Raw genomic sequence first — 57,671 nt, forward strand, 5'->3', positions numbered from 1 at the left:
GGTGGCAGGCTTTGCCGTTTATATTTTCGTCTTTTAAAAGCTGGCCCTGGGTTACCAGTTCCATTAAACCGGTGTAGGGATCGGAGTAGAGAATATCGGAACCGGGAGGGTCCATCAGGAATTTCTCGCGGGCGGAATCCAAAGCGGCATCCAGAGTTGGAGGGGCATCGGCTTGGGCATACATGTTCGCATTTCTGCCCAGTACGGTAAACTTGCTGCCATCATAAAATACCGAGGCATCGCGGTTTTCATTTTTTACATTCACCCGCATTTTATTGGGGCGTTTAACAAACACCTGTGCGCGGTAGTTTTGCTTTTGCTTTTTGTTGTTTTTATCCAACACCTCAAAGTTGCCGGTAGAGGTATAGGAAAACTGCTGCATGGCGGTGAGGTTATCGCTCATTTGCTTCAAGATTCTATCTGCTTGTTTGTCGACCTTTGGGTTTTGTTGCTGAACCTTGTTTAATCCAGCTTCTTTTTTTGCAGGCCTGCCCGCTAGCATGGCCCTGCTCATGCTTCCTAAGCCGAAAAGCACCAGTGAGAAAATAAGCCATCGGAGGGCAACAACCTGTTTGGGATTAGCCTGTTTCATAGTTATAAAGTAAGAAGTGAAAAACCGACAATGGGATAGCCTTGCCCTAAAGAGCGGTAGCTTGTATTTTTAACAGGTTATTCGGTTAAATGGCTGAACCTTTACTTGGTGAATTTTGCTATTGACCAAATAATATAATTGTTAGTTTATTTTGCATTTATTAAATAAGGAGTGATGACGATCCTATTGGTTTTTGAAACTGTTTAGGAGATGAGGATAAAGGAGGTGTCGTAATTTAATATTTGATTACGCGAATGGTTTTAAGCAAATGCCTAAACAAGAAACGATATCACCTGAAATTAAGGTAAGTACAATATATGTAAGAGGTAGAGGCGAATTTTGGGTAAAATGCTACCTATTAAGAAGGGTATAAAAAAATCAGCGCCGTCTCAGGGAGGCGGCGCTGATTGGTAGTAAACTGTACAACCACCTAAAACAAACAATATATTTTTGTTCAAGGGGTTTCCGGTAAAAGGCGCCGCGGCTACCACCGCTTTGTTTGCACCTTTTTATGTTGTATAAATGTAGTATTCAGGCTTTTACGGCGTAAATGATTTTTAAGCTGCCTTTTCAGAGCTTCTTCTACAAAGCAACCCGGTTAAGGCCGGTTACTCCCATTACAATTTCGCCCCGGAGCACGGCTTCCCGGTAAAGGTTCAGCTTCTGGAATTCGGTATTCAAGGGATTTATTTCAGAGGTAATTTTGCCGCGTTCGGTTTGCGGGTTTAGGTTCCATTCTATTTTGGGTTTTTCCTGCCAGGTGGCAAAAGAAATCAGTTTGTTTGGGTAGATAGGGGCAGTTTTACCGGTTCTTTCAAAACAGGCCGAAATAGAGGCCACGGCCGGTAACAGCAGCAAAACTAGAAAGAAGGAATTATTTTTCATAGTTTTATTTGTGAATTTTAAAGATTAGGAAGTTAAGCGCTGATTTTCATTGGCAAAGGCCTTTGAGGTGCGGCTGCCGAAAAATTGACAGCCGCACTTTTTAGGGCAAAAAGGTAGCGTTTAGATTTCCCGGCGGTTTACACTGGCGCCGCCGGCCTCATCCACATTTATGGTTTCCGGGTTGCCGGTGTAGGTAAGTTCGCTGCCGCCGGTTACATCGCCCCGGAGCGTACGGGTAACGTGCACGTGCGCTTCGGAACCGCCGGTTACATCCAGGTTGGCGTTGTCGGCCTGCATTTTCAGGCTGTTCAGTTCACAACCGCCAATAATGTCGGCTTCCAGGTTGCGGGTAGTACCTTCCAGAATAGCTTTAGAGGCGCCGGTCAGGTTTACTTCCAAGGTCTGGGTTTCGGCGCGGACAAAGGCTTTGGTAGCGCCGGTCTGGTTTACCACTAATTTGTTTTGCTTGAAACCAACGATCTCGGCAGTGGAAGCGCCCACCAGGGAAACTTCCGAAAGGTCGGGCATCTGAATGCTGATGTAGATCGGGTCCATGTGGTTGCCGCCCAGGCTGAAACCGGATTTTTTCGGATAGATCGATAACTCCGTACCTTCCACTTCGAAGCGCATTTCTTTCAGGTCTTTGGCATCGCCGCGGGCACTTACATTAAAGGTGGCGCCGTGCGTGATCTTCACATAGAATGGGCCTACTACCGATACCTTTTTGAAACCGGCAGCTTCGAGCTTGCGGGTGGACGATCCGAATTCATCGGCCGTTTTCAAGAAGTCGTTGTCGCTGTCGCTGTCCGGGTCGTAACCGGAACTGTTGCGTTCTTTCACTTCGGCAGAATCGGCGGCGGTACAGGTTACACAGCTGAATATATTATTCTTAACTTTCCAGGTGTGTTTGGCGATCTGGTCGTTGGTGTAATTCAGGTCGAAGTTCGAAGCCGGCAGCATCCGGGCCAGGTCGTAGGAAATACGGTACGTTTTGGCTTCCGGCAGCAGCAGTTTTAAGCTCAGGTCCTGATCGCGGTAAATAGCGTTTGGTTTAAAAGTGAAACCGTTATCTAAGATCAGGGAAGAATCTTTCTGCACGGCCCGGTAATTCATCATCTGGGCATTTTTTATGGCATCTTCTTCGGTGCGGCCTTCGGCGCTGAATTGCTGCACTAACCGGATATCGCTGCCGGCGTGGCTTTCCACTTCCAGGTCGATATGATCGTTAAATACCCTTTCAATTTTATTGGCATCCAGGGAAATGGTTTGGTAATTGGCCGCCGGGAAGGTTTTTTCGGCCGTATAAGTACCGTTTTCCTCGAAATTCTTGTGGTAACTGATAATAGTAGCCAGGAAAATGAAGCCACTGATCAGCATTACCGCAAACATAGTCCAGCCAACGGTGGCCCGCATAAAGAAGCGTTTGGTTAATAAACCCAGGCCTAAAATGATCAGGAAAATAGCCGGAATTAAACCTGCCACGAAGCCGGCAATTTTACCAAACAATGGAAAATCGGTAAAGAAGAAATTATTCGGTACGTTGTTTATATCGATAAAGCTGGCATCCTGAATAACCCCTGAACTTACCAGCAGCAGGGAAACTAAAGCTACAATGGCCGAAAGCGCCAGAATTATCAACATTACCCCGGCAAAAACGCGCACTACTACCAATAAGGCATTCAGCACCGGACCCAGCACCCGGGAAAGTACCACCAGAATCTGGGAAATCAGCCTTACCGGCAACAATATTAAACGAACCAGCGGGCTTTCTTCCTGATTGGCCCCGTCCGGTTGCAGGCTGTTTTTCAGCGAGTTTTCAATACCAGACAGGGTTAAAGGCTTTCCCTGCATTTGGGCTTTTTCGGTTACGGTTTTAGCTTCCGGCAGAATGATCCAAAGCAGGATATAAAGCAATAAGCTAGCGCCGCCGGCAAAAAGACCGATAAGGAAAATCAACCGCATCACGGCCGGATCGATGCCTAAGTAAAGCGCCAGGCCGCTGCAAACGCCGCCCAGCTTTTTATCGTCGGGGTTGCGGAAGAGCTTGCGGGAAGTGGTATTGGCGGAAGAGTAAGCGCCTTTTCCGGCTGGGGTATCGTAATTCAGGGGCAGGGAAATCCAGCAAAGAATATACATCAGGATGATGAAGCCGGCCGAGATACCAGCTGTTGCCGGCGCAATCAGCACCAGGAAAACCAATAGCAATCGGATCCAGAGGGGGTCGGTATTGAAATAAGCGGCAATTCCGGAGGCTACCCCGGCAATGGCTTTGCGGTTGCCGTCGCGGAAAAGTCTTTTCGGGCCGGTAGCGGAACCGGTAGTATCAGAGCCGGAAGCCGAGGAGTACGAACCGGACGTGGTGCTGCCGATCATTTTTGGCGCTTCCCCTCTGATCTCAGCTTCGTCTTCGTCTTTATCCTGCTGGGCAAAATCGTTTACGCTGCCCATTTTCTTAATGAGCGCCTGCACATCTTCCAGGGTAATAACCTGTTTGGAAGGGGTGAGGTTGGCGTAGAAAAGTTCGGCCATGCGCGATTCGATGTCGGCAATGATCTCCTGGTGACCGGCGTACCCGGAAAAATATATTTTAATGCTGTTGAGGTAGTTGTTCAGTACTTCGTAGCCGTCTTCCTCGATGTGGAAGATCATGCCTTGCAGGTTTATGCTGATATTCTTTTTCATGGGGATTAGGCTTTTTTCTTGTTGATAATGAATTCGGTGGAATCTACCAGCTCGCGCCAGGTTAACCGGAGCAGCTCCAGAAATTCCTTGCCGCTCTCGGTGAGTTTATAGTACTTGCGGGGCGGCCCGGCCGAAGACTCGACCCAGGAGTAATCCAGGAGGCCGGCATTTTTAAGCCGCGTGAGCAGCGGGTAAAGCGTTCCTTCCACCACGATCATTTTCGCAGCGGTCAGTTCTTCGAGCATATCCGAGGCGTAGGCTTCGCCGCGGGCAATTATTTCCAGGATGCAGAATTCGAGAATTCCTTTCCGCATCTGAACCTGGGTGTTTTCTACTTTCATAAGCCATGTTGCTTTTAGCGGTTAATGAATTGATGATGCAAATATATAAGCAGGTACTATGTAAAGCAAGGTACTGTTTAAAAATCATTACGCGGTAATGCAAAGTAGGTTCGGAAAAAAAGGAGAAAATGGCGGTGAATGGTGTTTATTCGGGGATTTTGGGCAGGAAAACGAAAGGGAAAATTTTTGCGTTTAAGGAGAAAAAAAATTGTGCACCGGTTTTTTTCTTAAATCGGTAGCGTTTTTTCAGGAGGAATCTCGGGTTGAAGAGGTTGAGTTGCGGCTAGGGAAATAGAAAGGAGAGGAGGGGATTTTTCCCTTGGAGCGAAGCCTAATAGGTTTATGAACAAATTTTGATTGCACCACCTAATGATTTCTTTTTTGTCATTCTGGAAGAATCTTGTGAATTAAGTGCATTGAACCTTTAATTTTCTTCGGATGACAATTTGAGTAGCTTATTCCAAATTTATCCTGATGCTAATCACTTTTTTTGCACTGGAAGAATTGATGGGTTGGTAGCCCTGCAATCACAAAATCCATCCAGGATGACGGAAAGGGGAGAACGCTTTTTATCGGTTTATGCTGCCATGATTTCTAAAGCCTTCATTTGATAACAATAGCCTTATAAAGAAACAGGGAGTTTTGCTTCCCTCCAGAATATTTAAGTAAATTAATATTTGTGAACAGAAACCTTGTTAACTTGCATGGGTTTGGGCTGAAAGAAATAATTATAATAACAACAAAAGGTGACGTGTTTTAAGAATTTATGAATTATTTACATTAAAGTCAGCACTTTCTTTTAAAATATTAAACAAATTCTACCAGTTACGTACTTATGTGAATGCAGAAAACGTTGGTAGCTTTATAGTTCTAACATAATCTTATATGTCTAAAAAACTTTCGAAATGGCTGGTTGCAGCGTTTGCACTGGTAAGTTCCTCTGCTGCTGCCCAGGTTAGTGCGCCCAAGTACAGCAACGAGTTTCTGAATATCGGCGTAGGTGGCCGGGCCTTGGGAATGGGTAACGTACAATCAGCTATCGTTTCGGATGCAACGGCCGGCTTCTGGAACCCGGCAGGCCTCACCAAACTAGAGAACAAGTATAACCTGGTGGGGATGCACTCCGAACTTTTTGCCGGCATTATCAAGAACGATTACCTGACGTTTGCCACGCCTTTAGATACGGCCAGCGCCCTGGCCATTTCGGTGATCCGGGTTGGGGTAGACGATATTGCCGACACCCGCCGCCTGATCAGCAACAACGTGATCAGCTACGACAGCATCCAGTTTTTCTCGGTAGCCGATTATGCCTTACTCGTTTCCTATGCCCGCAAAAGTAACCTGATCAGGGGCCTTCGGTTAGGAGGAAATGCCAAGATCATTTACCGCCACATCGGCGACTTTGCCAACAGCTGGGGCTTTGGTTTCGATGCCGGCGCGCAACTGGAACGCAACCGCTGGAAGTTCGGTTTAATGGCCAAAGATATCACTACTACGTTCAATGCCTGGTCTATCAATACCGAAGAGCTCCGCGACACGTATAATGCCACCGGCAACGAATTGCCTAAAAACAGCGTTGAGGTTACGCTGCCTCGATTAGTTTTAGGTGTAGGCCGCGATTTTAAGATCGGCAGTAAGTTCACAGCATTGGTTGCCACCGACCTGGACCTGACTTTTGACGGAAAGCGGAACGTGCTGGTAAAAACCGGCCTGGTTTCTTTAGATCCCCACATTGGAGCAGAAATTGGTTACGGCGGCATTGTGTTTTTGCGCGGCGGCCTGAACAACCTGCAGCAGTTCGAAAAACTGGAAGGCGGGGAAAGCTGGAAAGCGCAGCCGAATTTTGGCGTAGGAGTAGCCATGAAAGGACTTACCCTGGATCTGGCCCTGAGTAAAGTGGCCGACAACAGCAGTGTATCTTCCGTAATTGTATCCCTCGGGTATAGTTTTGATAAATAAGAACAGAAAATAATAATTGTAAATCAGTCTACAGATCGTATGCGGTTAATTCATACTTTTCGCAACGTATTTTTCCTTTTCCTGCTTTCCTTTTTAGGCGTTTTTGCTACCGTTTCCGGCCAGGCTCAAACGCTTACTTACGGCAACGAATGGATAAATTACGGGCAGCAATATTATAAGATAAAGGTAGTTAAGAACGGCATGCACCGGCTTACTTACAACGACCTGACTGCTGCCGGGATCACCAACGTGAACCCCGAAAAATTTCAGATCTTCCGCCGGGGCCGGGAAGTGGCTATTTATGTAAACGGCCAGGCCGACCAGACGCTGAACGCTGGCGATTACATCGATTTTTACGGGCAACGCAATGACGGCAAGCTGGATTCATCTTTTTTCCGGAATAAAGCCCACATCGTAAACCCATACTACAGCTTCTACACCGATACCGCCGCTTATTACCTTACCTGGGGAACAGCAAACGGCAAGCGTATGCAGGAGAGAACTTCGCAACCAGGCAGCTTAACGCCGGAACCGCGCCACTATGCCGAAGCCCTGCGCCTGCGGGCTGATGAGTATTTTACCGGTTATCAGAATGTAGATGTTCGAAGCCCGTTCGGCGAAGTATCGGAAGGTTTTGCTACTTCTCCTTTTGGTTCGAAGGTATATTTACCATATAAAGGGTCCAGGAAGGATACTATTAAAGCCGTTTTAAACTATGAAACCACCGGCCGCAAACCGATGGTGGAAATGGCTATCGTGAATGCTTATTTTTATGCCGATGGCATAAAGGTTTTTGTAAAACCACCAAATGGCCCGGAAAGGTTGCTGACCAATGCCGCCACCGGAGCAGCTGGGGTGGTTACCATCCCAGCTTTTCATTTCCGCCGGCATAAACTGCAACTGGAAAATACCGACATTCATCCCAACGGCACCATTTATCTGCGGACAGCGGTAACGGATTCTACCAATGCCTCTGCTGCCATGTTTGCCCGAATAGCTTATATAAAGCTGACCTATGCCAAAACGAACAACCTCAACAACAAGGCGGCTTTTATTCAAACCGATTCAGTTAAAACCGATCCTTCCTATTTCATTTTCGACAATGCACCGGCCAATGCCGTAGCTTATGATTTTACCGATCCTTACAACGTGGTGCGTACCCAGGGTATTGCTTCAGGTACTGGTAATCAGATCGGTTTTGTTTTTGACCCCTTACCTAAGCCCCGCCGGATTCTGATTGCCAACAGCCAGGCGCCTTATACGCCTCCGTCCTTTAAAAACGCGAATTTCGCTCCGGTAACGGTTTCCAACAACTATGATTACATAATTATTACCCACCCTTTATTGCGGAAGCCTGTTGCAGGAACGCAAATCGTAGACCCGGCGGCTGATTATGCTGCTTACCGGGCTTCGGCGCAGGGCGGTAGCTATAATCCGTTGGTTGTAAATATCGACCAATTGTATGACCAATATCATTACGGTGAAAAATCGTCGTTAGCAATCCGGAATTTCATGAACTGGATGGTTGCCAACAGCCAGCCTAAATATTTATTGCTCTTAGGAAAAGCGCTTGGCCTGGTAGAAGGATCGCCTTCGGGTGATTGGAGAAACCGGCCGGAATATTACCGTACCTCTGGCCTTGGCGCCGATCTGGTTCCAACCTTCGGAAGCCCGGGCTCGGATGTTTTGCTTACTGCCGACTGGCAGAATAACTCGCTTGCCCCTAAAGTAGCTACCGGCCGGATCCCGGCCCAAACACCGGAAGATGTAATTGCCTACCTGGATAAAGTAAAGAGCCACGAAGCTTTAGGCCTGGAAGAATGGCGGAAGAATATTCTGCATCTGGGCGGCGGAAAAGGCGCTTCTGAAATTAAGCAGTTCAGCAATTACCTGAATACCTATAAGAATGTGGCCGAAGGTCCGCTATTGGGCGCAAAAGTTAAATCGATCCTCCGGACCACCGGTTCGCCGCCTGTTGAGAATATTAACGTAAGGAACGAGCTTAACGCAGGCCTTTCGCTTATAACGTTTTTTGGCCACAGCGCTTCTGCTACTTCCGATATTGACATTGGTTTAGTTTCCGACCCGATAAACCGGTACAGTAACCAGGGTAAGTACCCGATGATCCTGATGAATGGGTGTTTTGCCGGGGATGCTTTCCAGGTAAAGAATTCAGTTACCAAGAACTTCTCCTTTGGGGAGAACTGGATCTTAACGCCGGATAAAGGCGCTATCCTGTTCCTTGCATCTTCAAATTTTTCTTTACCTTCTAACCTGAACCGGTTTTCCAGCAATTTTTACAGCACTGCTTTTGCCGATCCGAACTTTTATGGTAAAGGAATTGGCGATATTCAGAAAGAAGTAATTAAACGCGCTTACCCTGCCGGAGACCCTAACCGGCCGAGTGAATACTTTAATATGACGCTGGTAACGGAAATGGTGCTGCAGGGCGATCCAGCAATCAGGTTGTTTTCTCCGGAGAAACCGGACTACACCTTCCAGGCCAAAGGTGTGCAGCTAAGGTCTAATCCGCCGGGCTCGGTGGTTACGGCAAACAATGAAAAATTCGACGTGGTTATTGCGGTTAAGAACCTGGGTAAAGCAACCGAAGATTCGATCAATATTGCCGTAAAACGGACCTTGCCGAATGGCGATGTGATCCAGTACCCGGTCGTGAAGTACCCTCCGGTTTACAATGATTCGGTTTATTATTTTGCGATAAATTCGAAAGGGGTAGATGGCTTTGGCGATAATATTTTTGAAGTAACGCTGGATTCCGATAATAAGATAGATGAGTATAACGAAACCAACAATATCCAAACGTTAACTACTTATTTATCCATGAACGGAATAGCTGCTTTGCTGCCGGTGGAATACAGCATTGTTTCTACGCCAACCGTAGACCTGGTAGGCCAGCCTACCAACCTGATGACGGCTGCCCGGGATTATTATTTTGAGCTCGATACGGTACCAACTTTTAACAGCCCGTTCCGGAAGTTTGCGGTAGTGCAGAAAGCGGGTTCCACCCCGATCTGGAATACGACCTTATTGCCCAATACCAGCCCCGATGACAGCCTGGTATATTACTGGCGTTTCCGGTTCAATACTTTTTTACCGCAGGAAGATACCATTTGGGCAGAAAGTTCTTTCCGGTACATCCCGAACAGTCCGAGCGGCTGGTCGCAGAGCCACTACGGCCAGTTTACCAAAGCCCGGAAGCAGAACGTAGACCAGAACCCGACCACGCACACCTGGGAATACAAACCTGTTTACAAGGAACTGCAATTGCGGACCATTGGCGGAACCGGGGTGTTTTCGTACCCGCCTTATGGTCTGTATGTAGATAACAGCGCTGCCTTTAATAATTGCTACGGAGGCGTAGCGCCACGCTTTATGGTTGCCGTTTTCGATAACCGGAGTTTGGAGCAATATACCGGCTATCCGCGCAACCGGTGCGGCCAGGACCCGCCGAAAGCCTTTTATACTTTTACAGTAAGTAATGTCAATTTGCAGGATACCCTGGCCAAGTTTATTCAAAAGGTGCCCGATGGTTTTTATGTAGCGCTTTTGTCTTACGGCAACGTGCCCTTTTCTACCATGAATAACAGCTTGAAGCAGGCCATTAAGAACCAGCTTGGCTCCAGAATGATCGATACCATGAAGACCGGTTATCCGTTTGGAATAGTTGCTCAGAAAGGGGCTACAGCAGGAACTTTGCTACAGGAAATGAGCTATGACCGCAACCTGCCGAACCCGAAAGGACAATCGATCAGCTTTACACAGGTTATTCAGGGGAATTTACCGGAAGGAGAAATTACTTCTACTAAAATTGGGCCGGCCGTGCAGTGGAACACGCTTTTCCATACCATTACCAGAACGGGCAGCGACCAGTACACCCTGAACCTGTATGGCTACGATACCAACAATACCAGACAATTACTTATGCCGGATGTCAAAAGCAGGGCGCAAAGCCTTTCTACTATTGATGCGAAGCAATACCCGTATCTGCAGCTTGAACTGATCAAAACCGATACGCTGGGGCATACCCCGCCACAACTTAAGGAATGGTCGGTGCTGTACCAGGGCGTGCCGGAAGGAATTATGCGTCCGGAGCTGGTAGGTCTGGAGAAATATGACGTAACGAAACAGGCAGCCGGGGGGACGGTGAACCTGCGGTTTGCTTTCCATAATATTTCCACGAACGATTTTGCCGATTCGCTGACGGTAGTAAGGAGAGTAATTGCTTCCAAGCCAGGTTCGAAAGAACTTCAGGACACGATCAGGATCAAAAAACTGGTTGCCAACGATATGGCTTTCTTCGATTATAAGTTTGCCACCAGCGGCATGGAAGGGAACAATATTGTCCGGATCGAGGTGAACCCGCAAATTTTGCCGGAGCAATATTACTTCAACAACATTATGGAGCTGCCGTTTACCGTTGGCAAAAGCGACCTGCACCCGGTACTGGATGTGGCTTTTGATGGGGTAAGAATTATGGACGGGGATATTGTTTCGCCGCGGCCGCGCATCAGCATTAACCTGAAAGATGAAGACCGGCAGAATTTTATTTCCGACCCGAACAATCTGCAGGTATTTATCCGGAAGCCGGGCGAAAACCTGGACCAGCCGCTGGATAATTTCCCGGAATTGATCGAGATGGTGCAAAGGCCTGATGCCGCTGACCCGGCGCGCGATAAAAGGGACTATACCGTGCAGTATAACCTGAAAGGATTGGCGGACGGAAAGTATAAATTAACGGTGCAGGGCAAAGACAATTCCGGAAACGAAGCCGGGGTTACGCCTTACATCATTAACTTCGAAGTGGTGAATGAATCTTCGATCACGCATTTCTACCCGTACCCGAACCCGTTCACGAGCAATACCCGCTTTGTGTTCACGCTTACCGGCGATCCGGATAATATGCCGAAAAACCTGAAAGTGCAGATCCTGACCATTACCGGTAAGGTGGTGCGCGAAATTCAGAAGGAAGAACTGGGCTTGATACGGGTAGGAAATAATATGAGCGCACCTTGGGACGGTACCGATGAGTTCGGCGATAAACTGGCCAATGGCGTTTACCTGTACCGGGTGGTGATGGATAAACCTCCTATCGAGGATATGAAACACCGCCGCACTTCCGCCGATAAAGCCTTTACCAAGGATTATGGTAAGCTTTATATTTTGCGGTAAACGATATTCGCATGATCGTAAAAGTAAAAGGGAAGCTGAATTTTCGGCTTCCCTTTTTTTATGCCGTTGACTGAAGTCAACGGCAATGGATAGTTATTCTGTTCTGATAACCATTCTCCTTGGGCTGTGTCGCACAGGCCAAAGCACTGCAGCTATAGTTACCTTCATAGCTTCAGATATTCTGCAGTAGCCTATTTTGAGGCTGTCGCCTCACTGAAGTTGAAAACTTCAGATTATTATTAGGTCTAAGTTCCCGCTTCGCTCAAACCTGAACCAGCAACTTTGAGATTGAAATAGCCTGCTACTGAAATGAATATTTATTTCGATTCCGGAGGCTTTGAAATAGAATTTTACTCAGCTGCCTGTAAAGTTACAAATGCGTAATCATACGGGTTCTTTTCGTCGGCTTGGTGTTCCTGGCGGTCGGTTTCTACCCATAAAAGCGGATCGATCTCGGGGAAAATAGTATCGCCTTCGAATTCGTGGTGCACTTCGGTGAGGTAAATGGTATCGGCCAGGAATAGGGCTTGTTTGTAAATTTCGGCTCCGCCAATTACAAAAATGTCGGAATCGAGTTGCTGGGCCAGCATCAGGGCATCGCTGAAAGAATGAGCTACCAGGCAACCTTCAGCTTTAAAATCCTGCTGTCGCGTTACAATGATGTTTGTGCGGTTGGGCAGCGGTTTGCCGATGGATTCGTAGGTTTTGCGACCCATGATGATCGGGTGACTGGTGGTCAGGTTTTTAAAATGCTTCAGGTCGGCGGGCAGGTGCCAGATAAGCTGATTGTTTTTGCCGATCACGTTGTTTTCGGCCATGGCTACTATTAAGGCTATCATGCGGTTTGGGCGTTTTTAAAGGTGTAACCACGAAGCAATTCCGGCACGCTCATGCGCTTTTTCCCTTCCATTTGCAGGTCCGTAATGTTCAGGATGCTGTTTGCGGTTTGTACGTGAATGAAGTTTTTGCCATCGGTAATTACCTGGCCGGGTTCGGCTTTTCCGGTAGATTCCGATACCATTTCAGTTTTGAAGATCTTGAACGTTTTATCGTCGAAAATGGTCCAGGCGGTAGGGTAGGGTGAAAGGCCGCGCACGAAATTGTGAATGGTTTGGGCGGGCTGGAGCCAGTTTATCTGACAGGTTTCCTTGAAGATTTTCGGCGCTTCTTTCAGGTCCTCGGAATGTTGTTGCGGCTGTGAAGGCACGTTGCCGGCCTCGATGGCCTGTACCGTTCTTAAGGCAAGCTCAGCTCCGGCATGTTTCATTTTTTCGTAGAGCGTTCCGAAGTCATCTTCCGGCAGAATGGCTACTTTGTCCTGGAAAATGATGTCGCCGGTATCGATCTGGTGTTTGAGGAAAAAGCTGGTTACGCCGGTTTCAGTTTCCCCGTTCATGATGGCCCAGTTTATAGGTGCAGCGCCGCGGTATTGGGGCAACAGCGAAGCATGAATGTTAAAGGAACCCATCGGCGGCATATTCCAGACGGCTTCGGGCAACATGCGGAAGGCCACTATTATTTGCAGGTCGGCCCCGTAGCTTTTCAGTTCTTCCAGGAAGGCTTCAGATTTTAAATTGGTAGGCTGCAGCACTGGAATGTTCTGGGAAACGGCGTACTGCTTCACCGGCGATTCCTGCAGTTTCAGGCCGCGGCCGGCAGGCTTATCGGGCGCGGTAATTACAGCAACCACATTCTGGTCGTTTTCTACCAGGGTTTGTAAGGTGGGAACTGCAAAATCGGGCGTTCCCATGAATATGATGCGGAGAGGTTTGGTCATAGTTTAATAAGACAAAAGATTTAAGACAAAAGACTTAAGATTTTTTTCGGGCCGAGGCTTTGCTTTGGCAGTTATTCTCTTAAGCCTTTATTGTTCTTTCTATTCAAAATTAGGATAGAGCAGGTACTTTTTGCGCATTGTTTTATAGCGTTCCAGATCTGGTTGCCAGGTTTTTCTAATTTCTGCTTCGGTTAAGCCGGCTTCAATTTGTTTGCGCAAAGCTTCTGTTCCGGATAATTTGGTTAGAAAGCTGTTGAAGAATTTATCCTGCTGGCGCGAGTTGCGGTAAAAATCGATCAGGTAGCTTACCGTAAATTTTGGAGCTTCGATTTTACTCAGGTCTTTGCCGTAGCAGCGCGTGTTTAAATGCGGAGGATTGGTGGCGCCGGGAACTGACTTAGGAACAAATGCATAGGTGGTGTCTTTGTAAAAAGGGCTGCCGAGTTGCTGGAAAGGTTTATCGGTGCCGCGGCCTACGCTTACGTTCGTGCCTTCAAACAAACCCAGCGAAGGGTACAAGCGGACGGATTGTTGATTCGGTAAATTCGGAGAAGGTTTTACGGGCAGGGTGTAAGTAGTTTTGTGGGTGTAGTTTTTAACCGGTACCACTTCCAGGTTGCATTGTTTGCCGCCGGCCAGCCATTTCTCGCCGTTCAGCATGTGGGCCAGTTCGGCAACGGTTAGGCCGTGCACCACCGGAATGGGGTGCATGCCCACGAAGGAAGTGTTTTTCAGGTCCAGTACCGGGCCGTCTACGTAATCGCCGTTCGGGTTTGGGCGGTCTAAAACCAGTACTTGTTTGTTGTTTTCGGCGGCGGCTTCCATTACGTAATGCAGGGTGCTGATGTAGGTGTAGAAGCGCACGCCTACGTCCTGAATATCGAAAAGGATGATTTCTACATCGGCAATCTGCTCCGGTGTGGGTTTCTTGTTTTTGCCGTAAAGCGACACCAGCGGCAGGCCGGTTTTGCTGTCGGTTTCGTTTTTGATGTGGGCGCCGGCATCGGCTTCGCCGCGGAAACCGTGCTCCGGCGCAAATATTTTTACGATCCGGATCTTATGGGCCAGTAAGCTGTCTACCAGGTGGGTTTTCCCGATAAGTGAGGTTTGGTTTACGACCAGCGCTATTTTTTTGCCCCGAAGTAAATTCAGATAGCGTTCGGTTTGTTCAGCTCCGGTTTTTAGGGCGTTTTCCGTATCGTTTGGAGCTGTTTCAGTTACCGGCTGATTTGTGGTTTGGGCGGGTTTTCCGGTTTCAACCCGTGCCGTTTCCGGTTGGTTGACGGCCGGGCGCTGGCAGGAAGGCAGGCTGAAAAGTAAGAAAGAAAGCGAAACTAAAAGCGGTTGAAACATGGCTCTGAACGGAGAAATCGAAATTGATAGTTATCTTGCGGGAAATTAGCGCACGTGAACGTTTCCCGGTACATATCCAAAAAAATAACCGCTTCCGCTTCGGAGTCGTTTACTTCTTCGGTTACAAAAATAGCAATTATCAGCATAGCCATTGGCCTGGCCATCATGATTGTTTCTTTTGCCATTCTGGAAGGTTTCCGGAACGAGATCCAATCGAAGATCTTCAGCTTTGGCGCGCACCTGCAAATTACCAAATACGATACCAATAATTCGCTCGAAGGCCTGCCCATCGGTCCAAATATCGGCTTCAGTACCCGCCACAATGCATTCCCGGAAATCAAGAACATTCAGCCATTCGCTCGCAAAACAGCTATTGTAAAAACAGAAGACGAAGTTTTGGGCGTGGTACTGAAAGGCATAGACCGGCAATACGACCTTACGGCCATGCAGCATAACCTGGTGGCCGGCCGGCTGCTGCACTTTTCCGATTCCGGGGCTTCAGACGAAATAATGGTCAGTAAAAAGATTGCGGACCAGTTGCGCTTAGACGTAGGGGAGGAGGCCTTGTTCTTTTTCGTGCAGAACCCACCCCGCGTGCGGAAACTTAAGATCGCGGGCATTTATAAAACCGGCCTCGATGAGTTCGACAACATTTACGTGATTGCCGATATTCAGCACATCCGCGACCTGAACGACTGGAACGATACCCTGGTTGGCGGCTACGAGATCATTCTGAAGGATTTCCGGCAGATAGACCGGGTGGCCGACAAGGTGTTCCACAAAATGAGTTACGACCTGCAGCTGCAGAAAATTACCGACGAATACGCCCAGCTTTTCGACTGGCTGAAACTGCTGAAACGGAACGTGGTGATCTTCCTGGTGCTTATCGTTTTTGTGGCTACTTTCAATATGGTTTCCACGGTGTTTATCATGATCATGGAACGCACGCACATGATCGGGGTGCTGAAGGCGCTGGGGGCTACCAATTACCAGATCCGTAAAGTGTTTTTCTACAACGGCGCCAAACTTACCCTGAAGGGTCTGCTGTGGGGAAACCTGATAGGTTTGGGTTTTTGTGCCATGCAATACTTTTTGAAAATCATTCCGCTCGACCCCGAAAACTATTACATGGACACCGTACCGATCCACTGGAACTTCGGGGTAATTGCCTTGCTGAACCTGGCCGTTTTCCTGTTGACCTTGCTTTCTATTCTGCTGCCAACGGCGCTGGTATCGCGGATTAATCCGGTGAAGGCAATCCGGTTCGACTAAATTCAGAAATGTTCTTAAAGAAAACGCTACCTTTTTCATGAAAAAAGGTAGCGTTTTCTTTTAAAGGTAGTTTTACACGATCTGTTCTTTTTCAAATTCTTCTTTCACCTGTTCCTGCATGTTGTAAAACACTTCCCAGTAATCGGAGTGGTGCGCCCAAACTCTAACCAGGAGCTTAACTTCGGTGGCCGACATTTCGGCTATTACTACTTTGGGCGGCGGGTCTTTTAAAATGCGGGTATCGCGGGCGGCAATGCGGAAGAGCACTTCTTTGGCTTTGTTTACATTATTGGTCGCGGCAATGGTGAACTTCATATCTACCCGCCGGTTTTCTTCCACGTCATGGTTTATAATAGTGCTGGATGCCAGCGGGCCGTTCGGGATGAAAATGGTTTTGTTGTCGCCGGTTTTTATGACGGTATTGAAAATATTGATCAGATGCACTTTCCCGCTCTGGCCCTGCACTTCAATAAAATCGCCTACCCGGAAAGGCCGGAGCGTGAGCAGTAAAACCCCGCCGGCAAAATTGCTCAGGCTGCCCTGCAAAGCCAGACCAATGGCAATACCGGCTGAACCCAGAATGGCCAGGAAAGAAGTGGCCTCGATACCGATCTGGGAAATAACGACAATAATAAGCAGAATGCGGAGGGAGATGTTGGCAATGTTGTGCAGGAAAGGAATAAGCGATGGGTCTACGCCGCGCTTTTCCATGAGACGGAACAGAAAGTTAGTAATGCGTTTAATGAGCCAGAGCCCTACTACCAGAATAAGTAAGGCAACCAGAATTTTCATGCCGTAAAGCACAACGTAATTGGTAATGGTGCGGGAAATCCTGCTGAAATCGATCATTCTAAAATTTGTTTATTCAGGTTTGGCTATACTTACTTTCAGAGCAGAAAGATATACTGTTTTTAATAAACTCAGGTTAAGTGTCGGCTTTGTAAGATCAGGTTCGGGTTGGGGCAGATTGCGGCAAATATTTCTTTTTCCGAAGGTTTGCAAACACCCGCGTAATCACCGGAAAGCCCCTGCAGATCGGCCATTACCTGGAAATGCAGGTGTGGCGGCCAGTCGCCGTTTTCCGGGTACGGACCGAATTCAGCAATTTTTTCGCTTTTCGCAATAACCTTTCCTGTTTCTAAATTTTGAAGGGATGCCCGGTTCAGGTGGCCGTAAAGCGTATAGAACGAAATGCCATCCAGTTGGTGCTGCAGAATAATGGTAGGTCCGTAATCGCCGAAATTGGCATTGTCCTGGAAGCTGTGCACTACGGCGGGCAGCGGAGAAAATACGGTAGTACCAGCCGGCGCCCAGATATCAATTCCCAGATGCAGGCTTCGGGCTTCGGAGAGTTCGTTGAACAAGCCGCTACGCCGGTAAATTACCCGGTGCTCCAGGTAGCCGCCTACGCCCACTTCGGCAGCTTTTTCGCGGAGCATCCGGTTCACTACTTCGGTAAAAGTCTGGGTGTTTTGAAGGTTCTCCAACGTAAGCAGCGGGTTGGCGGCGGAAAAATCCAGCCGGGTTACGTTGGCTGCATTCAGGTCGAGGCTGGTAACCGGGCCCATTTCGGACATGTGTTTTTTCAGCAGCAGGGTAAGATCCGCTGCCGGAATATTATCAGGGGAAAGGTTCATGCAAATAGAACTGGCTATTAAAAAGCCTTTCAATTTAAAATAGAAAAGCGGAAACTCGTGAATCGGTACGAAAAAAGTAAAATGTAAAGCAATTCTTCCCGAAAACAAGCAGAAAAATGTAACTTCGCGCCTTGAAAACCGACGCATTCCGCCTGCCGGAAATACTGTAATTATTTTATGAGTAGTCCATACCTGAATTTAAAAGTAGTAGCTATTACCCAGGAAACGCCCGATGCCATTACGTTGCATTTCGAGCATCCGGAAAAACAGAATATTCCTTACAAATCCGGCCAGTTCTTAACCCTGATCTCCGACATTAACGGTAAAAGCGTGCGCCGGGCTTATTCCCTGTGCAGCGCTCCGCACGAAGGCCACCGCCTGTCGGTAACGGTAAAGAGGGTAGAAGGCGGACTGATGTCTAATTTCCTGCCCGATAACGTGAAAGTGGGCGATACCATGCAGGTAATGGCCCCGATCGGGAATTTCTGCCTCGAGCCTCAGCCCAATGCTACCCGTACCGTGGTTTTACTTGGCGGCGGCAGCGGCATTACGCCTCTAATGAGCATTGCCAAAACGGTACTTACAAACGAGAAAGACTCGAAAGTGCTGTTGCTTTACGGAAACCGGGACGAGGATTGCACCATTTTCAAGCAGGAATTCGACAGAATGGAAGCCGAAGCCGGCGGACGCCTGAAAGTGGAGCACATTTTCAATCATCCGAAGGCGGCCAATTACCCTACTTCGCACATTGGTCACCTCGATAAAGCCAAGATCGTTTCGTTGCTGCAAACTTCCGGTGTAACCAATTTCGCCGATACTGAATATTATATCTGTGGACCGGAACCGATGATGGACGGCGCCCGCGAAGCGTTGACCCAGCTCAGAGTTCCCGGCGATAAAGTGCACAAAGAAAGCTTTGTGGCCAGCACCGCCCAGCCGGTAGATACCGAAGGCGTACTGAACACCGGCGAAGATACCGATGGCACGATCAAAACCCAGACCGTGACCATTATTTACGAAGGCAAAGAATACCAGGTAACCGTTGAGCCAAACCAAACCATTCTGGAAGCCGGCCTTGATCAGGATATCGATCTGCCTTATTCCTGCCAAGCCGGTTTATGCACCGCCTGCCGCGGCAAATGCCTGAGCGGTAAAGTGCACATGGACGAACGCGAAGGCCTTTCGGACAAAGAAATGCAGGAAGGCTACGTGCTGAATTGCGTTGGCCATCCGCTTACCAGCGACGTGGTGATCGAGATCGGGTAATTGTTAATTGCTAATTGTTAATTGCTAATTGATTTTTTTTAGTACGGTGCCGGGTGGATTCATCCGGCACTTTTTTTTGCCTTCTGCAAAGTTGGGGTTCCTTTAAATTTATGAATTGAAGGTTGAAGTTTAAAAGTTATGTAAAGTAGAGTGTTGTATCTGAGCGCTGCCCATGACCTATGGTATTTGCCCATCTTTAAGTAGTGGAAATTTAAGTAGGGGGGGGAACTATTAGATATCACGTACACCTCGGCCTGTCCCCCGACAGGCCGGACTATCGCCGCTCCCTTCAGGTAGCCCACTAGGTATTTTACCTTTATTAGCCGCTTTATGGAAGCTTATGCACAATACTCATGGCTGCAGTGCTTCCGGACAGTCGGGATACAGGTCAGGATAGAAGGTTCAGGTTGAATAATTATGTAAAATAAAATCCGTTGAAGTTCCGGATTTAGTGGGAGAAAGGGTAGTGTTCCGATTCTATTAAACAAGGACGGGCATCATTGGATTTAGGATTATTCTTTTCTATCTTGGCCGCCCGCAATAACAATCAGGTTATTTAAAACCTTAACCTGAAAATTGAGTTTAACCGTAACCTACTACATTTCTTCACCCCGAAAACATTAGCCATGAATACTGCCGAACGAACTGTAACGGAAATAAGTAAAAATCCCCGCCGTTACCTGCCCGAAACCTTTAAAGTTACCGACTGGAATACCATTGAGCCTTATTTTATCGAGCTCCGAGATCGCAACATTACCTCTGCCGAAGAACTGGAAAACTGGTTGCTTGACCGGAGCGAACTGGAAAGCGTGCTGCAGGAAGATATGGGCTGGCGCTACATTAAAATGACGTGCGACACCCAGAACGAAGACGCGACCGCGGCGTTCCAGTTTTTTGTAGAAGAAATAGACCCGAAGATTGCCCCTTACGACCACGAGCTGAACCAGAAGCTGATGGCCTCGCCGTATGTGGCCAACCTGGACCAGGAAAGATACCGCATTTATTTGCGTTCGGTGAAAAAAGCCCTGGAAATTTTCCGCGAAGAAAACATTCCGCTCAACACCGAGATCAGCACGAAGCAGCAGCAGTTTGCCGCCATTTCCGGCGCCATGACCGTTACCCTGGATGGCGAGGAAATGACCCTGCAACGCGCCGCCGATCGCCTGAAAAACCCGGACCGGGCCATCCGCGAAACCGCCTGGCGTACGATCCAGGAACGACGGAGCCAGGATTGGGAAAAGCTCGACCAGCTCTATTCCGAACTGATTACCCTGCGCCATAAAGTAGCCACCAACGCCGGTTTTGCCAACTTCCGCGACTACATGTTTGCCGCCCTTGGCCGCTTCGATTATACCCCGCAAGACACCTTCGATTTCCAGGATTCCATTGCCCAAGTAGTTACCCCGATCATCAGCGGTTTCGACCGGGAACGCAAAGCGGAATTGGGTTTAGCCGAATTGCGCCCCTGGGACCTGGACGTAGACCCAAGCAACAAACCGCCGCTTACGCCTTTCAAAAATGGTAGCGAATTGCTTGAAAAAAGCATTGAATGCTTCTACCGCCTCGATCCGTTTTTGGGCGATTGCCTGGTAACCATGAAAAATATGGGCCACCTGGATCTGGAAAGCCGCAAAGGCAAAGCGCCGGGCGGTTATAATTACCCTTTGGATGAAGTTGGCGTACCGTTCATTTTTATGAATGCCACTTCTTCGCTTCGCGATGTGGTAACCATGCTGCACGAAGGCGGCCACGCGGTCCATTCTTTCCTGACCCGGAATTTAGCGTTAGGCGCTTTCAAACACCCGCCTTCCGAAGTAGCCGAACTGGCCTCCATGAGCATGGAATTGCTGACTCTTGATTACTGGGATATTTTCTTCCCGGATGCCGATGAACGGAAACGTGCTATAAAAACGCACCTGGAAGGCGTACTGGAAACGTTCCCTTGGGTTGCCACCATCGATAAATTTCAGCACTGGGTTTACGAAAATCCGGAGCATACTTTAGCGCAACGCCACGAAAAATGGGTAGAACTGTTCGATGAATTCAACCAGAAAGAAGTAAGCTGGGCCGGACTGGAACAGTTTAAAACCTACGCCTGGCAGAAGCAATTGCATTTATACGAAGTGCCTTTTTATTACATCGAATACGCCATGGCGCAGTTAGGCGCTGTTGCCGTCTGGAAGAAGTTCAAAGAAAACCCAACCGAAGGTTTGCAAGGTTATAAAAATGCCCTGGCATTAGGTTATACCAAATCCATTTCCGAGATCTACGAAGCCGCCGGCATCCGTTTCGATTTTTCTACCGAGTATATTAAGAGCCTGGCTGATTTTGTGAAGGGGGAGATGGGAAGGCTTTAATCAGGATTTTCAGGATTAAAGGATTTTCAGGACTTTAGTTTTATTTCTGAAAGTCTTGAAAGGATAAAATAAGAAGCAAATTTCTTCATAATTTTTAAATAGGTTAAAGTAGCTAAGAGATTGGTATTAGCTACTTTAACCTATTTTTATTTTGAGCGTTGAATTGTTTAGACATTTTCAGCGGTATGGTAAATGATGATCTAACTTACAAGATTATTGGCTGTGCCCTGCAGGTTCATAAGAAACTCGGGAACGGTTTTCAGGAAGTGATCTATCAGCGTTGCCTGGCAATTGAGATGGAAGGCGCCGGGTTGGATTTTGAACGGGAAAAAGAGCATCCCATTTATTATAATAGCATTCAGGTTGGTACCAGAAGGGCCGATTTTATTGTGGAAGCGAAAATTATGGTTGAGTTAAAAGCCCTGATAAAACTGGAAGATATTCATTTGGCACAAGCAAAAAATTACCTGGTTGCTTACAACCTGCCTCTTGGCCTTTTAATCAATTTCGGCAGCAATTCCCTGCAATTTCACCGGATTTATAAGTAAAAATTCAGGTTTGTTCCAGAAACGAAAAAGGCTGACCCACAAGCCGAGCCAACCCTTTTTTTTCGAATACCAGCTGAGGAATTTTATGCATTCAATTCTCAAAGCTAATCCTTTGCCTTCGAAATACTTTCTTCTAAATTAATATAAAGTAAAGTCCTGAAAATCCTTAAATCCTGAAAATCCTGATTCTACATTACCGGCTGCTCCACAAACATCGGCACCGGTTTTAGATCGCTGTAAGGCGGGCCTAATTTCTGGATCTGGGGCTGGTAATCTTTCAGGTATTGGTTGAAATGTTTAGCAGCTTTGTCGTAATAGGCGCGAAGAATAGGAACGCGGGAATCGTCTTCCTGAATCTGATTTACCAGACTGGCGGCTACCGTATCGCGTTCGGCCAGGTTGGTATTTTGAACGAGCTCATTGGTAGCATCCATAATTTTGATCTGCAGCGAATCATAGGCATCTACGGCGGCTACGTTGGCGAGGCCCTGACGGTCGTAGCGTTGCTGTTTCATGCTGTCGCGGGCGGAGATTACTTTCGTGAGTGCGGCTTTGTCGTAGTTTTTATCGCGGCCGATTCTGGCGAGCAGCGTTTGCAGGTTGTCAATTTTCTGGTCATCGGACGCGATCATTTCGTTCCAGGTGCGGTCCATTTCGCGGCTCAGACTATCGAGGTCGGCTTTTACCTGGGCATCGGTTTTTTTTGCAATTACCCTCTCTTTTTTGACTTCAGTGGTTTTGGTTTTGTCGGTTTTACAGGAGTAAATGCCGGCTAAGGCTGCAATAGAAAATATTACCAGTATTCTTTTCATAAATGGGTTTTCAGTTGGAATTGATGTAACGAAAAAGCGCTTCAATTTAGTTAAAATTGAAGCGCTTTTGTTTTATATACTCTAGTTTTTTCCTGACCCAGAAAATTGGTCTCGGTTAAATCAGCTTACACTATAGTCCTGAAAATCCATGAATCCCGAAAATCCTGATTCTGAATTAAACCGGCTTGAACTGCTCGAACATCTGCCGGCAATTATTGCAATAGTGCATGGAGCGGCAAAGGGTAGGACCAAATGGCGTTCTTAACTCGGTATTATCGCTGTCGCAATACGGGCATTTTACGTGCTCCAGAATATCGAGGTCCAGAATCAGGTTGTATTCCGGGGGAGGAGCGAGGCCGAATTTCTTCAGTGCTTCGCGGCCTTTGGCTGTCACTTTGTTGCTGTCCCAGGGCTTGTCGAAACTCATGCGCACCTCGAAATCCTGCACACCGTATTTGGCAAGAACTTCCTCTACGTTGCGCTTCATGTAATCCATGGCGGGGCAGCCGGCAAAAGTCGGGGTCATTTCAACCTTTACTTTTTCGCCGTTTTCGGCTACCGTTACATCCGTAATTACGCCCAAGTCGATCAGCGACAGCACCGGAATCTCCGGGTCTTTCACTTCTTCAAGCCAGGTAAGTACTTGTTCTTTGGTCAACATGAGTTCGATTGTTTGATTGTTCGATATTCGATTGTTCGACTTTTTTCAGTTTCAAATTGTCGAATAATCGAACAATCGAAAAGTCGAACAATCGAGCTTACCATTCTGCCGTTGGGTCGATGCTGAACACTTCGGCCATTTCGTCGAGAAGCGGCTGCAGGTGTTCGGTGTGTTCGCCGTAGCGACCGCCGAATTTTGGGGTGATCGTGTTTAGGTCAGGCAACTCCAGGTGGGTTTGGGAAAGCACTTTTTTGATGTTTTCCAGCCACTGGGTTTGCAGCTTTTCTTCCCCTTCAAAAATACCTTCGGCTATTAATTCATTGTCGAATTTCGATTTTTCGAAAATGCCTAAGGCGTATGGCAGGGCTTCATTTAAAGAGTTCTGCAGACGCTCGATCGCTTCGTCAGTGGAGGAACCGAGTTGCTTGATCATGGTGTTGGCGTGCAGTACATGGTATTTTACTTCGCCCTTCAGCTTGGTAGCCACTTTGGCAATCGGTTCGTAGCTTGACCGGGTCAGCATGTCGAAACGAAGAATTTCGGCGTTGTCGAACAGGAAGTGCCGGATCAGGCTGAAGTCGTATTCGCCGATTGGTAATTCAACTAATTGACAGTTGTGAAACTGGTTGGCGTTCCGGGTAAAAGCAACCGTGTCCGGTTCCGCTTCGCCAAGTTCGTGCAGAATTTTGTAGAACGCGAGGCTGTGGCCAAGTTTATCCTGGGCCATGGAAGAGAATGCAATGTCTTCTTCCAGCATCGGGCCGAAACCGGTCCATTCGGAGTTGCGGTGACCGAGAATTAACTGGTCGTCGGCGATCTTGTAAAGGAGGTCTTTTAAGGCTTCGGTGTTCATTACGCTACAGGGTTTTCTTCTTTATACTTGGTGATCTTGTCCAGCACGCGGTAAGCAGTAGCTTCGCGGTATTCTTTCTCTTTGGTGGTGCTCCAGATGTCCTTGTCTTCTTCTTCCGAACGGAACATATCGGCAGCTTTTATTACCCACACGTTCACGCAAGGCTTCTTATCGCCGAACTGGCTTTTAGCTTCCGCCAATGCGTCTTCGTAGGAAGTTGCCGAAACAGTGCCCATGTGCTGGTGCGCTTTGCCGCGTTTTTTCAAGTGGAAGATCTCGTAATTCTCAGCAGTTTTTCCTACGTTTTCGGTAACGTTTTCCGGCTGAATCCGGATCACATCGTAAACCGAAACGGCTTCGTCGGTATAAGGCGTAACCATTACGTTTTTGGTTTCGGTAACCCACATACCAGTGCAGGCATAGCGGCGGCTGTATTGCTCTTTGCCGAACAGGAATGCTACTTCTTCGTTCGCGGCATGCACCGGACCAACGTAGGTATAAGCAGCGTTCTCCTTTTTCTGATGAAAAACTTCGTAGGTGATCAGTTGGTCGAGCTCTGGCTTAGGCGTAGGCTCGGTCGGGTTTTCCGGCAATTCCAGACGCGTTACCCGAGGATCTAATGATTTTAAACTCATTTTCTTTTTAGTTATGAGTTAAGAGTTAAAAGTTATGAGTTGCTTTTTCCTCTTAATTTGATACCTTTTTTTTAGCTCTTCCGGATTTTCAAATCCGGAAGTTTTCCTGTACAGGGATGTATACATCCCCATCAGAAGAGTTCGGGATTTATAAATCCCGAACAGCGGATTTTTATGAATGATGAGTTTTAAGCCTGAATTCAATACCATTTCCACAGCATCAACTCATAACTATAAACTCATAACTTCGCTTACGCGAGCGGCTTAATATATTTTGCTTCCTTCTTAGGAGCCAGTAACGCGCGGCGTACCCAGGCGCCTTTTTCTTCGGCGGTCCGGCGAACGGCTAAACGCTCTTTGTTGCAAGGGCCGTTGCCGTTAATCACTTCCTTGAATTCAACCCAATCCGGCTCGGTGTATTCCCATACTCCATCGGCATTTTTGTGCAGTTTCGGATCCGGAACGGTCAGGCCTAATTCCCAGATCTTCGGTACGTACATGTCCAGGAACTGCTGACGGCATTCGTCGTTGGTAGCCATTTTTACTTTCCAACGCACCAGGGTTTCGGTGTGCGTACTCATTTTATCGGATGGTCCGAAGAAGGTCATGATCGGTGGCCACCAGCGGTTGAGGGCCGCCTGGATCATTTCACGCTGCTTCGGCGAACCGGTTGCCATGTGTACAACGGCGTCGTGGCCGTATTTCAGGTGGAAGGCTTCTTCGGCGCAGATCCGGTCTAAGGCGCGGCAGTACGGGCCGTAAGAACCTTTGGCGTTGGCCATCTGGTTTACGATCGCACCGGCATCGATGAGCCAGGAAATAATGTTGGAATCTGCCCAGGTAACAGCCGGGTAGTTGAAGACGTTGGAGTATTTACTTTTGCCGTTGATCAGGTCGGTCAGCATGGCTTCGCGGCTTTTACCCAGCGTTTCGGCTGCCGAATAAAGTAACTGGCCATGGCCCACTTCGTCCTGCACTTTCGCCATCTGCGCCATCTTCCGGCGGAAACCAGGGGCACGGGTGATCCAGGTACCTTCCGGCAAGGCGCCGATGATCTCGGAATGCGCGTGCTGCTCGATCATGCGGATCAATTGCTTGCGGTATAATTCCGGCATCCAGTCGTTTGGTTCGATCTTTTCGCCGCGCGCAATGCGGGCTTCAAATTCGGCAAGCTTTACCGGGTCTTCGGTAGCCAGGTCGTCGAATTTGGTGGCTTCAAAAATATTTCCTCCTCCGTACATGCTTTTTCTAGTTAAGAGTTATGAGTTAAAAGTTATGTTTAGTTTTGATGAATCTGCTTCAATTGATCCCCGGTTTCTGAAAAGGTAATTTCAAAATTCCCCTCCTCTGAGGGGTTAGGGGTGGGGTCTCTTTTTTTGCCCGAAACGATACCATTTAGCAGCATATTGCTAAGCGTTTCGCTGATCTGTTCCGGGGTAAGTTTGCCTTCGGGTTTGTACCAGGTATGCACAAAGTTCAGGCTGGAAAGCAGCATTAATGTCGCCATTTTTTCGTCGCGTACGGTAAACTCCCCGCTGGTATTTCCTTCTTTTATAATTTGCCGGAAATGGTTTTCGTAATCGTAGCGGAGTTTCTGGAAGTCCGTTAAAAAAGGCTCGCTTAAATGCTTCCATTCGTTCTGGAAAACGGCCGAAGCTGCGGGTTGTTTAGTTAGCACTGTTAAGTGACTTTTGATTGCCGCCCTGAGTTTTTCAGTTGAATTCGCTATCGTTTTTTCAGCGCGATCCAGCCCTTCGAAAAACTCATTGGCCATCCGGAAACAGATGCGCTGCAGAATTTCTTCCTTGCTTTTAATATGCGAATACAAACTGGCCGCTTCCAGGCCCATGGCCGTAGCCAGGTCCCGCATGGATGTGGCGGCATAACCCCGGCTTTTAAACAAAGCCGTGGCAGTTTGTTCGATCTGGTCTTTGCGGGAAAGATTGTTCATATAATAAAGACAAATATAAACAACCTAACGTTCGTTAGCAAGGATTGGTTGAAGAAATTATTGGTAGTTGTTATAGGAGTTGGAATAGGTGTATTAGAAAGTTAAACCGAAACCAAATTTGGCCGGTCGGGAAAATAAATCGGGATGTTGCTTTAAATGAAGATTTAACCGGGTTAATCGACTTCTTCAGGAAGTAAAACAAAGTTAAAGGGACAAGGGAGATAATTGCTTAATTTAAAAATAATCTGAAACTTAGGAAGTTTAAATCAGTATTCGTAATTTTGTATCATTCTAAAAAGCAATAAATTTTTATGAAAAAATTATACGTATTAGCGGGTGCTTTATTGGCATCTACCAGTGTTTTTGCTCAGGGAACGGATCTTTTCTTCTCTGCTTACAGCGAGGGTGCGCATCCAAACGGGTCAGTTCCTCCCAATGGCACCACGCCATCTCAGGGAAGTGAACGCGCCCTGCAGATCTTTAACCCGACCACAGCTATAATCGATATGGGCCAATATTCTGTGGCCCGTTATTCCAATGGTTCTTCAACTGTTTTCCAGGAAGAGCAAACCAAACGGAATTTTGCAAATGGTGTTCCTGCTCCCAACGCACCTAATACTTTAACCTCTGGCGATGTTTTCGTAATTGGCGCTTTTAAGGCTACTTTACCTGAAATCCTGAATAACGCAGATCAGATTTCCTCTGATTACAATTCAACCAACCCTACCGTTCTTACAACGGGCGGCCCGGTAACTTTCGATGGCAATGATGCCATGGTACTGCGCCGTTGGACTGGCGGTGTTGCCGGCCAGGGAACTCCAGTTATTGTAGATATTTTTGGTGTAATTGGTCATGACCCAGGACCAATCGGTTGGCTTAGCAATGTAACAGTAGGTGGCACTACCCAAACGGTTAAAAGTACCAATCAGTCGCTGAAGCGGAAAGGTATTATCGAAAACGGTACTAAAACCAACCCGAATTCTGCTACCTATGAGATCGGAGACGAGTGGGAAACCGTTTCTGCCTGGAACTCTGGTACTACTCCGGCCGATTACTTTGGTCAGAGCTACGCCAATCTGGTAAGCCACTCCGGTGATTTCACCGGTAATTACGGCAGCTACGCGCCGCTGGGCGTACTGGAAGACTTCGACAAAGGAATCAATGTATATCCTAACCCGGCTTCCAGAAGCAAAGAAGTAACTATTGAAATTAAGAAGTCCAAAGTTGCTTCTGTTACTATTATTAATGCATTAGGCCAGAACATTAACGTAACGCCAACCAATGCTGCCCAGCAGGAAATTAAGGTAAACGTTTCTTCTTTGAAGCCAGGTATGTACTTTGTAAAGTTCGTTAGCGCGGACGATTATAAAATGACGGTTTATAAAACTTTGATCGTTCAGTAACTACCTGTTCAGGTTAAAAGAAAAAGGAGAGAAGGTAATTCTCTCCTTTTTTTTGCCTTATTTTGTTCAATTATTACCTGGCTCTTTTAAGGGCAATCATTTTATTCGTTCGGTTGTGAAAGGCCCGGGAGTTTGGGGCAGCACAGGACGAAATTAAGATTATGGTTGTGAGAAGGAAAAGGTAGAGCTGCTTTTTCATAGCTTTAAAATTAAAAGGTGCATATAGGTAATACGTTGTTAAGACGAGTTTGAAAAGTATTTTGTCAGGAAAAATTGTATTTAAATGAATAACCTTACCTCTCTGAATAGTATTGGTGAATTTGGATTAATCGAAGAAATAAAGCGTGCAGTCTCCTTAAAGAATCCTTCTACTATTGTTGGAATCGGGGATGATGCGGCCGTAATAGAACCCGGAAAAAAGCGGATCGTGGTTTCTACCGATATGCTGGTGGAGGGCGTTCATTTCGACCTTACTTTTTGCCCGCTGAAGCATTTGGGATATAAAGCTGTGGCGGTAAACGTTTCGGATATTGCCGCCATGAACGCCACCCCAACGCAGATAACCGTTAGTCTGGCAGTTGGCGCGCGCTACTCGGTAGAAGCGGTAAAGGAGCTTTATGAAGGGATGCAGATCGCCTGCGAAAACTATAAAGTAGACCTGGTAGGAGGCGATACCACTTCCTCTAATTCGGGCCTGATCATCAGTATTACGGCAATAGGCGAGGCCGATCCGGAAACCATTACCCTGCGGAGCACCGCCGGCGAAAATGATCTGGTCTGCGTAACCGGCGACCTGGGAGGCGCTTTTTTAGGGTTGCAGGTACTGGAACGCGAAAAGCAGGCCTTTTTAGTGAATCCGGATATGCAGCCTGAGCTGGAGAATAAGGAGTATGTAGTACAACGCCAGTTGCGGCCGGAAGCCCGGATGGACGTGATCCATGAGCTTCGGGAGTTAGGCGTAAAACCTACCAGCATGATCGATATTTCGGATGGACTGGCTTCGGAACTGATGCATATTTGCCAGCAGTCCGGCAAAGGCGCCGTAATTTTCCAGGACAAATTGCCGGCAGATCCGCAAATGCTCGATACAGCCGAAGAATTTAAAATTGATCCGGTAACCTGTATCCTAAACGGGGGCGAAGATTATGAATTGCTGTTTACCGTAAAGTTAAGCGATTACGACAAGATCAAGAATCACCCGGATATTACCATAATCGGGAAAATTACAGCAAAAGAGGAAGGCCTGAAATTAGTTACACCTTCCGGAAATGCTTTTCCTTTAAAAGCCCAGGGGTGGCAGCATTTTCAAGAGTAGATCTGTATCATTTCTGAATAAAAAAGAGCAAGGCTAAAACAGCCTTGCTCTTTTTTATTTTAAACAGTATTGAATCTGGCGAAAAACCGGAATGGTTGAATAATTATGATAAAAAATATTTACAATTAATCTTCCGGATAGGGAATAAATACAAAGTTGGTAAATTCTTCATCGATCACGAAAAGGCAGCAGAACTCATCCGGGTTTTTGTACGCGGCCTGAAATTCGGCAACCTTATCTTCGGCAATAATTTCCTGTTGCACAAAGTTGGCCAGGTAAGAAACCTGTACGTGCCAGCTTAAAGCTGCTTCTTCGGCGCGTAAAAGCATGGAGCCAACCGGAACCTCCTGCCGGGTGAAAATAAAGATCGGGAAGCTGGAAATTTCCCGTTTCCGGATCTGGTATGAAGCTTCTTTTAAAGTGTCGGAAACAACGGCAAAATCCCTGGTAATGGTCCCTAAATATTTGCCGTTCAGTTCTGGGTCGTTTTGCATGTTATTTTGCTATAAGTTGAACAATATTCTCCACGTGGTGCGTTTGCGGGAACATATCTACCGGCTGAATGCGGGTAACTTCGTATTTTTCCGAAAGCATTTCCAGGTCGCGGGCCTGCGTAGCCGGATTGCAGCTTACGTAAACAATTTTCGGGGCGTGTACATCGAGCAGCATTTTAATTACGTCGGGGTGCATGCCGGCGCGCGGCGGGTCGGTAATGATCACATCCGGACGGCCATGCTCGGCAAAAAGCGCACCGTTCAGCACATCCTTCATATCGCCGGCGTAGAAAGTAGTATTGGTAATGTTGTTGATCTGCGAATTGATCTTAGCGTCTTCAATGGCGCTTGGCACGTATTCCACCCCAACCACTTTGGCGCTTTGGCGCGCTACAAAATTGGCGATGGTTCCCGCGCCCGTATACAGGTCGTACACGATCTCTTTGCCCGTTAAACCGGCAAAGTCGCGGGTAAGCTTGTAAAGTTCATACGCCTGGGCCGAGTTGGTCTGGTAGAAAGATTTCGGGCCAACCCGGAAACGTAAGCCTTCCATGCTTTCGTGAATGTAAGGTTCGCCGTGCACGCAGATCACGTCCAGATCGTGGAAGGTTTCGTTGCCTTTGGAATTGATCACGTAGTGGAGGGAGGTAATTTGCGGGAATTCTGCTAATAGAAAATCCAACAGCCCTTTAATATCTTCCGGCTGGTCCTGGAAAAACTGCATGATCACCATCAGTTCGCCGGTATTGGCCGTCCGGATGATCAGGTTTCGTAAGAAGCCCTGCATTTTTACCAGGTCAAAGAAAACAAGGTCTTTATCCCGGGCATAATTGGCCACAGCCAGGCGAATTTCGTTGGAAGGACTTGGCTGCAGGTAGCAGTGCTGTACATCAATAATTTTATCGAAACGCTGGGGAATATGGAAGCCCAGGGCATTGCGGTTAAATTCCTGTTCGGAACGGATCTGCTCGTAAGTAAGCCAGCGGTTATTCGAGAACGTAAATTCCAGTTTATTGCGGTAGTAACTTACCTGTTCGGAAGGCAGGATCGGGTCTATAACCGGCAACGGGATCTTGCCGATGCGTTCCAGGTTATCCTTCACCTGCTTTTGCTTGTAATGAAGCTGGGTTTCATACCCGATATGCTGCCATTTGCAGCCGCCGCATACGCCAAAATGTTCGCAGAACGGTTGTACCCGCACGTCCGAATATTCATGGAATTTAACGGCTTTGGCCTCCAGGTAACTTTTTCTTTTTTTGGTAACCTGTAAGTCAACGATATCGCCGGGGGCTACATCCTTTACAAAAACCACCATATTCTGGTGGCGCACCAAACATTTTCCTTCCGCAACCATTTCTTCTATGCGGACATTGGGGATCAGGTCGAATTTTTTCTTTTTCACGATACTGCAAAATTAATTTATTAAGCCACAGTATCGGCCGATTATCTTAAAAATTGATAAATTTATCGTATGAAATTCGCGAAATACTGCTGCTGTTTGGTTCTTGTATTAACTGGCTTCCCGGGTTTGGCCTCGCATCTGGTGGGCGGCGAATTTCAGGTCAGAGCCAAAGGTAACTTCCGGTACGATATTGAGCTTCACGTTTATGGCGATGTCGCTAATCTGGTTCCGGGAGCGCAAGGCAACGAAGATATAGATGTGGCAGTCGGGATCTTCTCGAAAAAAACCAACCGGGTAGTAGAAGTATTCAGAATGCCACTTGTTTCTACCAGCTCTGTGCCTTATATAAACCGGCAGTGCGTAAGTGGTTCTATTTCCACTAAAATTCTGAAATACCGGCTTGAAAAAGAACTATCCCCTTCCTTATACGGCGACCCGGCCGGCTATTATATTGTTTGGGAAAGGTGTTGCCGGAACCGGGATATTAGCAATATTATGATTCCCGGAAATTCCGGGCTGCTTTATTATGCCGAAATACCCCCGGTTATAGCAAACCGACAGCCCTTTATAAACAGTTTGCCGGTTTTTCCGCCTATTCCTCCGGATCACCTTTGCGTTGATGAGCTTTTCCAGTATTCCATGAAGGCTACCGATGCTGATGGCGATCAACTGGTTTATTCCTTATCCGAACCTATCAGAGGTCATTCCGACCAAGCCCTGCCCAGATTAACTTCGCCTTACCCGGCCCCATATCCCCTGGTTTTCTGGCAATCCGGATACGGCATTAACGACCAGATTTTAGGAAACCCTAAGTTAACCATCAATTCTCAGACCGGCTTGTTAACCGTAAAACCAGCATTCTCCGGTTTATTTGTTTTTGCAATTACCTGCGCCGAATACCGCAACGGGGTTAAAATAGGGGAGGTCCGAAGGGATGTTCAGGTTTTGGTGAATAATTGCCAGACAAACAAAGAACCGAAAATAACGCTCCGGGCGCCGGGCACCACCCGCGACTACATGGAAGGAGACACGCTGCTGGTTACCGATGCCACCAATCACTGTTTCCCGATCACTTTTTCCGATCCGGATGTAGGCCAGACGGTTCAGTTAAAAGCCATTCCGGTTAATTTCTCGGGTACGCCAAACATCAGTCCTGCCTCTTTTAAAGTGGAACGCCCGAACCAGGTTTTTACCAGCCAGATCTGCTGGCCCGATTGCAACATTAATTCCCCGAACCAGCTTTATAAAGTAAAACTGGTAATTACCGACGATGCCTGCGGCGCCATTGGTTCCGACACCCTGGAACTAACCTTCCGGGTAATTCCAAAACCAAATGCCAGGCCTATTATTGCGCTGCAGGAACCCGGGAATACCCTGCAGTTATTTGTTGATAAACCCCGCACGTTCAACTTACTCAGTACCGATGCCGACAATGACCAGCTGGAAGTCCGGATGATCGGTCTGGATTTTGATCCGGTGGCAGAAGGTATGCAACTGGAACCGGTTTCAGGAAAAGGGCAAGTACTTTCCCGTTTTACCTGGACGGCAAACTGCACCAACCTGAACCGTCAGGGACCCTATGAGCTGCAGTTTATTGTAAAAGATAACAGCTGTTTTTCCAACCATACCGATACCGTTCAGGTACGCCTTCAGGTGAATGACGTTCCCAGGGATACCGTGGAATTTCTGCCGCCTAACATCTTTACTCCGAACGGCGACGGCCGGAACGATACATTTGTTATGCCTACCTTGCCTACTGATAATTGCCAGGATACGTTTCAGGAAATTCAGATCTATAGCCGCTGGGGCACCAGGGTATTTCAGTCTGCTGATCGGCAATTTGCCTGGGATGGCCGGAATGTAAGCGACGGGGTGTACTACTACCACATTCGTTACGGCAAAAAGCAATATAAAGGCCACGTGTCTATTTTGAGGTAAGCTGAAGCTATCTCAAAAAATATTTCCTTGTAACGCAGGTAGCACAGGGTTTATACCCTAATCCTTTCCCGTAACTTTTCTGCAACCACGGTTAAAGTACACATATTGGATGAAGTCCCCCTTTGGATGGGGTAGGGGGAGGTTCACACATTCCTGATAAAAATCAAATATTGTAAAATCCTCCCTCTCGCCCCTCCAAAGGTGGAGCTGCAATAACTAACTGCAGCTTTTCAATTATAATCGACTTTTTCCAGAGAAGATATGGGACAGGATAATGGTTTAAACCCTGCGCTACAAAGAAATATTTTGTCAGTTACAATTTAAAAGCTGCACTGGTACTTTCGTTGGTTTCCAGGAAAGTGCCGGTTTTTGCTTCATCTTCGAAACGGTAGGTTTTCTGGTAGAAAAGTGGATTTACTTCATTGATATTTAACTTTAGTGTTCTCCTTGTTTGGCCTTTTCCTAACTAACATTTTATAATGATTACGCATTCATTGCCCTCTGCTTTAGCTGACGGTTACCAGTAACTATGCTTGCAGCGTTAGCCAAAAAATCAGGAAGAAGGAGAGGAGTATGTGTAAAATTTAGGCTTAAGCCTTTAAGGAAATTACCTTTCTATCCTTCAGCTAAAGCAGCCGGAAACGATTAGCAACTATGGAATTGCTGGCTTTCGGATTAGAAACCTACAAACGGATTAAACAAAAAAATGCCACCTGAATCGGGTGGCATTTTTTGTATTGGAGAGAGGGGGAGTTTATCTTACAATTTCTACCCAGCCTTTGTAGGTTTTACCGTTCGGCAACTTCATGAAATAGTAGTACGTGCCATCGGCCACGTCTTTGCCATCCCACTTGTTATCGTAGTCTTTTTTACGGTAAACTTCTTTGCCCCAGCGGTTAAAGATGCTTAACTCATTGCCCGGGTAAAGCTGGATGTTCTCCACTACAAAATAATCGTTTCTGGTATCGTTGTTTGGCGTGAAGATGTTGTAGAAGGCAAGCTCATTGGCAAAGCTCAGGCATTTTTCATTAGACCAGGAAACCCGGCCGTCCATACTGATTGCCTTTATGCGATAGCACTGGTTAAAGCCCCTGCCGGAAATATCTTTCAGCAAAGCCGTTGTATCCGTTGCCTGACCTACCCACTCAAAAGAACCATTATCGGCTTTAAGGTAGATCGCGTATTCCTTTACGCCGTTCGCGCCCCAGCCCCGGTAAGCATTCCATTGTAACTCAACCGATTTGGCTTTTTCGTTACCGCTAACTTTAGATAGCAGGATCTGGTTGTGAGCCGGCGATTTAAGCGTAGAGCCGCACTGGTTGGTGCTTTCCAGGTAATACTCATACTGCATTTCCTTGGTGTTCACGCTGTTGTCGGTAAAGTTGGTGGCCGTGTTGGCGACCGTACCTGCTTTCACCACAATTCCCGATGGAATTTCCCGACGGTAAATATCTATGTCCTGCCGGTTAGCCGAATTGCTTTGCATTCTGAAGTTCAGCACAATTACCTGATCATTTTGCTCTGCCGTAGTAACGGTTTCCAATACCAGATTGGCCGGATCGTTGGTTACATTCAGAGTGAAAGGCGAACCTGCACAGCCGGTTGCTGATCTCGGGGTAACGATTATCGATTTGGTTGTGGTATTATCCCAGTTCACATAAATGCTGTCGTTAGTGGTTGGTGAGAAAGAGCCGCCAATTACCTGCCAGTCGAATTCACTTCCCGGAGTACCTTTTACAGAGTAAAGGTGGTTTTTCAGGTTTTCCGGGCAAACAAACTTAGGACCGGAAATAGAATCCAGCTCCGGTTTCGTCGTTACGGTAATTACTTTCGTGATCGGCGTGCCTACGCAATTCGACGCATTCGTTTCAGTTACCGATAAGGTGTACTGTCCGGCCGTACCGGCATTGAATGCGGCATTGGAGGAAGTTCCCGGCAGGGCCGTAGTAGTCCCGTTGAAAGTTACCGACCAGGCGTAAGTTGAAGTTGCAGGAGCACCGGTCAGGTTGTAGGCAATATTCGTCTCATTCTCACATACGCTTAACGGGCCCGCTATGGTCAGGTTCGCATCCGGAGAAGGAAGCACGGTTACGCTCAGCGGGTTAGAATCGCCGAAGCAATTGGCCAGGCCGGTTGTGCTGTTTTCTCTTACCACAATGTTGTAAGTTCCCGGGGTGGTCCAGGTTGCAAAAATGGTATCGCCGCGGGTATTGCCGGCCGGCATGGTAACCGTAGCGCCCGGCACCGTCCAGACAAAGGTAGAGCCCACGGTAGGGTTAGGCATTACGTAGCGGATCTGGGTAGCCTGGTTTTGGCAGATGGTAAGCTGACCAACCGGCTGAGAAGTTACCAGCACCGGATTTACCGTTACGGCAAGTGTGCCCGGAGTTCCGGAACAACCCAGCGTATTTACCGGCGTTGCTGTTATGGTAGCTGCAGATGCAGCACCCCAGTTCACCACAATGGCTGTAGTTCCCTGCCCGGAAACGAGGGTTCCGCCGGAAACGGTCCACTGGTAAGTAGTTTCTCTTGGAGTCACGATCTGGTAAGTCACGCCGTTCAGGCCAGGGCAAACGGAAACCGGGCCGGAAATCTGATCGGTAAGCGGTGTGCCATTGATCGTAATGATTTTGGTTACAGTTCCAACACAGCCGGTAGCCGAGTTGGTTTCCATTAATACAACAGTATGCGTTCCTGCACCTAAAGTAGCCGGATCGAAAGCTGTTGTAAGCGGAGCTCCATTAACCGTGAAAGTAGTGGTGCTTCCGGTTGGGGCAGCCGGCAGGTTTACAGCCGCATCGTTTGCACAATAGCTGCTGTTCAGGAAAGCCAGGCTTGGTGCAGGAATAGCATTGATAGTAACCGTTCTGGTGGCTGTTACCGAGCAATTGTCCGGCGTAGAAGTAGTAGTTACCGAAACCGTATGGGAACCAACCCCTAAAGCAGCAGGATCGAAAGTGGCAGCTGCTGCACCGTTCACGGTGAAGGTGCTGCCTGGTATGTTCAGGGAAACGGCCGGCTCGTTCTGGCAGTAAGTCATTGCCAGCGTTCCGAAGTTGGCCGTAGGTACAGGTTTAATGGTAATGGTCTGGGTTGCCGTTCCGGTGCAGTTGCTGGTATTGGTATTGCTCACCACAACCGTATGGTTTCCTACTGCTAACGCAGCCGGATCCAGGGAGGTAGCGGCTACGCCGTTAATGGTAAAGGTGCTGCCCGCCAGGTTGCTTGCCAGCGTAACAACTCCTTCGTTCTGGCAATAAGAGGCATTCAGGTTCGTAAAGGCCGGAGCAGGAACCGCATTTACTGTAATAGTACGACTTGTAGAATCCATACAGCCACCAACTATAGCCGTAGATTCCAGTACCTTAATGGTATGAGTTCCAACACCAAGGGCTGCCGGGTCGAAGGTTGTCTGATTTAATACCCCATTAATGCTATAGTTCACCAGGTTACCGCCGCTACCTCCCGGCAAAGCCACCGCAGTAGCGTTCAGGCAGTATGCAGGCGCTAAGAAAGCTAGCGATGGTACCGGAACCGGATTAACGGCAATAGTTCTGGTTGCAGAAACCGAGCAGCCAGCTGCATTGATGGTAGTAACTGCAACGGTATGGTTTCCTACGCCTAAAGTAGCCGGATTGAAGTTGCTGGCAGCGGTACCGTTTATCGTAAAGGTGCTGCCGGCTACCGCACTCAGGGAAACTACTGGTTCGTTGGCGCAATAGGTATTTTTTAAAGGTCCGAAATCAGCTGTAGGCACCGCATTCACCTGAATTGTTCTGGTAGCAGTTCCGGTGCAGCCGTTCTCAATTTTAGTTACCATTACCGTGTGCGTACCCGGTCCCAAAACGGCAGGGTTGAACGAATTTCCGGCCGGAGCCACGCCGTTAATGGTATACGTTCCCTGAGCAGGATCGAGGGTAACTGCGGTAGCAGTCTGGCAATAAGCAGTATTCAGGAAAGCCAGGCTAGGAGCAGGAACTGCGTTTATGGTTACTGTTTTCGAAACGGAGGCATTGCAACCGGCGGCATTGGTTTCCGATAAAGCAACGGTATAGGTTCCGGCTGCCAGCGTTCCTGGGTCAAAGCTTCCCGCAGGGTTTCCATTTATAGTAGTTCCGGCCGGTAAGGTTACCGCAGCTTCATTTTTGCAGTAGTTGCTGGCCAGTAAGGCAAGGCTAGGCGTTGGCAGGGCATTTACCGCAATGGTTTTTGTAACGGTAGCACTGCAGGAGCCATTGTTTTCGGTAATAGTAACCGTATGGTTTCCGGCTCCTAAAGTGCCCGGGTTGAATGTGCCTGAAGGGACTGCCGGGCCGGAATTAATAGCGTAAGTAATACCGGCTCCTGCAGGCAGGTTTACCGCAGGGGCATTTACGCAGTAGTTATTATTCAGGAAAGAAAGGCTTGGAGCAGGAGTGGCGTTAATGGTTACCGTTTTGTTTGTCGTAACGGTGCAGCCGGCTGCATTCGTTTCGGTTAAGGAAACCGGGTAAGTGCCAACTCCTAAAACCGAAGGGTCGAAGGTCGCCGCCGGGTTACCGTTAATAGTGGTTCCGGCCGGCAAGGTTACCGCTGCTTGTCCGGCGCAGTAACTGTTTGCAAGTACGGCTAAGCTCGGAGCAGGTACGGCCTCAATAGTAACCGTTTTCGTGGCAGTTCCGGTACAACCGTTTACAGTAACCGAAGTTAAAACAGTATGATTCCCAACCGATAAAGTAGCCGGATCCAGCGTGGAGGCAACAATTCCGTTAATTGTACTATTAGCAGGTAAAGTTACCGGAGCAGCATTCTTGCATAAAGAATTTGGAACAGTTGCCAGGCTCACGGTAGGGCTTGGTTTTACGGTTATCGTTACCTGGTCGGTGCTGGTGCAGCCACTGGCGTTCGTACCCGTTACCGTGTAAGTGGTAGTTGTTGCCGGGGTAACGGAAATGTTGTTGCCTGTAAAGGTGGTCGATCCGTCGTTCCAGCTGAATACGGCAGCGCCGGTTGCGGTTAACGTGGTACTGGTGCCCGCGCAGATCTCCCGAGAAGCGCCTGCATCTACGTTCGGTAGCGGATTTACGGTTACGGTAAGCTGGGCGGTGGCAGTACAGTTGCCGGCATCGGTACCCGTTACGGTGTAGGTAGTGGTTGCAGTAGGATTTACGGTAATGCTGTTGCCGGTAAACGTATTGGTTCCATCGGTCCAGGAATAGGAATTCGCTCCGGTAGCAGTAAGGGTTGCTGTTTGTCCCGCACAAATAGACTGGCTTGAGACGGCCAGAACCGGTCTTGGTAAAACTGTTACTGTAACCTGGTCGTTTCCGGTGCAGGAACCCGCGGTAGTCCCGGTTACCGTGTAGGTGGTAGTAGCTGTTGGGGTAACGGTAACCGAAGCACCGGTAAAGGTATTCGTACCATCGGTCCAGGAGTAAGAGCCGGCGCCGGTTGCAGTCAGGGTGGTAGCAGATCCGGCACAGATCGTTTTATCAGTTCCTGCATTCACCACCGGACCCGGAGTTACCGTTACGGTAACCTGATCGGTGCTGGAGCAGCCGTTCGCGTTTAAGCCGGTTACAGTATAGGTAGTATTAGTCGTCGGATTAACGGCAACATTGTTTCCTGTAAAGGTATTTGTTCCATCGGTCCAGGTATAGGTTGCCGCACCGGAGGCCGTTAATGTGGTGCTGGCGCCCACGCAAATGGTACGATCGGTCCCGGCGTTAACGGCTGGCGGAGGAGTTACTGTTACGGTTACCGTATTTGTGCCGGTACAACCTGTCCCACCTGCACCAACTACCGTGTAAGTAGTAGTTGTGGTTGGCGAAACGGTAACATTTGTGCCGGTAAAAGTATTGGTGCCGTCGGTCCAGGTATAGCTGGTAGCGCCGGCAGCGGTTAAGGTTACCGGTGTGCCGGCGCAAACAGGTGCCGGAGCATTAACCGTAACGTTCAGACCCAAACCAACATTCACAAAAAAGCTCACCGAATCGCGGCAGGTGCCGGTTCCGGTTTCAATGGCCGTTAATTTGTAGCGGCCGGGCGTAGTCCAGTTTACCTGAACATTAGGGTTTGTCCGGCTGCCAACAAACGTTCCGCCACCCTGTAAGCGCCAGTTATAGTTGGCGGTAGCTTTACTGGTTACGTTATACGCTTCGTTGGTTCCCGTGCAGACAGTGGTATCGCCGAAGATTCTTTCCGGGCCTTTGTATTTTACAACTTCAATCTGGATCGTTTCACTCCGCTTGCCGGGAGGGCAGTTGTTATCTTCTACGGTAATATTTACAGGATAAGTATTCGCCTCTCCGCAAACAGAAGTAAAGGTTAACGGAAATGAAGTACCGGTTGTAATATTAGAGAAGTTTAATACATTGCTTGTTGAAGAACCAGACAAGCCGTTGAAAGTGGCATTCTTATTCCCCGGGCCATCAAATAAAGGACTGGAAACACTAACCTTCATCCGCTGAGTACCCCCAGGAGTTGCTTCACTGTCGTTGAAGGTAAAGTTGGTTACAGGTATTGCATCGCCTTCCGTAATTGTAATTACCCGCGGCCCGGTAAATGTTGGTTTAACGTTAGGCGTTAAAGTAACATTTTTCACCACAATCTGGATATCGCGGATAGTAGAACCGATCTGTACATCGACCCCGTTTATATTCCGGTATTCCTTAACCTGAAAAGAAACAACATAAAAACCAGCTGCCGGCGCATAATACTTTGCGAGGCCTGTACTGGCATTTAGCGATGCATAGCCTCCGGTACCAAATGGGTTATTTACGCTATAATCGGTACTTACATAAGGGATTCGGATGGGAACCGTACTGGTAGGTATAAATGTGTTATAGTTTCCATCATCAAAAGGCTGATTAAAGGAATAAATTAATTTATCACCGTCAGTATCGAAGGCACTGTTAATAATGGAAGTGGTATCGCCGGCAAAAATTACAACTACTGCCGTATCTGTGAAAACAGGCGATTTACTGGGAATCAGGGGCGAGGGGATTTCCATGTAGGTAAAAAGCGACCTGGAACCCGGACTTAACAAATTGGTAATGGTTCCATTACGAGCTCCTATACTGGCAGTGGCATAATAACCATTAAAAGAAATCGGTAAGTTTACTTTATATTCATAGATCCAAAGACGGATAGAAGGCAAACCGGTTATGGAACAACCCGGAGGCGTAGGCAGGCTGATAGGTCCTGGAGATTGGCTTGTGAAATCCCTGGTAATTCCCGCGCCGAATCCGAGGTCAGGCGCAGGGGAACCATTCATATTAATTAAACTGGTTACTGGTATTTCAGTCCCATTTTTCTGGTAGAACCTGAAATCTACCAGCGAGCCATTGTTCTGCTCCCGGTAGATCTTATAAGTAATTTTATACTGAAACGGATTGGTCGGATCGCCGGAAGGGCCAATGTATTCATAGGTGAATTCCCCGCCGAATAAGTGGGAGGCTTTGGAAGAATGGTTAACAACCGTAGCCAACAGCAGAATGAAAAATACTTTTAGTAGAGATTTAATACGCATAGTGAGGTATTAAGCAGTTATAACTCGTAGAAAAATAAAATAAAGGGTTAAGCTTAAGTCGTATAAAAATTACAATACCGTTGCCTTCCCATTCGTTTTTTTTGAAAAAAAATAAAACTTCGGTTAAATATAAGAACAAAAAAGCAGGTCAGTGTTAAGAACTGACCTGCTTTTTTACCTGAGCTAATCCAGCACGATCCTTCTTATGCCGGAAGTATGTTTATTCTGAACTTTAATAAAGTAAACCCCTTTTGGTAAAGCACTCAGATTTAAAGTTTGTGCCTTATCGGTCAGGGTCATATCCTGTTGCATCAATACTTTGCCTACAACATCCATAACTTCCAGCCTGTAATCTTCTGTAGTTTTGTTGTTCAGCCGTAGGTTCACAATGCCGGTGGTCGGGTTAGGGAACACGTCCAGTCCGGCCAGGTTCAGGTCGTTCGGCAACCCGCCCGGAATGGAACAAGTCCAGGTGGCGGCAAAACCCGGTTCATTCATACTGAAATCGCTGGTAAAGGCCAGGGTTAAGGCGTTGCCGGTCGAAATAATTGGCTGTCCGTTGTTTGGTAGGGAGAAACCGGCAAAAGTGCCGATCACCGGCGAGGCGGTGGATGGCCCGTCATGGATCACCAGACGGTCACAGCACATTTCCGTACTGAAAGCAGTGAACGTTAAAGCAACCGAAGTAGCCCCGGTAGGTGCAATTACCACGGTACTGTTCACGCCATCGGTGTAATTACCAGTTGGCCCGCCATTATCATACAGGCTTCCTGAGCAGGTAGTAGCAGCAAAGGTGCCGGTAGCCGGCATGTTAACTGCTAAACAAACCGGATTATTCTGGTCGAATACCACATAGCTGTTGCGGGTATACGTTTCACATCCAAAAGAATTGCAGACCGTCAGCGCTACCGTATAGGTGCCTTGCGTTGTATACGTATGGGTTGGGTTCTGCACAGAAGAGGTCGGGCTGCCGTCGCCAAAATCCCAGGTCCAGGTAGTTGGGTTATTGGTGGAAAGGTCGGTAAAGTTTACCTGGCCATTGCAGGTAACGGCCGGAGCTGCGCTGAAGTTAACAATCGGCGGTACATTGGAAGGCAAAATATTAATGGTATAATCTTCCGTTTCCCCCATGAACTGGTTCATGACGCAGGCATTGGTAAGATTAAAGCCCTGTGAAAATATTATCCGCATCCGGGTGGTACCGGATAAGGCGGTTGCCGGAATCAGGATATTGCCGCTGGCTATCATTGGGGTGCCGAAACCGGAACTGTTTGCCGGAGCGTTAATAACCCTTTCATTAAGCTGGAACGAACCGTTCTGGTTGAAATCGATCCAGATGGCTATCTGGCCAAAAGGACCGTTGTTGTTTCCAAGCGTTACGGCAATCGGGGAGCTGGTTCCTTTAATAATTCGATGCTGCAGGTAAGTATAATTTCCGTAGGCATTCGGATCTGCACCGGTTGCGTTATTGATCAGGCCCATCTCCACCTTGCTGATCCATTGGTTGGTATTATCGTGTCCGGAAGAAGCACAGTAAGTACGACAAGGAACGGTAATGTTAATGAAGTTATTCTTGGTAACAGTATTGCACTGAGTCCCCTTACAGGCCGTCAGGGTTACGTTGTAGCTGGCCGCAGTTCCGGTCTGGTAGGTGTGGGTCGGGTTTTGCAGGTTGGAGGTCGGGCTGCCGTCGCCAAAGTTCCAGGTCCAGGAAGTTGCCCCGTTGGTGGAAGCATCCGAAAACTGAACGATACCTGTACAAATAGTATTCAGATCGGCCGTAAAATTGGCTACCGTCGGTAAGGTGTTCGGCTGAATATTAACGGTATAATCTTCCGTTTCCCCCATGAACTGGTTCATGACACACGGGTCGGTCAGGTTGAAGTTCTGGGTCAGAATAACCCGCATTCTGGTAGGGCCGGTTGTACCTGTAAGGGGGATCGAAATATTACCGGTGGCGGTTATTGGCATTCCAAAACCGCTGCTGCTAGCCGGAATATTCAGCACTCTTTCTGCCGGGGAAAAGCTTCCGTCGCGGTTAAAATCTATCCATATAACCACATCACCGAAAAAGCCATTGTTGTTTCCTAAAGTAACCGTAACCGGATTGGTAGCGGAGCCTAACAGCATATTTGTGCTTAAATGGCTATAGTTTCCATATCCGTTATTTTCAGCAATGCTAAGGTTATTAATGTTTCCGAGTTGCACCCTGCCAATCCACTGGTCGGTATTATTATGCCCGGTTGAGGCGCAGTAAGTGCGGCAGGGAACGGTAATATTAATGTAGTTATTTTTGGTAACGGTGTTGCACTGGGTTCCTTTGCAGGCGGTCAGGGTAACGTTGTAGCTGGCCGCGGTTCCGGTCTGGTAGGTGTGGGTCGGGTTTTGCAGATTCGAGGTCGGGCTGCCGTCGCCGAAGTTCCAGGTCCAGGAAGTTGCCCCATTGGTAGAAGCATCCGAAAACTGAACGATACCCGTACAAATGGTATTCAGATCGGCCGTAAAATTGGCTACCGTCGGTAAGGTGTTAGGTAGGATATTAATGGTATAATCTTCTGTTTCCCCCATGAACTGGTTCATAATGCAGGCATTGGTTAGCATACTGGTAGGGGTAAGGATAACCCGCATGCGGGTGCGGCCTGGCAAAGTAGTGGACGGAATACCGATGTTTGCCGTGGCAATCAGCTGGTTGCCGGAGCCGGTATTAATAGCCTGCGTGTTCATGACCCGTTCACTTGCCTGGAACGAACCATCCTTATTCAGGTCGATCCATACTGCCACGAATTCGAAACCACCGAAGTTGTTGCCAAGCGTTACAGTTAAGGGAGTAGTCATGGTACCAAGCATCACATCGGTACTCAGGTAGGAATAATTTCCATAACCGTTTGTTTCTTCTGCCGTGGTATTGTTAATGGAGCCAATTTCCACCTTACTGATCCATTGGTTTGTATTATTATGCCCCGAAGAAGCACAGTAAGTGCGACAAGGTACAGAAATGTTAATGAAGTTATTTTTGGTAACGGTGTTACACTGGGTTCCCTTACAGGCGGTCAGGGTAACGTTGTAGCTGGCCGCTGTTCCGGTCTGGTAGGTGTGGGTCGGGTTCTGCAGGTTCGAGGTCGGGCTGCCGTCGCCGAAGTTCCAGGTCCAGGAAGTAGCCCCGTTAGTAGAAGCATCCGAAAACTGAACGACACCCGTGCAAATGGTATTCAGGTTGGCCGTAAAATTGGCTGCCGTTGGTAAGGTGTTCGGCTGAATGTTGATCGTGTAATCTTCCGTTTCCCCCAGGAACTGGTTCATGACACACGGGTCAGCCATGCTAAAGGTAGGAGACATAATTACGCGCATCCGGGTTGGCCCGGTTAAGGCCGTACTTGAAAGGCTGATGTTTCCGGATGCGATGATCGGCAAACCGAAACCGGAATTTGTGGCTTGCATGTCCAGCACTTTTTCGGTATTGGCGAAAATGCCATCTTTATTGAAATCGATCCAGGCCGTCACATTTCCAAAAACGCCATTGTTGTTCCCCAAAGTAACCGTTATCGGATTGTTTGAAGTACCCAGCTGATGGCTGGAGGACAGGTAAGTGTAATTGCCATACCCGTTCGGATCCGTCGATGACGGGTTGTTAATAGTTCCGAACTGTACGTTACTGATCCACTGGTCAGTATTATTATGCCCCGATGAGGCGCAATAAGTGCGGCAGGGAACGGTTATGTTAATGAAGTTATTTTTGGTAACGGTGTTGCACTGGGTTCCTTTGCAGGCGGTCAGGGTTACGTTGTAGCTGGTAGCCGTTCCGGTCTGGTAGGTGTGGGTCGGGTTTTGCAGGTTGGAGGTCGGGCTGCCGTCGCCGAAGTCCCAGGTCCAGGAAGTTGCTCCGTTGGTAGAGGCATCCGAGAACTGCACCGTACCCGTGCAAATGGTATTCAGATTGGCCGTAAAATTGGCTACCGTTGGTAAGGTGTTCGGCTGAATGTTGATCGTATAATCTTCCGTTTCTCCCATGAACTGGTTCATCGTACAAGGGTCGTTCAGGAAAGAGTTCTGAGTTAATATTATCCGCATGCGGGTTGGCCCGGTTTGAGCGGTAGAAGGAACCGCAATATTGCCACTGGCAACCAGGGGAGTTCCGAAACCGGTGCTCATTGCCTGCTCATTTAAAACCCGCTCTGTTGGCTGGAAGGTACCATCCTTATTAAAATCGATCCAGATCACAACCGAACCAAAAGTATTGTTATTTCCTAAGCGTACGTTTATAGGGTTCGCAGCGGTTCCCAGCATTATGTTGTTGCTGAGGTAGGTATAATTGGCATAGCCATTCAATTCCGGACCGGTATTATTATTTATTGTGCCGAACGTTACATTGTTGATCCACTGCCGATTATTATTATGCCCGTTGGAAGGGCAATAGGTTAAGCAGGGTACGGTAACGTTTATGAAATTGGTTTTGGTAACCGTGTGGCAGCCAAAGCTGTTGCAGGTTGTTAACGTTACGGTGTAGTTAGCGGCGGTCCCGGTCGGGTAAGTGTGCGTTGGGTTCCGGAGGGTAGAGGTAGGGCTGCCATCGCCGAAATCCCAGGTCCAGGAATTCGGGCTGTTGGTAGATACATCCTGAAAGCTTACCAGGCCGGTACAAATATTGTTTAAATCGGCTCTGAGGTTTGCAACCGGCGGTGCTGAAACCGGCGTACAGCTCCAGGTAGCGGCAAAACCATCCCGAACGGCAGAGCCGTCGCTGGTAAATCTTAAGGTTAAGGCAGAGCTGGTAGAAGTAATAGCAGGAGGGAGCATGTTACCGGTAAATGAACCGATAAGCGGGGAGCCTGTATTAGGGCCATCGAATACCTGCAGGAAGTCAAAATTTGATTCAAGATTAAAAGAAGAAAAGGTAAGCGTAACGGTAGCGGCGCCGCTAGGGGCAATGGTCGTAATCCCATCGGCATTATCTGAGTAGAACCCGTTTGGCCCGCCCGGATCAAAAATAGAGCCTGCACATAAGGTAGCCGTAGGTCCGGTACCGGTTGCCGGCATAATCACGTTGGTACAAAATGCATTTGTTGGGTCGTGATTAATGAAGTTGTTTTTGGTTACCGTATTGGTACCATAAGCATTGGTGGCCGTTAAGGTTACGGTGTAAAGACCCGTTGTTGCATACGTATGGGTGGGGTGCTGTAATGTGGAAGTGTTATTCGCTCCGGAAGCAGGATCGCCAAAATTCCACAACCAGGCAGTTGGCAGATTAATGGTATTGTCGGTAAACTGAACTACGCCGTTGCAGCTTACCGGGCTATCGGCCAGAAAATCTATAACCGGAGGTTGCTGGTTGGTTTGCACGCTAATGGTATAATCTTCTACCTCCATAAAATTCTGGCCGCTCAGGCAGGGGTTGGTAGGCGCAACGCCTGTTGCAGAGATCATAACCCGCATCCGGGTAGGGCCGATTAAGGCAGCACCTGGCACGGTTACCGGAATTGTAAAGGTCGTCGTGGTGCCGGTCTGCGCCATCACCCTTTCGGTTGTTTCGAAAATACCATTTCGGTTGAAGTCGATCCAGGCGCTCACAGAGGTATTGAAAATTCCACCCCCTCGGCTTACGCTCAGGTTAGCAGGATTTCCCTGCAAAAGGGTAGCCGTCTGGGCGGTAAAATTGGAGTAGCCATTCGGCGCCTGGCCGGAAGTATTGTTGAGGTTGCTTAGGGTTACATTGCTGATATGAATGTTGGTGTTGTTGTGCCCGTTGGAAGGACAGTAGTTCAGACAAGGTTTTACAATGGTTACATAGTTGGTCTTGGTCTGGGTGCTGGGGCCGTTCGAGTTCGTAGCTACCAGCGTTACTGTGTACGTGCCCGGGGTATGGTAAATGTGTACCGGGTTGGGCAGGGTTGAAGTATTCAGCGCTCCTGAAGCCGGATCGCCGAAGTCCCAGGCCCAGGAAGTAGGCGCATTGGTGCTCTGGTCGGTAAAGCGAACGATGGTATCGCAAGCGGAAGCGTAATTAGAAGTAAACTGTGCCACCGGCGGATTAGGATTCGGGTTTATGCGGATGGTGTAATCTTCAGCCTGCCCACTCTGAATGCCACTGCAGCTGTTAAAGGCGCTGCCAATCTCATCAGAAACAATGCGCATGCGCAGAGGTGTGTTCAGGAAAGTAGTGCCGGGTATGGTAATGCTGCCGGAAGGGTTTACCTGGTTTAAGAGCTGGAACACCATTTCGTTAGAACCGGTAAAGCTGCCATCGTTGTTTAAGTCGATGTAAATGCGGGTGTCCTGCGGGTTGGTGCCACTTGTCAGGGAGATCGGGTAGCTGTTGCCGGCAGTTACCGTCACCGACTTACTGCAGGTAAAGTCCTGGTAGCCGGCCTGCCCGTTCACCGAAGTATTGGTCATCAGCCCGTTGCCAAAGTTCACGTTCGTAATACCATAGCCGCAGCAGTAGCTGGAAGTGGCCGGGGTGCAGGTAGCTGCAACCGGCACGTTGTTGTGGTAGGTAATGTAGCTGGTTTTGGTAACAGTATTGCAGCCTCCCGCATTACAGGCTGTCAGGGTAATGGTATAAGTACCCGGGGCCGAGAAGGTGTGAGTAGGGTTCTGCAGCGTAGAAGTATTGCTGGCACCGGAGTTGGGATCACCAAAGTTCCAGGTCCAGGAAGTTGGGCCGTTCGCTGAAAGATCGGTAAAGGAAACGGTGCTGTTGCAGGTGGTGGTAGCCGAAGCCGAGAACTCCGGAGCCGGGGCGCTGGTGTTGGCCGTAACGGTAATGCGGTAATCTTCTACCTGGGAATACTGCGGGGTAAAGCAAGGCGTAGGCAGCGGCGAAGAGAAATTGTCGGCGGCTATGCGCATGCGCAGAGGCGTGTTGGTAACGGCACTAGTCGGGATCGTAATGGTGCCGGTATGCAGGATATTGTTAATGGAGCTGAAGGCCAGCTCGTTGGTTACATGGAAGATGCCATCGTTGTTGTAATCGATCCACACGCGCACGTTCTCGTTCACATTAGGATTGGTCTGGATGCTGATGGGGTGGGCTACGGCAGCAGTAAGACTCGTGCCGGTGGTACAGGCGTAATCCTGGTAACCATCCGTTGCGCCGGGGCTAGTCTTGTTAATGGCCCCGTTATTCACGTTTACGTTCAGAATGCCCATGCCGAAGATCAGGTTTCCGGCAGGCGCATTCCCTGGTACGCAGGCAGTGGTTGGGCATTGGGCTGCAGCGGAATGCGCCCAAAGCATGTTGAAAAGCAAGGCAAGCAGGCCTGCAAACACATACGTGAATGATCTTGCAGTTAGAAGTTTTCTCATATCGTGGAAATTGAAGACAAATTACCGATTCGAATTCTGATCAAATGTAATTGAAAAAAACAGATGTTATATTTTGAGATTGCAGAAACTTAGTGAAAGTAATTCAGAAAATGTTCCAAAAGCTAAGACGCCTTTATCTTCCAATCCGTTGCCCGGAGAAATAAAATTTATTTGCTTAATAGTATGAATCCGGTTCTTTCCTTGCTGACCCCGAATAATTGAATGCTGAACCGGATGAAAAGGGCCTTAAAGGGCTGCTGGTCCTCTTCAGCTTTCAATGATTAAAGTGCCCTCCAGGTAAGACAGAAAAGGAATTTTAAAGTAATCAGAAGTTGTATACCTCTCTGCTTAGATAACCGCAGGTTGTTTAAAGTCCGTTGAATAGGAATTTTCACGATTACAAAAATAAGTCAGGGTTTATTGGGGCTTTACCCTGTTCGGAGTCCTGACAAGAAGGCCTTCATAGCCAGAAATGGCCCATAACTTAATGCCTGGTTTGTAAAATTGGGCAGGCTCTTTATGCGAACTGCAGCTTCGGCAGTGATCCGCTTTTCCGAGGGTAGTTTTTTGCCGGAAAGCCTACGGTTTACCGCGTGAGGCGTCTGCATAAATATCATTTCACCCAACTTATTCATGGTCGGATCTGGATATAATTTCAGCCAAAAACAGGAGCCATCTGCTTTCAAAGTGCCTCATGAAAGCTTCCGTTCTGGCATAGGAGATAATACCGGGAATAGCGGGTAGTTTAGCCCTGGTGTGTTACCTTTGCAGCCGACTAGCAAACGTACATGAAAAACAAAGTAGTAATAATTACGGGAGGCAGTTCGGGCATTGGCCGGGCTTGTGCTTTCGCATTTGGAAAGGCTGGCTGCAGGGTAGTAATTACCGGACGCGATGCCACCAAATTAAATGAAACAGCCCAGGAACTAGCTTTAAGGAATATTGAATGCCTGCCGGTGGTAGGCGATGTAAGCCTTGAAGCCGACGTGAAATTTATGGTGGAAGAAACGGTGCGGAAGTTTGAACGGATCGATATCCTGATAAACAATGCGGGGATTTCCATGCGGGCCTTATTCGAGGACCTGGACCTGAATGTGATCTGGAAAGTGATGGATATTAATTTCTGGGGAACGGTATACGCCACCAAATATGCGCTGCCCTATATCATTCAGAGCAAAGGTTCTATTATTGGTATTTCCTCTATTGCCGGTTACCGGGGCCTTCCTGCGCGTACGGGTTATTCCGCTTCCAAGTTTGCCATGCAGGGTTTCCTGGAAGCGTTAAGAACTGAGCTGTTGCCAAAGAAGGTACACGTGCTGGTGGCTTGTCCGGGGTTTACGGCATCTAATATCCGGAACACGGCTTTAGCTGCGAATGGCAATACACAGGGCGAGTCGCCGCGGGATGAAGGTAAAATGATGACGGCCGAAGCCGTGGCAGATCAAATTCTGGAGGCTACTATTCACCGGAAGCGCGACCTGGTTATGACCTTCCAGGGAAAATTCACGGTATTCTTAAATAAATGGCTACCGGGCCTTGCTGATAAGCTGGTTTACAACCACATGAAAAAAGAGAAAGATTCGCCTTTCAAGTAATCCGGGTTTTTAGCCCGTTTCTATACCGTTTCGAAAGAACCTGTTCTTTGCTCCGGAGTTTATTCCGGAAGTAAGAGCAGGTTCTTTTTTCGTATATAAGCCCTTTCGCCTTGCCATTTTACTTCAAACCAGATATCGTTTTCGCCGGTAATGGTAAGGCGATTGCCTTTGGTTAAAGTAGCCAGCCATTGCGAACCGGCTGCAGGCCCGGACATAAGGGCGGCCTGTTGCTTATGGGTAATGCCTTGCTGCCGGAAAGTAAGCAGGTTTATGTAGTATAAAATAAAGCCCAGATAAAGAAGAAAAAGCAGCCGGAAGGCGGGTTGCCGGAAAAAAGCCTGCTTCCGTTTCAGAACCATTACGGTAACTACCCCAACCGCCCCGATCAGCAGCAGCTCCAGGATGTTCATATAATATTTGCGGAACTGGGTTCGGAAAAAATCGAGGTCGCTGTATTCGTAGCCTTTTAAGCCCTGAGTATGGGCCACTTCTTCCATTTTCCGGAGTACTGCCCGGTTGGGGTGCAGGTGGTAATACAGGCTCAGGTAGTACATCGACTGGTCGTAATGCCGCAAGGCTTCTTCGATGTACGCCATTTTTAAGAGCATTTGCGGGGAATATTCCTGCCCGTTTTTCAGGATCTCCTTATAAATGGCCAGCGATTTTAGATATTCTTTCTGATTATAGAGAGAATCTGCCTCCGTAAGCGAATTTGTAAATTTTTGAGAATAAACCGGTTGTAAAAAACACAGGAAACTGGCGAAAAAAAATAAGCAGATTTTGCTCAAATAGTTTTGCATTTAAAAATTAAGCTGTTAGTTTTGCATCGCAATTCAGGGAAACGCCTCTAGAAAAGCAAAGTTAATAAAAAGATTCCGTAGCTCAGCTGGTAGAGCAATACACTTTTAATGTATGGGTCCTGGGTTCGAATCCCAGCGGGATCACTTCTTTCAAACAAAAAAGCCTTAAATTCACAAGATTTAAGGCTTTTTTTATGCATTTTTGGTTCTGCGTTAAGTAAAAAAGCAATTTTTACTTAACGCAGAAAGCGATTTGCTTAACACATAGGAGGGAGGTGCGTTAAGAAGTTCAAAATCACTTAACGCACAAATCTTTTTTAATTCCTATTTAGAGCTCTAAGTGAAGTTAAAAGCTAGCAGTTCTTTAGTTATCTACAAATTCTTCTGCATCTTTCTCGTTGCCAACAAGTTGTATAACTTTAGCTTTAAACTTGTCTAAGTCTACCTCATAGATGCCAAAGTTCTTATCCCAAAGTTCTAATGGAATTTGTTTTCCAGGATTTCCTGATTCTAAAAGCTTTTCAATGTTAGATAAAACCTGTTCCCTAAGTGTGTAATTAGGCATAATCTGATTACCTGAAAACTCCCCATTGCTTTGTGGCACTTTATACTTGGTTGCTAGTTCTGAAAAGTGCTGCTTCCCCTGAGAGATAGTTTCGTTTGTTGTAAAGAAAATATCGGTTCTTATATTTTGGGCTGCCGTGGTACCCTTAGGCATTGAAGCAGAAACTGGTATTAAATGAAAATTAACGTTCTTTAAAGTTCTACTTAGTGAGTTCTTGATCCACACACCTCTGTTCAAGGAAATAAAAAATATGCTTTCGAGCTGTTTCTTCTGGTCATCCTTATCTTTTTCAATTCCTTTATGGCTATGGGATAATATGTAAATATCAGTTATTGGGTCACTATTATTGGCGTTATACAACTCAATGTGCTTTGCTAGTTTGTCCAAAGCTAACTGACTTTCTTCTTTCAGAATGTAACTATTCGGTTTGAATTTGATTGAATATGGATCAGGTGCAGCTGGACGTTTGGATTTCATCTCAGTCAAAGCTCTTATTGGAGCTTCTGCGTCAAATTTTGCTTTAGCTGCTTCTTCTTCCTTCGCCTTGATTCGCTCTTTTTCTTGTATTTGTTGTAACGCAATACTTTCCTGTTCCTTTTGTTGGTTCTCTTTTTCTAACTTTTCAGCAGCGATTTTCTCTATATCTTCCCCTTTACTATTAAAGTACTTTACAATTTCGCCTTTAGAATAAATTACATATCCACCTTTTGTTGTTCCGATTTTAGTGTCATATAATAACTCTCCCTTGTCTCCCAATAAATAACGGTCTTTATCAGGCACTTTTCCAACATTCAACCATTTGCCTTCACGCACATCATTAGCATAGGTACCTTCTTGAAAATATAATTGCCCATCAATTTCCTCAGGATGATCCTTCCAATAACCAATCATTTTACCCTTAGAATAGTTACCACCTCCAACTTTATTAAAATTTAAGTATGTAATTTTATTACTACCTTCCAGTACGCCATTAACATAAGTGAAGGCATATTCAGTAACGCCATCATATTCTACCCATTTCCCATTTTTTTTGCCGTTTGTATAATTGCCTACAGTTTTCCTAGTGCCATCATCATAGTATTCGATGAAGGTACCATGTATAGCTCCTTGACTGTTTTCTCTATACCTTTCTTTGCACCTGCCATTTTTATTCTTCACTTTACACGGTAGTTCTTGACTATAAACTATAACTGATAATAATAACGCTGGGATTATAATAGCTCTTTTCATAGTTTTTATGTTTTTTCTATATACAAACATAAGAAAACCAGTTATAATAATCACAAAAGAGGGTATCATAAAAGAGGTTAGTCTTTAGGAGGCTGGAAAGTACTTTTTCGGCATGAAAGAGTCTAATAAGAATATCCAGAAATTAACTAAAGAGCACCTATCGAAAGAGCCATTAACAGCGAAAAACAAGAAAGATGATCCAGATCTAGCTAAACTGGCAAAGCGAATTAGAGCTTTACGAATTGAAAAAGGATACTCAAACGCAGACTTTTTCGCCTACGAAAATAATATCACCAGAACTCAATATAATCGCTATGAAAATGGTGAAAACATTAAGTATACTAGCTTGATGAAGCTAATCCGAGCTTTTGGGTTAACTCCTAGTGAATTTTTTTCGGAAGGATTTGACTAAGCTTGGTGTAGCTTTTTATCTAATAAGAACTCAATTATCTTCTTGAGATTTCATGAATTGATCAAAGTCCATTACCCCTAATTCGTTAAATCCAGAATTATTGGCTTCTTCAAATACCCTGATACTTACCTGATAGTTATACAGAATATAAGAACTCATTCCATCATTTACTATATAATCATATGCCAAAATGGTGTATGCATCTCCATAAATCTTTACGGCATAGAAATCAATAACTTTATAACATATCACATTTTCAACTTCAGAATTCTCCACTACAAAGTCAACTTGGCTTGTAAAATGAGGTTGAAGTGTGATTTCAACTTCATAAAGTTCATCCTGCTGCTCATGCCTGTAAAGGAAAATATTGGGAGATTTTCTAAATATTTGTTCCATTTTCTGAGTTCATATTTTTTAATATTTTAGTGAATTGAGTAAGAGCTGCATCCAGAGTTTGGGACTTATTCAAATGATAGCCCATTAATTTCATTCGATCGCGAATCCAGTCAACCTTCTCCATACTTGTTTTGTAGCATTTTATACTCTTGTAATTCTGTTCCATAAATCACTTATTTTGAATTATATATTAATTATGAAAAGTGATTTTCCACCTAAATTCTACCAAAATCCATCTTTTTTATTTGATATATAAAAAGAAAGATGATTTATGTTAGTATTAAAAAACAGTCCGCTTGGTTATGGTTTAATTAAAGCGATTAACCCAAAAACTGGTTTATACGGTGCAGTTAGTGAATTTTCAAACAGTCCTGTAATAGATTTTGAGTATGAACTTATATGCCCATTTAAAGGCGAAAGAGCAATAGTTAAAAAAAATGGAAAGTATTTTGAAATAGATATGGATGGCGTGGAGTATTTTGGCAGAACCGATTTTGGTTTAGAACCCTTTTTCATAAAGTCTGACAGTTGCCCAGATTGCTATAATATACTATTAAAGACAAGCTCTGGCTGCTTGACATGTTTCGGTTGGGGGTGCATTCCACCAAACTATAACTTTGATTGTGATTAAAAGGTATGTTTTAGTATGATTTTAGATTCCGAATGGGCTAACTTTTATAGGTAGCCCATTTTTATTTAACTATACATCAGGTCCTTAGCTAGTTAAACTTACAAAGAACCAAAATCTACTAACATAATAAATTCAAATTTTATATCTTGGAACCGCCGAAAGAGTCATTTTTGGAATTGGGCAATTATTCAAATCAGCCTATAGAAGCTTCGTTTGCACTTAAATCTAATGTTCTCAAGTTCAATTACGGATTTTACCAACTCAGTAGAGCGATATAAGCTGAGCCTAATGCTATGCAGCCCCGAAAAGCTTGAACAGGTAGTTTCCTTTGTTCAAAGCCGAAATTTTTCTGTAATTAACTTTGGGCGTGAAGTTTCTCAGTTCATAGCTACTCTCACTAGTAAGAAATATTTGGATATTGAAGTCAATGATTTTATAATAAAACTGCTGGAAGATAGGAAGACCAAGATAAATGACTCAATTAACGAATTGGTAGTTATATACAATCTAGGAATTTTGTTAGAGCCAAGCCTTGGATTGGATCCTGCCAAATTGCTAAAAGAATTTTCCAAAACTTCTTGTCTCGTTATCATATGGGAAAATCAGATAGATAATGATTCTATCTTGCATTGGCCCACTCAGAAAAACAAATATTGCCTGGATTTTTCAGGCGTTCAGTTAAAAAATTTGCGATATGCAATATAAAGAGCTTATTCAATTCGAACCGATCACCTCAGTTGTGAAATTGGTTAAAGCCGATGAAAAATCAGTAGCTGAGAATTTAGTAAAGACCTTCGTCTTTTCACAGAAGATGCAGGAAGATCTACAAGAAGTCATTCTTAAAAACTTAACACCTGAGCAATCTCATGAAACTAAAGGGATTCAGATTGTAGGTAGTTATGGTACTGGTAAATCACACTTAATGTCATTGGTTTCGGCTATAGCTGAAAATGCGGATTTGGTAGGTTTAATCCAAAACGAGGAACTTAAGAAAGATTTCAGTCCGATTGCTGGAAAATATAAAGTGCTTCGATTTGAGATTGGTACAGACAAACCCCTAAAAGATATTGTATTTGCTCAGATTGAAAGATACCTGGATAAACAAGGTATGGCTTTCTCATTCGATGAAGATTCGCTCTATAGTTGGAAAGAACTGATAGAACGTATGATGGCTGAGTTTGAAGCTAAATTTCCTGATAAGTACTTCCTTATCGTTATTGACGAGTTACTGGAATATCTAAAAGGCAGAAAACCAAGCGAATTGAATAACGACTTGATGCTATTACGTCAATTAGGTGAAGCTTGCGACAATTCTAGATTCAAACTAATGTTTGGCGTTCAGGAGTTGTTGTATCGCTCTCCTGAGTTTCAGTTCCAGGCAGATATGCTCAATAAGATTGAAGATCGCTATTCTGACTTAATAATTACAAAGGAAGATGTTTCTTACGTTGTAAAAGAACGCCTACTAAAGAAAGACATCCATCAAAAAGCTAAGATCAGAGAACATCTTTTAAAATTTGCTCACTTATTCGAAGCCATTAATACTAATCTGAACGAATTTATTGATCTGTTCCCGATCCATCCAAATTATGTAAGTTATTTTGAAAAGATAAAGCATGGCAAAAGCCAGCGAGAAATTTTAAAAGTTCTTTCTGTGAAATTCGGTGATATGTTAGAGGAACATGTTCCTACTGACAATCCTGGTCTTATTACCTATGATACTTATTGGGAAGATCTAGCTAAGAACCCTGCCATGCTTACTATTCCTGACATTAGGATCGTTAGGGATAAAGTTGAAGTTATTTCAACTCGGATTAATGAACATTTTGTTGGGGCAAGAGCAAACAGAAAAGGAATAGCAGAAAGTATAGCACACTCCCTAGCTATACGCATTCTATGTGATGATTTAGATAAACGTAACGGTGCGAATGCCCATAGTTTAAAAGAAGATTTATGTCTGACCATTCCAGGTATTGAAGAAGCAGAATTCCTTTTAGCTACAATCGAATCCACGGCAAAACAATTAGTTTCTGCCACCTCAGGTCAATATGTTGACATAGATAATATTAGTTCTGATTTTTATATCCGTACTGAAGGCGGAGTAAATATTCCACAGCTTATCAGAGATTATGCCGATGAAGTTATAAAGAAAGATCCAGATCAAGCTGATCAATACTACTTTGATTTCCTGCAGTTTATACTCGAAATTCAGCAAGATTCTTATCGTACAGGATTTAAGATATGGCAACACTCATTAGAGTGGATCGATAAAAAAAGCTTTCGGTTAGGATATATTTTCTTTGGAAATCCCAATGAAAGGAGCACCACTGAACCAATTCAGCAATATTACATTTTCTTTAGTCCGCTATTTAATCAAATAGATAGGAATGATGGCGCAGATGAAGTGTATTTTGACGTAGCAGGGCTTTCAGATGAATTTAAGGATACAATTTGCTTATATGGGGCAGCGAAAGCAAAACATGGATCAGCACCTACAAATCAAAAACAGTTATTCAGTAGCCAAATAGAAGAATATCAGAAAAAAGCTATTGCTCTATTTGATAAAGAGTATGCTGATAAGACTAGGGTAATTCATAATGGCGAAAGCAAACCACTTAAATCTTTCCATCTACCTGGAGAAGGTTCTACCAAGGAAATGGTATTCCGTGGGGTAGCAGCTAAGGTTTTAAATAAAACCTTTAACGATAAATTCCCTGATTACCCTGCTTTCACGGATTTGCTTCAGCCTTTGAGCAAAGACAATTTTGATGGGCGAATAAATGCCGCCTTAAAAAAGATAACATCACCTGGCCAATCAAATAGGGATGGTGAAGCCATACTAAGCGGATTAGGTTTATGGAGTGGTCAGACCATTGCTGTACAAAACAGTAAGTATGCTGATAGTATCCTGAAAAAATTAAAGGAGGCAGGGGAAAGTGCTGTATTGAATAGAGCTGATATTTTGTATCCACATTATGCTACGGCTAATTTGTGGTACTCGATAGATTTTAATATTGATTACCAATTAGAATTTATTGTGCTTGCTGTACTGGCTTATAAAGGCGATATCGAAATAAGTTGGACAGGAAATAAAACAATATCGGCTACTAATATTGAATCAATCTTAACGCTTAATAATGTTGATTACTTTACATTTCAGCATATAAAAACGCCCCAAGGGATCCCAGTAAAGAACTTAAAGGCTTTATTTGCTAGCTTAGATCTGCCTGATTTTACTTCTGAATTAGAAAAGCCTGATACCATAAGTAAAATTATTACTCAAGCAAAAACTAAGGCAGAAACAGTTGTAAGAACCAGAGCTACCATAGTTCAAGGGCTAAAATGTAGAAATGTTAATCTTTTATCTGAAGAAGAAAGCCAAAGGATGAAAAATGATCTGGAAGGTTTAGCAGCCATGCTCGATACCATTCAATCATATAACACTTATGGGAAATTAAAGGCATTTAAACTTTCTGAAGAACAATTAATAAATACATTTCAGGCTTACGCTTATTGTAATAGAGTAGATAAATTAAAAAACAAGGCCGAAAAATTTGAAAAGTTAGTTGGATACCTACATACCGCACAATCCTATGTAGTTCAAGAAGAAAAACCACTTTTCGAAGATATTAAAGCAGCTATAGAAAAGCTTCCAACGGTTTTATCATCAGATCAGGATGCTGAAATCAAGCAGTATGAAGCCTTACTAAATTCCTTGATCGATAGATACGCTGAGTATTATTTAAGTCAATATACAAAGTGCCGTTTATCGAAATCGGATGCTTTGGCTAAAGACAGGATACTTACTAGTGAAAATAAAAGGATTTGCGATATCATCAAGGAATCGGATTTTATAACTACAACCGAATATCAAAATTGGATTAATAGTATTACTTCATTAAGAGAA

At 46.3% G+C, this 57,671-nt stretch carries 36 protein-coding genes and 1 tRNA gene (2 of these 37 cut by a window edge); 15 read left to right on the forward strand and 22 right to left on the reverse strand.

Translation table 11 applies throughout. The annotated features are described in order from the left end of the window. From F0P94_RS11540 to F0P94_RS11555, 4 genes are all read right to left on the reverse strand, one after another. Window positions 1-592 carry the 5' portion of a DUF2092 domain-containing protein gene (locus F0P94_RS11540; RefSeq protein WP_150904051.1) on the reverse strand. Its footprint begins 254 nt before the window's first position, so the window shows 592 of its 846 coding nt (coding positions 1-592); the start codon lies at window positions 590-592; its stop codon lies beyond the left edge, outside the window. A gap of 582 nt (window positions 593-1,174) precedes the next feature. Then, the gene (locus tag F0P94_RS11545) at window positions 1,175-1,477 is read right to left on the reverse strand and encodes a hypothetical protein (RefSeq protein ID WP_150904052.1); all 303 of its coding nucleotides are present in this window, start codon (window positions 1,475-1,477) and stop codon (window positions 1,175-1,177) included. Window positions 1,478-1,597: 120 nt separating this feature from the next. Continuing rightward, a complete protein-coding gene (locus tag F0P94_RS11550; RefSeq protein WP_150904053.1) occupies window positions 1,598-4,159 on the reverse strand; it encodes a PspC domain-containing protein in 2,562 nt (853 codons plus the stop codon). A 5-nt stretch (window positions 4,160-4,164) separates the two neighbouring features. Next, a complete protein-coding gene (locus F0P94_RS11555; protein WP_150904054.1) occupies window positions 4,165-4,500 on the reverse strand; it encodes a PadR family transcriptional regulator in 336 nt (111 codons plus the stop codon). Between the two features lie 885 nt (window positions 4,501-5,385). Here F0P94_RS11555 and F0P94_RS11560 point away from each other — a divergent pair. Beyond that, the gene (locus F0P94_RS11560) at window positions 5,386-6,459 is read left to right on the forward strand and encodes a putative type IX sorting system protein PorV2 (RefSeq protein WP_150904055.1); all 1,074 of its coding nucleotides are present in this window, start codon (window positions 5,386-5,388) and stop codon (window positions 6,457-6,459) included. A 39-nt stretch (window positions 6,460-6,498) separates the two neighbouring features. Then, complete coding sequence (gene porU2 / locus F0P94_RS11565; RefSeq protein ID WP_150904056.1) at window positions 6,499-11,649, forward strand: putative type IX secretion system sortase PorU2; 5,151 nt, start codon at window positions 6,499-6,501, stop codon at window positions 11,647-11,649. A 350-nt stretch (window positions 11,650-11,999) separates the two neighbouring features. Here porU2 and F0P94_RS11570 read toward each other — a convergent pair whose 3' ends face one another. The 3 genes from F0P94_RS11570 to F0P94_RS11580 form a co-directional block, all read right to left on the reverse strand. After that, entirely contained in the window at window positions 12,000-12,488 is a 489-nt protein-coding gene (locus F0P94_RS11570) for a dihydrofolate reductase (RefSeq protein ID WP_150904057.1), read from the reverse strand. After that, window positions 12,485-13,426, reverse strand: a complete 942-nt coding sequence (gene fmt / locus F0P94_RS11575; RefSeq protein ID WP_191907025.1) for a methionyl-tRNA formyltransferase — start codon at window positions 13,424-13,426, stop codon at window positions 12,485-12,487. Before fmt ends, F0P94_RS11570 begins: the two co-directional genes overlap by 4 nt. A 99-nt stretch (window positions 13,427-13,525) precedes the next feature. Continuing rightward, complete coding sequence (locus F0P94_RS11580) at window positions 13,526-14,779, reverse strand: exo-beta-N-acetylmuramidase NamZ family protein (protein ID WP_150904058.1); 1,254 nt, start codon at window positions 14,777-14,779, stop codon at window positions 13,526-13,528. Between the two features lie 54 nt (window positions 14,780-14,833). On the opposite strand from F0P94_RS11580, the gene F0P94_RS11585 reads away from it, so the two are divergent. Next, a complete protein-coding gene (locus F0P94_RS11585; RefSeq protein WP_150904059.1) occupies window positions 14,834-16,051 on the forward strand; it encodes an ABC transporter permease in 1,218 nt (405 codons plus the stop codon). Between the two features lie 72 nt (window positions 16,052-16,123). On the opposite strand, the gene F0P94_RS11590 is transcribed toward F0P94_RS11585, so the two are convergent. Next, on the reverse strand, window positions 16,124-16,900 hold the full coding sequence (locus F0P94_RS11590; protein ID WP_150904060.1) for a mechanosensitive ion channel family protein: 777 nt from the start codon (window positions 16,898-16,900) through the stop codon (window positions 16,124-16,126). Between the two features lie 71 nt (window positions 16,901-16,971). Continuing rightward, window positions 16,972-17,688, reverse strand: coding sequence for a peptidoglycan DD-metalloendopeptidase family protein (locus F0P94_RS11595; protein WP_225307195.1), 717 nt, complete (start codon window positions 17,686-17,688; stop codon window positions 16,972-16,974). Window positions 17,689-17,865: 177 nt separating this feature from the next. On the opposite strand from F0P94_RS11595, the gene F0P94_RS11600 reads away from it, so the two are divergent. The 3 genes from F0P94_RS11600 (at window position 17,866) to F0P94_RS11610 (ending at window position 21,859) form a co-directional block, all read left to right on the forward strand. Beyond that, the gene (locus tag F0P94_RS11600) at window positions 17,866-18,954 is read left to right on the forward strand and encodes a ferredoxin--NADP reductase (RefSeq protein WP_150904061.1); all 1,089 of its coding nucleotides are present in this window, start codon (window positions 17,866-17,868) and stop codon (window positions 18,952-18,954) included. Window positions 18,955-19,580: 626 nt separating this feature from the next. Then, window positions 19,581-21,311, forward strand: coding sequence for a M3 family oligoendopeptidase (locus tag F0P94_RS11605; protein WP_150904062.1), 1,731 nt, complete (start codon window positions 19,581-19,583; stop codon window positions 21,309-21,311). A gap of 185 nt (window positions 21,312-21,496) precedes the next feature. Then, entirely contained in the window at window positions 21,497-21,859 is a 363-nt protein-coding gene (locus F0P94_RS11610) for a GxxExxY protein (protein WP_150904063.1), read from the forward strand. A gap of 188 nt (window positions 21,860-22,047) precedes the next feature. On the opposite strand, the gene F0P94_RS11615 is transcribed toward F0P94_RS11610, so the two are convergent. The 6 genes from F0P94_RS11615 to F0P94_RS11640 form a co-directional block, all read right to left on the reverse strand. Next, entirely contained in the window at window positions 22,048-22,671 is a 624-nt protein-coding gene (locus F0P94_RS11615) for a hypothetical protein (protein ID WP_150904064.1), read from the reverse strand. Window positions 22,672-22,846: 175 nt separating this feature from the next. Continuing rightward, on the reverse strand, window positions 22,847-23,332 hold the full coding sequence (gene paaD, locus F0P94_RS11620) for a 1,2-phenylacetyl-CoA epoxidase subunit PaaD (protein WP_150904065.1): 486 nt from the start codon (window positions 23,330-23,332) through the stop codon (window positions 22,847-22,849). 97 nt (window positions 23,333-23,429) lie between these two features. Then, complete coding sequence (gene paaC, locus F0P94_RS11625) at window positions 23,430-24,185, reverse strand: 1,2-phenylacetyl-CoA epoxidase subunit PaaC (protein ID WP_150904066.1); 756 nt, start codon at window positions 24,183-24,185, stop codon at window positions 23,430-23,432. Then, entirely contained in the window at window positions 24,185-24,820 is a 636-nt protein-coding gene (locus tag F0P94_RS11630; RefSeq protein ID WP_150904067.1) for a phenylacetic acid degradation b, read from the reverse strand. The genes paaC and F0P94_RS11630 overlap by 1 nt, the downstream gene beginning before the upstream one ends. Before the next feature lie 251 nt (window positions 24,821-25,071). Further along, complete coding sequence (gene paaA, locus F0P94_RS11635; RefSeq protein ID WP_191907026.1) at window positions 25,072-26,061, reverse strand: 1,2-phenylacetyl-CoA epoxidase subunit PaaA; 990 nt, start codon at window positions 26,059-26,061, stop codon at window positions 25,072-25,074. 38 nt (window positions 26,062-26,099) lie between these two features. Further along, the gene (locus F0P94_RS11640) at window positions 26,100-26,771 is read right to left on the reverse strand and encodes a TetR/AcrR family transcriptional regulator (protein WP_150904068.1); all 672 of its coding nucleotides are present in this window, start codon (window positions 26,769-26,771) and stop codon (window positions 26,100-26,102) included. 311 nt (window positions 26,772-27,082) lie between these two features. On the opposite strand from F0P94_RS11640, the gene F0P94_RS11645 reads away from it, so the two are divergent. Further along, a complete protein-coding gene (locus tag F0P94_RS11645; RefSeq protein ID WP_150904069.1) occupies window positions 27,083-28,174 on the forward strand; it encodes a T9SS type A sorting domain-containing protein in 1,092 nt (363 codons plus the stop codon). Between the two features lie 283 nt (window positions 28,175-28,457). Further along, window positions 28,458-29,489, forward strand: a complete 1,032-nt coding sequence (gene thiL / locus F0P94_RS11650) for a thiamine-phosphate kinase (RefSeq protein WP_150904070.1) — start codon at window positions 28,458-28,460, stop codon at window positions 29,487-29,489. Window positions 29,490-29,614: 125 nt separating this feature from the next. Here the strand turns inward: thiL and F0P94_RS11655 are convergent, their stop codons facing one another. Then, window positions 29,615-29,983: a hypothetical protein gene (locus F0P94_RS11655; protein WP_150904071.1), complete on the reverse strand. Its 369-nt coding sequence runs from the start codon at window positions 29,981-29,983 to the stop codon at window positions 29,615-29,617. Window position 29,984: 1 nt separating this feature from the next. Beyond that, window positions 29,985-31,388, reverse strand: a complete 1,404-nt coding sequence (rlmD, locus tag F0P94_RS11660; protein WP_225307210.1) for a 23S rRNA (uracil(1939)-C(5))-methyltransferase RlmD — start codon at window positions 31,386-31,388, stop codon at window positions 29,985-29,987. Between the two features lie 123 nt (window positions 31,389-31,511). On the opposite strand from rlmD, the gene F0P94_RS11665 reads away from it, so the two are divergent. After that, window positions 31,512-33,323 carry a T9SS type B sorting domain-containing protein gene (locus F0P94_RS11665; RefSeq protein WP_191907027.1) on the forward strand — a complete coding sequence of 604 codons (1,812 nt, stop codon included), beginning with the start codon at window positions 31,512-31,514 and terminating at the stop codon, window positions 33,321-33,323. 754 nt (window positions 33,324-34,077) lie between these two features. Here the strand turns inward: F0P94_RS11665 and F0P94_RS11670 are convergent. Together F0P94_RS11670 and F0P94_RS11675 are read right to left on the reverse strand one after the other, a co-directional pair. Then, window positions 34,078-40,833, reverse strand: coding sequence for a T9SS type B sorting domain-containing protein (locus F0P94_RS11670; RefSeq protein WP_150904073.1), 6,756 nt, complete (start codon window positions 40,831-40,833; stop codon window positions 34,078-34,080). A gap of 183 nt (window positions 40,834-41,016) precedes the next feature. Next, window positions 41,017-48,135, reverse strand: a complete 7,119-nt coding sequence (locus F0P94_RS11675) for a GEVED domain-containing protein (protein WP_150904074.1) — start codon at window positions 48,133-48,135, stop codon at window positions 41,017-41,019. A gap of 788 nt (window positions 48,136-48,923) precedes the next feature. Here F0P94_RS11675 and F0P94_RS11680 point away from each other — a divergent pair. Then, window positions 48,924-49,730 (forward strand): SDR family oxidoreductase, encoded by an 807-nt coding sequence (locus tag F0P94_RS11680; protein ID WP_150904075.1) that lies wholly within the window; start codon window positions 48,924-48,926, stop codon window positions 49,728-49,730. Between the two features lie 59 nt (window positions 49,731-49,789). Here the strand turns inward: F0P94_RS11680 and F0P94_RS11685 are convergent, their stop codons facing one another. Continuing rightward, window positions 49,790-50,530, reverse strand: a complete 741-nt coding sequence (locus F0P94_RS11685; protein WP_150904076.1) for an SH3 domain-containing protein — start codon at window positions 50,528-50,530, stop codon at window positions 49,790-49,792. Between the two features lie 71 nt (window positions 50,531-50,601). Here F0P94_RS11685 and F0P94_RS11690 point away from each other — a divergent pair. Beyond that, window positions 50,602-50,674, forward strand: a tRNA-Lys gene (locus F0P94_RS11690). 220 nt (window positions 50,675-50,894) lie between these two features. Here F0P94_RS11690 and F0P94_RS11695 read toward each other — a convergent pair. Further along, entirely contained in the window at window positions 50,895-52,325 is a 1,431-nt protein-coding gene (locus F0P94_RS11695; RefSeq protein ID WP_150904077.1) for a toxin-antitoxin system YwqK family antitoxin, read from the reverse strand. A gap of 112 nt (window positions 52,326-52,437) precedes the next feature. Here F0P94_RS11695 and F0P94_RS11700 point away from each other — a divergent pair, with 112 nt between their 5' ends. Beyond that, window positions 52,438-52,737: a helix-turn-helix domain-containing protein gene (locus F0P94_RS11700; protein ID WP_150904078.1), complete on the forward strand. Its 300-nt coding sequence runs from the start codon at window positions 52,438-52,440 to the stop codon at window positions 52,735-52,737. 30 nt (window positions 52,738-52,767) lie between these two features. Here the strand turns inward: F0P94_RS11700 and F0P94_RS11705 are convergent, their stop codons facing one another. Continuing rightward, window positions 52,768-53,133: a hypothetical protein gene (locus F0P94_RS11705; RefSeq protein WP_150904079.1), complete on the reverse strand. Its 366-nt coding sequence runs from the start codon at window positions 53,131-53,133 to the stop codon at window positions 52,768-52,770. A gap of 271 nt (window positions 53,134-53,404) precedes the next feature. Between F0P94_RS11705 and F0P94_RS11710 the strand changes: the two genes are divergently transcribed. The 3 genes from F0P94_RS11710 to F0P94_RS11720 form a co-directional block, all read left to right on the forward strand. Next, window positions 53,405-53,764 carry a WG repeat-containing protein gene (locus F0P94_RS11710; protein ID WP_150904080.1) on the forward strand — a complete coding sequence of 120 codons (360 nt, stop codon included), beginning with the start codon at window positions 53,405-53,407 and terminating at the stop codon, window positions 53,762-53,764. A 228-nt stretch (window positions 53,765-53,992) separates the two neighbouring features. Further along, window positions 53,993-54,469: a hypothetical protein gene (locus tag F0P94_RS11715; protein WP_150904081.1), complete on the forward strand. Its 477-nt coding sequence runs from the start codon at window positions 53,993-53,995 to the stop codon at window positions 54,467-54,469. After that, window positions 54,459-57,671, forward strand: partial view of a DUF6079 family protein gene (locus F0P94_RS11720; RefSeq protein WP_150904082.1) — the 5' portion only. The gene runs 453 nt beyond the window's last position; the window shows 3,213 of its 3,666 coding nt (coding positions 1-3,213); it begins with the start codon at window positions 54,459-54,461; the stop codon falls past the right edge of the window. The genes F0P94_RS11715 and F0P94_RS11720 overlap by 11 nt, the downstream gene beginning before the upstream one ends.

The sequence above is a fragment of the Adhaeribacter soli genome (genome assembly GCF_008727925.1).
GTDB classification, from domain to species: domain Bacteria; phylum Bacteroidota; class Bacteroidia; order Cytophagales; family Hymenobacteraceae; genus Adhaeribacter_A; species Adhaeribacter_A soli.

Coding starts and splice junctions, on each gene's coding strand:
- F0P94_RS11545 (WP_150904052.1), bottom strand. CDS start 1,477: ATGAAAAATAATTCCTTCTTTCTAGTTTTGCTGCTGTTACCGGCCGTG.
- F0P94_RS11550 (WP_150904053.1), bottom strand. CDS start 4,159: ATGAAAAAGAATATCAGCATAAACCTGCAAGGCATGATCTTCCACATC.
- F0P94_RS11555 (WP_150904054.1), bottom strand. CDS start 4,500: ATGAAAGTAGAAAACACCCAGGTTCAGATGCGGAAAGGAATTCTCGAA.
- F0P94_RS11560 (WP_150904055.1), top strand. CDS start 5,386: ATGTCTAAAAAACTTTCGAAATGGCTGGTTGCAGCGTTTGCACTGGTA.
- porU2 (WP_150904056.1), top strand. CDS start 6,499: ATGCGGTTAATTCATACTTTTCGCAACGTATTTTTCCTTTTCCTGCTT.
- F0P94_RS11570 (WP_150904057.1), bottom strand. CDS start 12,488: ATGATAGCCTTAATAGTAGCCATGGCCGAAAACAACGTGATCGGCAAA.
- fmt (WP_191907025.1), bottom strand. CDS start 13,426: ATGACCAAACCTCTCCGCATCATATTCATGGGAACGCCCGATTTTGCA.
- F0P94_RS11580 (WP_150904058.1), bottom strand. CDS start 14,779: ATGTTTCAACCGCTTTTAGTTTCGCTTTCTTTCTTACTTTTCAGCCTG.
- F0P94_RS11590 (WP_150904060.1), bottom strand. CDS start 16,900: ATGATCGATTTCAGCAGGATTTCCCGCACCATTACCAATTACGTTGTG.
- F0P94_RS11595 (WP_225307195.1), bottom strand. CDS start 17,688: ATGAACCTTTCCCCTGATAATATTCCGGCAGCGGATCTTACCCTGCTG.
- F0P94_RS11600 (WP_150904061.1), top strand. CDS start 17,866: ATGAGTAGTCCATACCTGAATTTAAAAGTAGTAGCTATTACCCAGGAA.
- F0P94_RS11605 (WP_150904062.1), top strand. CDS start 19,581: ATGAATACTGCCGAACGAACTGTAACGGAAATAAGTAAAAATCCCCGC.
- F0P94_RS11610 (WP_150904063.1), top strand. CDS start 21,497: ATGGTAAATGATGATCTAACTTACAAGATTATTGGCTGTGCCCTGCAG.
- F0P94_RS11615 (WP_150904064.1), bottom strand. CDS start 22,671: ATGAAAAGAATACTGGTAATATTTTCTATTGCAGCCTTAGCCGGCATT.
- paaD (WP_150904065.1), bottom strand. CDS start 23,332: ATGTTGACCAAAGAACAAGTACTTACCTGGCTTGAAGAAGTGAAAGAC.
- paaC (WP_150904066.1), bottom strand. CDS start 24,185: ATGAACACCGAAGCCTTAAAAGACCTCCTTTACAAGATCGCCGACGAC.
- F0P94_RS11630 (WP_150904067.1), bottom strand. CDS start 24,820: ATGAGTTTAAAATCATTAGATCCTCGGGTAACGCGTCTGGAATTGCCG.
- paaA (WP_191907026.1), bottom strand. CDS start 26,061: ATGTACGGAGGAGGAAATATTTTTGAAGCCACCAAATTCGACGACCTG.
- F0P94_RS11640 (WP_150904068.1), bottom strand. CDS start 26,771: ATGAACAATCTTTCCCGCAAAGACCAGATCGAACAAACTGCCACGGCT.
- F0P94_RS11645 (WP_150904069.1), top strand. CDS start 27,083: ATGAAAAAATTATACGTATTAGCGGGTGCTTTATTGGCATCTACCAGT.
- thiL (WP_150904070.1), top strand. CDS start 28,458: ATGAATAACCTTACCTCTCTGAATAGTATTGGTGAATTTGGATTAATC.
- F0P94_RS11655 (WP_150904071.1), bottom strand. CDS start 29,983: ATGCAAAACGACCCAGAACTGAACGGCAAATATTTAGGGACCATTACC.
- F0P94_RS11670 (WP_150904073.1), bottom strand. CDS start 40,833: ATGCGTATTAAATCTCTACTAAAAGTATTTTTCATTCTGCTGTTGGCT.
- F0P94_RS11675 (WP_150904074.1), bottom strand. CDS start 48,135: ATGAGAAAACTTCTAACTGCAAGATCATTCACGTATGTGTTTGCAGGC.
- F0P94_RS11680 (WP_150904075.1), top strand. CDS start 48,924: ATGAAAAACAAAGTAGTAATAATTACGGGAGGCAGTTCGGGCATTGGC.
- F0P94_RS11685 (WP_150904076.1), bottom strand. CDS start 50,530: ATGCAAAACTATTTGAGCAAAATCTGCTTATTTTTTTTCGCCAGTTTC.
- F0P94_RS11695 (WP_150904077.1), bottom strand. CDS start 52,325: ATGAAAAGAGCTATTATAATCCCAGCGTTATTATTATCAGTTATAGTT.
- F0P94_RS11700 (WP_150904078.1), top strand. CDS start 52,438: ATGAAAGAGTCTAATAAGAATATCCAGAAATTAACTAAAGAGCACCTA.
- F0P94_RS11705 (WP_150904079.1), bottom strand. CDS start 53,133: ATGGAACAAATATTTAGAAAATCTCCCAATATTTTCCTTTACAGGCAT.
- F0P94_RS11710 (WP_150904080.1), top strand. CDS start 53,405: ATGTTAGTATTAAAAAACAGTCCGCTTGGTTATGGTTTAATTAAAGCG.
- F0P94_RS11715 (WP_150904081.1), top strand. CDS start 53,993: ATGTTCTCAAGTTCAATTACGGATTTTACCAACTCAGTAGAGCGATAT.